Annotated in this window: 52 protein-coding genes, 7 tRNA genes, 2 pseudogenes and 1 riboswitch (2 of these 62 only partly in view); of the genes and pseudogenes, 35 read left to right on the top strand and 26 right to left on the bottom strand. The window is 69.2% G+C overall.

The annotated features are described in order from the left end of the window. Nucleotides 1-53: transfer RNA gene (locus ACW4TU_RS21295), tRNA-Gly, on the bottom strand (it extends 19 nt beyond the left edge of the window). Between the two features lie 142 nt (nt 54-195). Further along, the gene (locus ACW4TU_RS21290) at nt 196-513 is read right to left on the bottom strand and encodes a histone-like nucleoid-structuring protein Lsr2 (RefSeq protein ID WP_457429746.1); all 318 of its coding nucleotides are present in this window, start codon (nt 511-513) and stop codon (nt 196-198) included. 396 nt (nt 514-909) lie between these two features. On the opposite strand from ACW4TU_RS21290, the gene purS reads away from it, so the two are divergent. From purS to purL, 3 genes are read left to right on the top strand one after another with little or no spacing between them, the layout of a single operon-like run. Then, nucleotides 910-1173: a phosphoribosylformylglycinamidine synthase subunit PurS gene (gene purS, locus ACW4TU_RS21285; protein WP_006377276.1), complete on the top strand. Its 264-nt coding sequence runs from the start codon at nt 910-912 to the stop codon at nt 1171-1173. Then, nucleotides 1170-1850: a phosphoribosylformylglycinamidine synthase subunit PurQ gene (gene purQ / locus ACW4TU_RS21280; RefSeq protein WP_457429744.1), complete on the top strand. Its 681-nt coding sequence runs from the start codon at nt 1170-1172 to the stop codon at nt 1848-1850. The genes purS and purQ overlap by 4 nt, the downstream gene beginning before the upstream one ends. Beyond that, nucleotides 1847-4105, top strand: a complete 2259-nt coding sequence (gene purL, locus ACW4TU_RS21275) for a phosphoribosylformylglycinamidine synthase subunit PurL (RefSeq protein ID WP_457429742.1) — start codon at nt 1847-1849, stop codon at nt 4103-4105. The genes purQ and purL overlap by 4 nt, the downstream gene beginning before the upstream one ends. 74 nt (nt 4106-4179) lie before the next feature. Here the strand turns inward: purL and ACW4TU_RS21270 are convergent, their stop codons facing one another. Genes ACW4TU_RS21270 through ACW4TU_RS21260 form a run of 3 tightly spaced genes read right to left on the bottom strand, consistent with a single transcriptional unit; the run spans nt 4180 to nt 5245 of the window. Then, nucleotides 4180-4764 (bottom strand): Uma2 family endonuclease, encoded by a 585-nt coding sequence (locus ACW4TU_RS21270; RefSeq protein ID WP_457429740.1) that lies wholly within the window; start codon nt 4762-4764, stop codon nt 4180-4182. After that, nucleotides 4761-5015: a hypothetical protein gene (locus ACW4TU_RS21265; RefSeq protein WP_457429738.1), complete on the bottom strand. Its 255-nt coding sequence runs from the start codon at nt 5013-5015 to the stop codon at nt 4761-4763. Before ACW4TU_RS21265 ends, ACW4TU_RS21270 begins: the two co-directional genes overlap by 4 nt. Next, nucleotides 5012-5245 carry a hypothetical protein gene (locus ACW4TU_RS21260; RefSeq protein WP_457429737.1) on the bottom strand — a complete coding sequence of 78 codons (234 nt, stop codon included), beginning with the start codon at nt 5243-5245 and terminating at the stop codon, nt 5012-5014. The genes ACW4TU_RS21265 and ACW4TU_RS21260 overlap by 4 nt, the downstream gene beginning before the upstream one ends. Before the next feature lie 95 nt (nt 5246-5340). Here ACW4TU_RS21260 and ACW4TU_RS21255 point away from each other — a divergent pair, with 95 nt between their 5' ends. The 6 genes from ACW4TU_RS21255 (at nt 5341) to purM (ending at nt 11111) form a co-directional block, all read left to right on the top strand. Then, nucleotides 5341-6354: a helix-turn-helix domain-containing protein gene (locus ACW4TU_RS21255; RefSeq protein ID WP_457429735.1), complete on the top strand. Its 1014-nt coding sequence runs from the start codon at nt 5341-5343 to the stop codon at nt 6352-6354. Beyond that, nucleotides 6351-6560, top strand: coding sequence for a DUF397 domain-containing protein (locus tag ACW4TU_RS21250; RefSeq protein WP_457429733.1), 210 nt, complete (start codon nt 6351-6353; stop codon nt 6558-6560). Before ACW4TU_RS21255 ends, ACW4TU_RS21250 begins: the two co-directional genes overlap by 4 nt. Before the next feature lie 5 nt (nt 6561-6565). After that, on the top strand, nt 6566-7390 hold the full coding sequence (locus tag ACW4TU_RS21245) for a maleylpyruvate isomerase family mycothiol-dependent enzyme (protein WP_457429731.1): 825 nt from the start codon (nt 6566-6568) through the stop codon (nt 7388-7390). 86 nt (nt 7391-7476) lie between these two features. Continuing rightward, entirely contained in the window at nt 7477-8337 is an 861-nt protein-coding gene (locus ACW4TU_RS21240) for an META domain-containing protein (protein ID WP_457429729.1), read from the top strand. 94 nt (nt 8338-8431) lie between these two features. After that, a complete protein-coding gene (gene purF / locus ACW4TU_RS21235; RefSeq protein WP_457429728.1) occupies nt 8432-9961 on the top strand; it encodes an amidophosphoribosyltransferase in 1530 nt (509 codons plus the stop codon). Between the two features lie 70 nt (nt 9962-10031). Beyond that, on the top strand, nt 10032-11111 hold the full coding sequence (gene purM / locus ACW4TU_RS21230) for a phosphoribosylformylglycinamidine cyclo-ligase (RefSeq protein WP_457429726.1): 1080 nt from the start codon (nt 10032-10034) through the stop codon (nt 11109-11111). 252 nt (nt 11112-11363) lie between these two features. Here the strand turns inward: purM and ACW4TU_RS21225 are convergent, their stop codons facing one another. Next, on the bottom strand, nt 11364-11630 hold the full coding sequence (locus ACW4TU_RS21225; RefSeq protein ID WP_457429724.1) for a DUF3073 domain-containing protein: 267 nt from the start codon (nt 11628-11630) through the stop codon (nt 11364-11366). Between the two features lie 288 nt (nt 11631-11918). Then, entirely contained in the window at nt 11919-13019 is a 1101-nt protein-coding gene (locus ACW4TU_RS21220) for a Leu/Phe/Val dehydrogenase (protein WP_457429723.1), read from the bottom strand. 242 nt (nt 13020-13261) lie between these two features. Between ACW4TU_RS21220 and ACW4TU_RS21215 the strand changes: the two genes are divergently transcribed. Together ACW4TU_RS21215 and bldC are read left to right on the top strand one after the other, a co-directional pair. Continuing rightward, on the top strand, nt 13262-14113 hold the full coding sequence (locus ACW4TU_RS21215) for a DUF8083 family protein (protein WP_457429721.1): 852 nt from the start codon (nt 13262-13264) through the stop codon (nt 14111-14113). Nucleotides 14114-14649: 536 nt separating this feature from the next. Beyond that, complete coding sequence (bldC, locus tag ACW4TU_RS21210) at nt 14650-14856, top strand: developmental transcriptional regulator BldC (protein ID WP_033321412.1); 207 nt, start codon at nt 14650-14652, stop codon at nt 14854-14856. Between the two features lie 37 nt (nt 14857-14893). On the opposite strand, the gene ACW4TU_RS21205 is transcribed toward bldC, so the two are convergent. The 7 genes from ACW4TU_RS21205 to ACW4TU_RS21175 all read right to left on the bottom strand — a co-directional run bounded on the left by ACW4TU_RS21205 (nt 14894) and on the right by ACW4TU_RS21175 (nt 22089). Continuing rightward, entirely contained in the window at nt 14894-15040 is a 147-nt protein-coding gene (locus ACW4TU_RS21205) for a hypothetical protein (RefSeq protein WP_457429718.1), read from the bottom strand. 277 nt (nt 15041-15317) lie between these two features. Beyond that, the gene (locus ACW4TU_RS21200) at nt 15318-15527 is read right to left on the bottom strand and encodes a DUF6274 family protein (protein ID WP_457429716.1); all 210 of its coding nucleotides are present in this window, start codon (nt 15525-15527) and stop codon (nt 15318-15320) included. A gap of 367 nt (nt 15528-15894) precedes the next feature. Next, a tRNA-Asp gene (locus ACW4TU_RS21195) sits at nt 15895-15969 on the bottom strand. Between the two features lie 94 nt (nt 15970-16063). Then, the gene (hrpA, locus tag ACW4TU_RS21190; protein WP_457429715.1) at nt 16064-20080 is read right to left on the bottom strand and encodes an ATP-dependent RNA helicase HrpA; all 4017 of its coding nucleotides are present in this window, start codon (nt 20078-20080) and stop codon (nt 16064-16066) included. Between the two features lie 81 nt (nt 20081-20161). Next, nucleotides 20162-21790, bottom strand: a complete 1629-nt coding sequence (locus ACW4TU_RS21185; RefSeq protein ID WP_457429713.1) for a hypothetical protein — start codon at nt 21788-21790, stop codon at nt 20162-20164. Between the two features lie 119 nt (nt 21791-21909). Next, nucleotides 21910-21983 (bottom strand) — tRNA-Phe (locus tag ACW4TU_RS21180). Between the two features lie 31 nt (nt 21984-22014). Further along, a tRNA-Asp gene (locus tag ACW4TU_RS21175) sits at nt 22015-22089 on the bottom strand. A 200-nt stretch (nt 22090-22289) separates the two neighbouring features. Here ACW4TU_RS21175 and ACW4TU_RS21170 point away from each other — a divergent pair. Together ACW4TU_RS21170 and ACW4TU_RS21165 are read left to right on the top strand one after the other, a co-directional pair. After that, a pseudogene (locus tag ACW4TU_RS21170) lies at nt 22290-22565 on the top strand (Ppx/GppA phosphatase family protein); the annotation flags it as partial. A gap of 71 nt (nt 22566-22636) precedes the next feature. Further along, nucleotides 22637-22828 carry a CsbD family protein gene (locus ACW4TU_RS21165; protein WP_457429711.1) on the top strand — a complete coding sequence of 64 codons (192 nt, stop codon included), beginning with the start codon at nt 22637-22639 and terminating at the stop codon, nt 22826-22828. Between the two features lie 48 nt (nt 22829-22876). Here ACW4TU_RS21165 and ACW4TU_RS21160 read toward each other — a convergent pair whose 3' ends face one another. Then, nucleotides 22877-23653, bottom strand: a complete 777-nt coding sequence (locus ACW4TU_RS21160; RefSeq protein ID WP_457429710.1) for an ANTAR domain-containing protein — start codon at nt 23651-23653, stop codon at nt 22877-22879. A 134-nt stretch (nt 23654-23787) separates the two neighbouring features. Here ACW4TU_RS21160 and ACW4TU_RS21155 point away from each other — a divergent pair, with 134 nt between their 5' ends. The 4 genes and pseudogenes from ACW4TU_RS21155 (at nt 23788) to ACW4TU_RS21140 (ending at nt 25560) form a co-directional block, all read left to right on the top strand. Beyond that, complete coding sequence (locus ACW4TU_RS21155) at nt 23788-24159, top strand: helix-turn-helix transcriptional regulator (RefSeq protein WP_457429708.1); 372 nt, start codon at nt 23788-23790, stop codon at nt 24157-24159. 139 nt (nt 24160-24298) lie between these two features. After that, a complete protein-coding gene (locus ACW4TU_RS21150; RefSeq protein ID WP_457429706.1) occupies nt 24299-24577 on the top strand; it encodes a hypothetical protein in 279 nt (92 codons plus the stop codon). A gap of 33 nt (nt 24578-24610) precedes the next feature. Then, nucleotides 24611-24885 (top strand): annotated as a pseudogene (locus tag ACW4TU_RS21145) (hypothetical protein); the annotation flags it as partial. A 6-nt stretch (nt 24886-24891) separates the two neighbouring features. Continuing rightward, entirely contained in the window at nt 24892-25560 is a 669-nt protein-coding gene (locus ACW4TU_RS21140; RefSeq protein ID WP_457430767.1) for an NrfD/PsrC family molybdoenzyme membrane anchor subunit, read from the top strand. A gap of 54 nt (nt 25561-25614) precedes the next feature. On the opposite strand, the gene ACW4TU_RS21135 is transcribed toward ACW4TU_RS21140, so the two are convergent. Beyond that, nucleotides 25615-25687, bottom strand: a tRNA-Glu gene (locus ACW4TU_RS21135). A 48-nt stretch (nt 25688-25735) separates the two neighbouring features. Then, a complete protein-coding gene (locus ACW4TU_RS21130; RefSeq protein WP_457429704.1) occupies nt 25736-27373 on the bottom strand; it encodes a metallophosphoesterase family protein in 1638 nt (545 codons plus the stop codon). A gap of 116 nt (nt 27374-27489) precedes the next feature. Between ACW4TU_RS21130 and ACW4TU_RS21125 the strand changes: the two genes are divergently transcribed. The 6 genes from ACW4TU_RS21125 (at nt 27490) to ACW4TU_RS21100 (ending at nt 35017) form a co-directional block, all read left to right on the top strand. After that, nucleotides 27490-27840, top strand: a complete 351-nt coding sequence (locus tag ACW4TU_RS21125; RefSeq protein ID WP_329283034.1) for a metallopeptidase family protein — start codon at nt 27490-27492, stop codon at nt 27838-27840. Between the two features lie 117 nt (nt 27841-27957). Then, the gene (locus tag ACW4TU_RS21120; protein ID WP_457429702.1) at nt 27958-28518 is read left to right on the top strand and encodes a hypothetical protein; all 561 of its coding nucleotides are present in this window, start codon (nt 27958-27960) and stop codon (nt 28516-28518) included. Nucleotides 28519-28750: 232 nt separating this feature from the next. Further along, nucleotides 28751-30928 carry a DEAD/DEAH box helicase gene (locus tag ACW4TU_RS21115; RefSeq protein WP_457429700.1) on the top strand — a complete coding sequence of 726 codons (2178 nt, stop codon included), beginning with the start codon at nt 28751-28753 and terminating at the stop codon, nt 30926-30928. 207 nt (nt 30929-31135) lie between these two features. Next, nucleotides 31136-33202 (top strand): LamG domain-containing protein, encoded by a 2067-nt coding sequence (locus ACW4TU_RS21110; protein ID WP_457429698.1) that lies wholly within the window; start codon nt 31136-31138, stop codon nt 33200-33202. A gap of 86 nt (nt 33203-33288) precedes the next feature. Continuing rightward, nucleotides 33289-34824, top strand: coding sequence for an amino acid permease (locus tag ACW4TU_RS21105; RefSeq protein ID WP_457429697.1), 1536 nt, complete (start codon nt 33289-33291; stop codon nt 34822-34824). A 120-nt stretch (nt 34825-34944) separates the two neighbouring features. Further along, nucleotides 34945-35017, top strand: a tRNA-Lys gene (locus tag ACW4TU_RS21100). A gap of 500 nt (nt 35018-35517) precedes the next feature. On the opposite strand, the gene ACW4TU_RS21095 is transcribed toward ACW4TU_RS21100, so the two are convergent. After that, on the bottom strand, nt 35518-36006 hold the full coding sequence (locus ACW4TU_RS21095) for a hypothetical protein (RefSeq protein ID WP_457429695.1): 489 nt from the start codon (nt 36004-36006) through the stop codon (nt 35518-35520). A gap of 162 nt (nt 36007-36168) precedes the next feature. Beyond that, complete coding sequence (locus tag ACW4TU_RS21090; protein WP_457429693.1) at nt 36169-36954, bottom strand: SDR family NAD(P)-dependent oxidoreductase; 786 nt, start codon at nt 36952-36954, stop codon at nt 36169-36171. Between the two features lie 820 nt (nt 36955-37774). Here ACW4TU_RS21090 and ACW4TU_RS21085 point away from each other — a divergent pair. The 6 genes from ACW4TU_RS21085 (at nt 37775) to ACW4TU_RS21060 (ending at nt 43689) form a co-directional block, all read left to right on the top strand. Next, complete coding sequence (locus tag ACW4TU_RS21085; protein ID WP_457429692.1) at nt 37775-38776, top strand: DUF3500 domain-containing protein; 1002 nt, start codon at nt 37775-37777, stop codon at nt 38774-38776. Beyond that, entirely contained in the window at nt 38773-40113 is a 1341-nt protein-coding gene (locus ACW4TU_RS21080; RefSeq protein WP_457429691.1) for a HupE/UreJ family protein, read from the top strand. The genes ACW4TU_RS21085 and ACW4TU_RS21080 overlap by 4 nt, the downstream gene beginning before the upstream one ends. Before the next feature lie 770 nt (nt 40114-40883). Next, the gene (locus ACW4TU_RS21075; protein ID WP_164320284.1) at nt 40884-41087 is read left to right on the top strand and encodes a cold-shock protein; all 204 of its coding nucleotides are present in this window, start codon (nt 40884-40886) and stop codon (nt 41085-41087) included. 312 nt (nt 41088-41399) lie between these two features. Then, a complete protein-coding gene (locus ACW4TU_RS21070) occupies nt 41400-42905 on the top strand; it encodes a DEAD/DEAH box helicase (RefSeq protein WP_457429689.1) in 1506 nt (501 codons plus the stop codon). A 46-nt stretch (nt 42906-42951) separates the two neighbouring features. Next, a complete protein-coding gene (locus ACW4TU_RS21065) occupies nt 42952-43281 on the top strand; it encodes a CBS domain-containing protein (protein ID WP_457429687.1) in 330 nt (109 codons plus the stop codon). 96 nt (nt 43282-43377) lie between these two features. Next, a complete protein-coding gene (locus tag ACW4TU_RS21060) occupies nt 43378-43689 on the top strand; it encodes an SCO5918 family protein (protein ID WP_457429686.1) in 312 nt (103 codons plus the stop codon). Between the two features lie 131 nt (nt 43690-43820). Here ACW4TU_RS21060 and ACW4TU_RS21055 read toward each other — a convergent pair whose 3' ends face one another. After that, entirely contained in the window at nt 43821-44180 is a 360-nt protein-coding gene (locus tag ACW4TU_RS21055; RefSeq protein WP_457429684.1) for a hypothetical protein, read from the bottom strand. Nucleotides 44181-44892: 712 nt separating this feature from the next. Between ACW4TU_RS21055 and ACW4TU_RS21050 the strand changes: the two genes are divergently transcribed. Further along, nucleotides 44893-45231, top strand: coding sequence for a MerR family transcriptional regulator (locus ACW4TU_RS21050; RefSeq protein WP_457429682.1), 339 nt, complete (start codon nt 44893-44895; stop codon nt 45229-45231). 243 nt (nt 45232-45474) lie between these two features. After that, nucleotides 45475-45678, top strand: a complete 204-nt coding sequence (locus tag ACW4TU_RS21045) for a cold-shock protein (protein ID WP_457430226.1) — start codon at nt 45475-45477, stop codon at nt 45676-45678. Between the two features lie 96 nt (nt 45679-45774). On the opposite strand, the gene ACW4TU_RS21040 is transcribed toward ACW4TU_RS21045, so the two are convergent. From ACW4TU_RS21040 to ACW4TU_RS21025, 4 genes are all read right to left on the bottom strand, one after another. Next, the gene (locus ACW4TU_RS21040; protein ID WP_457429680.1) at nt 45775-46041 is read right to left on the bottom strand and encodes a DUF4235 domain-containing protein; all 267 of its coding nucleotides are present in this window, start codon (nt 46039-46041) and stop codon (nt 45775-45777) included. Next, nucleotides 46038-46505, bottom strand: coding sequence for a DUF3618 domain-containing protein (locus tag ACW4TU_RS21035; RefSeq protein ID WP_457429678.1), 468 nt, complete (start codon nt 46503-46505; stop codon nt 46038-46040). Before ACW4TU_RS21035 ends, ACW4TU_RS21040 begins: the two co-directional genes overlap by 4 nt. Further along, the gene (locus tag ACW4TU_RS21030; protein WP_457429676.1) at nt 46502-46921 is read right to left on the bottom strand and encodes a phage holin family protein; all 420 of its coding nucleotides are present in this window, start codon (nt 46919-46921) and stop codon (nt 46502-46504) included. Before ACW4TU_RS21030 ends, ACW4TU_RS21035 begins: the two co-directional genes overlap by 4 nt. 179 nt (nt 46922-47100) lie before the next feature. Beyond that, complete coding sequence (locus tag ACW4TU_RS21025; RefSeq protein ID WP_457429675.1) at nt 47101-48210, bottom strand: YihY/virulence factor BrkB family protein; 1110 nt, start codon at nt 48208-48210, stop codon at nt 47101-47103. A gap of 229 nt (nt 48211-48439) precedes the next feature. On the opposite strand from ACW4TU_RS21025, the gene ACW4TU_RS21020 reads away from it, so the two are divergent. Next, entirely contained in the window at nt 48440-50899 is a 2460-nt protein-coding gene (locus ACW4TU_RS21020) for a SpoIIE family protein phosphatase (RefSeq protein WP_457429673.1), read from the top strand. A 566-nt stretch (nt 50900-51465) separates the two neighbouring features. On the opposite strand, the gene ACW4TU_RS21015 is transcribed toward ACW4TU_RS21020, so the two are convergent. Both ACW4TU_RS21015 and ACW4TU_RS21010 read right to left on the bottom strand, forming a co-directional pair. Then, nucleotides 51466-52143 (bottom strand): GTP cyclohydrolase II, encoded by a 678-nt coding sequence (locus ACW4TU_RS21015; RefSeq protein ID WP_457430224.1) that lies wholly within the window; start codon nt 52141-52143, stop codon nt 51466-51468. A 106-nt stretch (nt 52144-52249) separates the two neighbouring features. Continuing rightward, nucleotides 52250-52765 (bottom strand): MarR family winged helix-turn-helix transcriptional regulator, encoded by a 516-nt coding sequence (locus ACW4TU_RS21010; protein WP_457429672.1) that lies wholly within the window; start codon nt 52763-52765, stop codon nt 52250-52252. A 102-nt stretch (nt 52766-52867) separates the two neighbouring features. Between ACW4TU_RS21010 and ACW4TU_RS21005 the strand changes: the two genes are divergently transcribed. The 3 genes from ACW4TU_RS21005 to ACW4TU_RS20995 all read left to right on the top strand — a co-directional run bounded on the left by ACW4TU_RS21005 (nt 52868) and on the right by ACW4TU_RS20995 (nt 55434). Further along, a complete protein-coding gene (locus ACW4TU_RS21005) occupies nt 52868-54007 on the top strand; it encodes a dihydrofolate reductase family protein (protein WP_457429670.1) in 1140 nt (379 codons plus the stop codon). A gap of 54 nt (nt 54008-54061) precedes the next feature. Further along, a tRNA-Met gene (locus ACW4TU_RS21000) sits at nt 54062-54135 on the top strand. Between the two features lie 177 nt (nt 54136-54312). Then, nucleotides 54313-55434 (top strand): PP2C family protein-serine/threonine phosphatase, encoded by a 1122-nt coding sequence (locus ACW4TU_RS20995; protein ID WP_457429668.1) that lies wholly within the window; start codon nt 54313-54315, stop codon nt 55432-55434. A gap of 257 nt (nt 55435-55691) precedes the next feature. Continuing rightward, nucleotides 55692-55734, top strand: a riboswitch (cyclic di-AMP (ydaO/yuaA leader); it runs 115 nt beyond the window's last position.

Genomic DNA, 55734 nt, shown 5'->3' with positions numbered 1-55734 from the left:
ACACTGCGCCTTCCCCCTGGAAGGGGGATGTTCTACTACTGAACTACACCCGCAAGCCTCCGTGAGCCGGGCCTTTCGGCCTCGCCCCTCGGCGTGCTCCGAACTGTAGCTGATCAGCAGGGGGGCAACGCAAGTCGGTTGCGCCGAGGGGCTCCTGGGGGACTGCGGGGGTAGTGCTCAGCCGCTGCCGGGCGGCTACTGGGCGGCGGTGAAGGCCTCGTACACCTTCTTGGGGATGCGCCCGCGGCTCGGTACGTCGAACTTGTTGGCGAGGGCCCAGGCCCGCACCGCCGAGGGGTCGGGGGCGACCTCCGTCTGCTTGTACGCCTTGCCGGAGCGCGACCGCTTGCGGCCGGCCTCCACGTACGGCTCCAGGGCCTTACGCAGTTTCTTGGCATTGGTTTGATTCAGGTCGATCTCGTACGACTTGCCGTCGAGTCCGAAGGCGATGGTTTCCGCCGCTTCCGAGCCGTCGATGTCGTCTGAGAGTGTGACCACGACACGCTGAGCCACGAATATCGGTCCCTTCGTGCGACACCTTGACCGCGACGTGCGAAGACGTCGGGAGGTGTCGGGAGATCTCGGTTGTCCGACTGGTTGTCCGACTGTTATTGGGCAAAGTATCGGCTAATGCCTTTTCCTTTGTACAGTGCCCGGCATTGCAATGGGAAGACCGACTAAATCTGTCCGCGTGTCTCCCCCGCAATAGACATCCTGGATGCGAACCCGGATCTTTCCCAGAATTTTTCGGGATGGCACCGGTCCGATACCGGATCGTGATGCCGCCCTCCAGGGTTTCCGTAGATTCCTACGAATCTACCCGCGTAGAAATTTTGTACGGGTAGTCTGAAGCCACCTGTAGGAACCTCGCCAGGAACCTTGATCAGCACCACAACACCGGGAGTGCCAGTGGCACGCGTCGTAGTCGACGTCATGCTCAAGCCGGAGATCCTCGACCCCCAGGGCCAGGCGGTGCAGCGTGCACTGCCGCGTCTCGGTTTCGAGGGTGTCTCCGACGTACGTCAGGGAAAGCGATTCGAACTGGAAGTTGACGGACCGGTGGACGACGCCGCGCTCGCCCGCATCCATGATCTTGCGGAATCCTTCCTCGCCAACACCGTGATCGAGGACTTCACCGTGAAGGTGGAGGAGATGGTGGGGGAAGAGAAGTGACTGCTCGTATTGGAGTCGTCACCTTTCCGGGTTCCCTGGACGACCGGGACACCCAGCGCGCGATCCGCCTCGCGGGTGCCGAGCCGGTAGCTCTCTGGCACAAGGACAAGGACCTGAAGCAGGTCGACGCGGTGGTTCTGCCCGGCGGATTCTCGTACGGCGACTATCTGCGCGCGGGTGCCATCTCCCGTTTCTCGCCGGTGATGGAGTCGGTCATCGAGCAGGCGAAATCGGGCATGCCGGTCCTCGGCATCTGCAACGGCTTCCAGATTCTCACCGAGGCGCACCTTCTCCCGGGCGCGATGCTCGGCAACAACCACCTCCACTTCATCTGCCGCGACCAGAAGCTGCGGGTGGAGAACGCGGACACGGCCTGGACCGTCGACTACGAGGCCGGCCAGGAGATCCACATCCCGCTGAAGAACATGGACGGCCGGTACGTCGCCGACGAGCACACGCTCGACGAGCTGGAGGCGGAGGGCCGGGTCGTGTTCCGGTACCGGGACTTCAACCCCAACGGCTCGCTTCGCGACATCGCCGGCATCACCAACGCCGCCGGGAACGTCGTGGGCCTCATGCCGCACCCGGAGCACGCGGTGGAACCGCTGGTCGGCAGTGGCCGTACCGACGGCCTTCCCTTCTTCACCTCGATCCTCAAGAAGCTGGTCAACGCATGAGCCGGACGCCTCTGGACACGGTCGAGCACGCGGCCGAGACCCCCGACGTCGAGCTGCCCTGGGCCGAACTCGGCCTGAAGAAGGACGAGTACGAGAAGGTCGTCGAGATCCTCGGCCGCCGCCCGACCGGTGCCGAGCTGGCCATGTACTCGGTCATGTGGTCCGAGCACTGCAGCTACAAGTCGTCGAAGGTGCACCTGCGCCAGTTCGGCGAGAAGGCCCCGCAGAGCGACGCGCTGCTCGTGGGCATCGGCGAGAACGCGGGCGTGGTCGACGTCGGCCAGGGCTACGCGGTCACCTTCAAGGTCGAGTCGCACAACCACCCGTCCTACGTCGAGCCCTACCAGGGCGCGGCCACGGGCGTCGGCGGCATCGTGCGCGACATCATCGCGATGGGCGCCCGCCCGGTCGCGGTCGTGGACCCGCTCCGTTTCGGTGCGGCGGACCACCCGGACACCAAGCGCGTCCTGCCGGGCGTCGTCGCCGGCATCGGCGGCTACGGCAACTGTCTGGGCCTGCCGAACATCGGCGGCGAGGTCGTCTTCGACGCCTGCTACCAGGGGAACCCGCTGGTCAACGCCGGTGCGATCGGTGTGATGCGGCACGAGGACATCCACCTGGCGAAGGCGTCGGGCCCGGGCAACAAGGTCATCCTGTACGGGGCCCGTACGGGTGGCGACGGCATCGGCGGAGCCTCGATCCTCGCCTCCGAGACCTTCGACGACGCGAAGCCGTCGAAGCGCCCGGCGGTGCAGGTGGGTGACCCCTTCCAGGAGAAGCTCCTGATCGAGTGCACCCTGGAGGCGTTCAAGGAGAAGCTGGTCGTCGGCATCCAGGACCTGGGCGCGGCGGGCCTGTCCTGCGCGACGTCCGAGCTGGCGTCGAACGGCTCGGGTGGCATGCGCGTCACCCTGGACGACGTACCCCTTCGCGACTCCACACTCTCTCCCGAGGAAATCCTCATGAGCGAGTCGCAGGAACGCATGTGCGCGGTGGTCGAGCCGGAGAAGGTCGACCGGTTCCTGGCCATCTGCGACAAGTGGGACGTCATCGCCACGGTGATCGGTGAGGTCACCGACGGCGACCGGCTGGAGATCTTCTGGCACGGCGGCAAGATCGTCGACGTCGACCCGCGTACGGTCGCGCACGACGGCCCGGTCTACGAGCGCCCGTACGCCCGCCCGGACTGGCAGGACGCCCTCCAGGCGGACGACGCCAACAAGCTTGCGCGGCCGGGGACTTCGGAGGAGCTGAAGGCGCAGGTCGTGGCGCTGGTCTCCTCCCCCAACCAGGCCTCGAAGTCCTGGATCACCTCTCAGTACGACCACTTCGTGCAGGGCAACACGGTGTTGGCGCAGCCCGAGGACTCCGGGATGATCCGCATCGACGAGACGACCGGCCTCGGTGTCGCCATCGCGACGGACGGCAACGGTCGCTTCGCCAAGCTCGACCCGTACGCGGGCGCGCAGTTGGCACTGTCGGAGGCGTACCGGAACGTGGCGACGACGGGTGCGAAGCCCCTGGCCGTCTCGGACTGCCTGAACTTCGGTTCGCCCGAAGACCCGGCGGTGATGTGGCAGTTCGCGGAGGCGGTACGCGGACTCGCGGACGCCTGCCAGCAGTTGGGCACCCCGGTGACCGGCGGCAACGTCTCCCTCTACAACCAGACCGGCGACGTCGCCATCCACCCGACGCCGGTAGTGGCGGTCCTGGGCGTAATCGACGACGTGGCACGACGCACGCCGGTCGCGTTCCAGGAGGAGGGGCAGCTGGTGTACCTCCTCGGGGACACGCGCGAGGAGTTCAGCGGCTCGGCGTGGTCGCAGGTCGTGCACGACCACCTGGGTGGCCTGCCGCCCAAGGTCGACCTGGAGCGGGAGCGTCTCCTGGCCGAGATCCTGATCTCCGCCTCCCGCGACGGCATGATCGACTCCGCGCACGACCTGTCCGACGGCGGCCTGATCCAGGCGGTCGTCGAGTCGGCGCTGCAGGGCGGGAAGGGCGCGCGTCTGGTCGTACCGGACGGGCTCGACGCCTTCACCCTCCTGTTCTCGGAGTCGGCGGGCCGTGCGGTGGTCGCGGTTCCGCGCTCGGAGGAGCTGCGGTTCAACGACATGTGCGGGGCGAGGGGTCTGCCGGTGACGCGGATCGGCGTCGTCGACGGCGACTCGATCGAGCTCCAGGGCGAGTTCACCCTGACGCTGGCGGAACTGCGCGAAGCGCACGAGGCGACGATCCCGGCGCTGCTGGCGTAGTCGCCCAGTTCCCCAGTCGCCTTCGGCTGTACGAGGTTGAGGTCCCGTCCGGGCTCGGGCGGGACCTCTTCGGCTCACCGCACGTAGTTCTTGCGGATCTCCGTGTCGAGCTCGATGCCGATGGGGTCGGGGAGGAGCACCTTCTCGCCGAACTTCGCCGTGCGGATGTCGCGGTAGCCGCCGACCTTCCGGTCCGGAGAGCTGTGCACCGCGAGGGTGCAGGAGTCCCGGTCGATCAGGAGGTACAGGGGGATGCCGGACTGGCCGTACGCGGCCGGCTTCTCGTGCCGATCCCGCCGGTCGGTGTCGGAGTCGTACGAGGTGACCTCGACGACCATCAGAGCCCCGTCCGGGTCGGCCCACTCACCGTGTCCCGCGAAGTGCGCCTCGGGTGCCAGTACCGCATCCGGTTTCGCCCTGCCCTCCCCGTACGTCTTCACCCGGAGCCCCCGGCCCGTGTACAGGTCCAGGTCGGGCCTGGACCGCATAAAGCGCCGGGCCAGCCAGGCGACGATGGTGCTGCGGTCCCCGTCCGGTGCTCTCTTGACGCCGATGCGTCCTCCGAGGAACTCCAACGTCACGGTCTCGGGAGCGGCGGAGGCGATCGTCTCGAACTCGTTCACCGACATCTCGGGCGTGCGCTCGGCCATGGCAGTCACGTTCCCATGACCTTCCGGTCCGTGCAGTCCAGACATGCGTACGAGGTCCGGCCCGGCCCCGTCCCCTGGTCGACCGTGGGGAGTGCGACCAGCGGGTTGCTGGTGGGCTGTTGGCAGATGGCGCACAGTCGGGTCCGGTGCAGGCACTCCGAGCACATGCGGCCGGTGTTCTCGAGGGTGCCGTAACGCAGGAACGGGGCACGGCCGACCTTGCAGATGTCGCAGCGGGGGTCAGTCTCGACGCCGGTCACGGGTTCGGCTCCGTGTCGGCCACGAGGGACTGACGCTCGGTGCAGTCGGCGAGCCGCACCCAGAGGAAGTCACCCTCGGCGTCGACCTTCGGGTACCCCGAGCCGACCTGCACGACGACGCCCTCGAAGGGTTCGGGTGCCTCGCGTTTGCGGAGGTCGGGCGGGACGTAGGTGGTGCCGCGGACTCGGTCACCTACGAGGAAGGGGGCGCTGTGTGGAGGAGGGGTCATGGGAATTACGGTTCCTCCGCTCAGGCAGCGACGCAATCGAACGAGGGAATCCCACGTGAAGTGGTATATGCCTGGAAGTGAGGAAGTGCCTGCGTATGGTGGGCTGGTGCGGCCACACTGTGGGCACGGGCAGTGATCTGCTGGGCACGGTGAGCCAACTGGCAGGCATCGTCGTACGGTTGCCCTGCTTGGCCGCGAAAGGAACGGACACGGTGGCAGCGAAGACGGGGCCGACGATTCGGCGGATGCAACTCGGCCAGGAGCTACGGCGGTTGCGTGAGCAGGTCGAGAAGGACGACGGCTCGGGCAAGGGGATGACCAGGGCTCAAGCGGTCAGAGGAACCAGCGTTTCGGAGTCGACGCTTCACCGTGTGGAGAAGGGGCTGACCAGCCTTCCCAAGGTCCAGGACCTCAAGGAACTGCTGGACCGGTACGGGGTCGGCGACCCGGACGACGTGGAGTTCCTGCTCGACATCCACAAGAACTCGCTGAACCGGGGCTGGTGGTCGCCGTATCGCACCTTCATGCCGTCCGGGTTCAATATCAGCCTGGGTCTCGAAGGCGACGCCAAGGTCCTGAGGGTCTATCAGCCGGATGTCATGTTCGGCCTGTTCCAGACGTCGGGGTATGCGCGGGCGCAGTTTGAGGCCGCCAAGCCGATCGACGAGCGTACGACCGAGTTTGTCGAGCGGAACGTCGAGATCAGGATGCGCCGCAGGGAGGCCATCACCCGAAGTGACAGTCCGGTCGAGGTTCACGCGATCCTCGACGAAGCAGTGCTCAGGCGGGTGTTCGGCGGTCCGGAGGTGATGCGGGAGCAGTACGCGCACCTGGCGGAACTGGCTGCGCTGGAGCATGTCACTGTGCAGATCCTGCCGATGAGTCAACCGGTCTACCGGTGCAGCCAGAACTTCATGCTCATGGAGTTCGCGGCACCGCTGCCTACCGTGGTGAGCGTCGATGGTTTCAGCGCGGTCGGCGTCACTGACAAAGACACGGAGATCTGGGCGTACAAGCGCCGGTTCGATGCCATGCGAGCTGAAGCCGGCGGTCCCAGGGAAACCCCCGAATTCCTGAAGCGAGCAGCACGAGAGTTGGAACAGCCATGAGTACACACCGCAATGCTCCCGACGGGGCCTGGTTCAAGTCGTCCTACAGCGACGAAACCGGCGGCACCTGTGTCGAAGTCGCCTACCTCACCCCCACCCCCACCCCCGCCCGCATAGCCCTCCGCGACTCCAAGTTCCCGGAGGGCCCCGCCCTCCTCCTCCCCCCAGAAGCCTTCGCGGCGTTGCTGGACCACGTACGGAGCTGACCCCGATGCCCCCGGCCAAAAAGCCGAAGACCCGCACCCGCACCTACGACCCCGTCAAGACCCGCACCGCAGTCCTCACCCAGTACGCCAACATCCGCACCGCCGTCCGAACCCTCACCCCCGACCAGCTCCCCCTCCCCACCCGCCTCGGGGACTGGACGGTCGGGGACCTGGCCGCGCACGTCACGATGGCCGTGGAGACCGTCAGCCGCAACCTTGACCGGGACGAGCCGGAGAAAGCCGAACTCGCCCTCCTCGACTGGCCGTTGGCCACAGCTGCCCGCGCCGCCGACATCGCCGGGGGTACCCGCGAGCTGGCCGCCGCCCACCCCGACCCCGATTCCCTCGACGCCCTCTACGCCCTCTACGCCCGCACCGAGGAGCGCCTCACCGAGCGCCTCGCCGCCGCCCCCGGCACCCGCGTCCTCGCCACTCGCACCGGCGCCATGACCCTCGCCGACTACCTGGTCACCCGTACCGTCGAACTGGTCGTCCACACCGACGACCTGAACGCCGCCGTACCGGGACTCGACATCCCGTACGACCGTCAGGCGTTGGCCACCTGCACCCGCCTCCTCGCCGACACCCTCGCCGCCAAGGCCCCCGGCGGCTCGACGGAGGTCCGTATCCCGCCGTACGCCGTGGTGCAGTGCGTCGAGGGGCCGAGGCACACCCGTGGCACCCCGCCCAACGTCGTCGAGACCGACCCGCTGACCTGGATCCGCCTGGCCACCGGCCGGGTCCGGTGGGCCGACGCCCTCGACGACGCCCAGGTCAGCGCGAGCGGCGAACGCGCCGACCTCGGCGGGCTGCTGCCCCTCATGGCCTGACGGCAGCACCCGTACGGAAAATCCGCAGCCTCCGCCGAAAAGTGGCCGGACGGGAACCGCCCACCCGCCCCTTCCGTCCCATCGGCATGAAAAAGCAGCGACTTGCGAGCGCGAGCCTCAGCCTCCTGACCCTGGCCGTGCTCCCCTTCGCCGCGGCCTGTGGCAGCGAGAAGGACAGCGGCGGCAGTCGGACCGTCGGGACAGGGGCGGGAAGCGTGGACCTCACCGGCGTCCACTGGTCCGTCGACGACCTCACCGCCGACGGGAAGAAGAGCGAGGCCCCCGCCGGCGCATGGCTGAAGATCGACAAGAACGGCAAAACCAACGGCAACCTCGGCTGCAACAGCTTCGGGGCCGAAGCCACCGTCGACGGCGACGAAGTCTCCTTCAAGGAACTCCTGTCGACCGACATGGGCTGCGCCAACGACCCGATGGCCTTCGAGGACAGCTTCAGCGAGGTACTCAGGCAGGGCGCCCTCACCGCGAAGGCCACCGAAACCGCCAAGGACATCCGGCAGCTCACCCTCACCACCAAAGCCGGCGACACCATCCACCTCACCGAGGAGAAGGCCGCCCCCCTCTACGGCACCAAGTGGACGATCACGACACTCGGTGCCACCAGCGACAGCAACGGCAACGGTGACAGCCAGGCCGTCAGCCCTCTCCCCGCCGCCGCCGAGGCCTACCTCGTCTTCGACCAGAAGAAGGGGACCGTCAGCGGCAAGGCCGGTTGCAACAACGTTTCCGCTGAGGCAACCGTCAGCGACGGCAATATCACTTTCGGCAGCCCGGCGACCACCCGAAGGATGTGCGACGCCTCACTCATGGAGACCGAGAAGGCGTTCCTGAAGATCTTCGACGGGAAGACGGCGTACAAGATCGATCACCGTTCCCTCTCTCTGACCAGCACAAACGGTGCCACCGCCAGCGCCACGGCCGCGAATTGACCCCTTATCGCAGTCCGGGCCCCCGCACCGCCCGGGCGGCCCATCCGGATTCCCAAATTCGGACCGGTGGTCGATCTCGCCTACACTCGGTGGCGTGCCACGTGGTGACGGTCGACTCAGTCATGATCTGCTCCCCGGCGAGAAAGGCCCTCAGGACGCTTGTGGCGTCTTCGGGGTCTGGGCCCCCGGCGAAGAGGTCGCCAAGCTCACTTACTTCGGGCTCTACGCCCTACAGCATCGAGGCCAGGAATCCGCGGGTATCGCGGTCAGCAACGGCTCGAAGATCCTCGTCTTCAAGGACATGGGGCTTGTCTCCCAGGTCTTCGACGAGACCTCGCTCGGCTCGCTCAAGGGTCATATCGCGGTCGGTCACGCCCGCTACTCGACCACTGGCGCCTCCACCTGGGAGAACGCTCAGCCCACCTTCCGGGCGACCGGCCACGGCTCCATCGCCCTCGGCCACAACGGCAACCTCGTCAACACGGCGCAGCTCGCCGAGATGGTCGCCGACCTGCCCAAGCAGCACGACGGGCGCACTCCGCGCGTCGCGGCGACCAACGACACCGATCTGCTGACGGCCCTCCTGGCCGCCCAGACCGACGACGACGGCAACCCGCTGACCATCGAAGACGCCTCCGCGCGGATTCTTCCGCAGGTCCAGGGCGCCTTCTCCCTCGTCTTCATGGACGAGCACACGCTGTACGCCGCCCGCGACCCGCAGGGCATCCGCCCCCTGGTCCTGGGCCGGCTGGAGCGCGGCTGGGTCGTCGCCTCCGAGTCCGCCGCCCTCGACATCTGCGGCGCCGCCTATGTGCGCGAGATCGAGCCGGGCGAGTTCGTCGCCATCGACGAGAACGGTCTGCGTACGTCACGATTCGCGGAAGCGAAGCCCAAGGGCTGTGTCTTCGAGTACGTGTACCTCGCCCGCCCGGACACCGACATCGCCGGCCGGAACGTGTACCTCTCGCGCGTCGAGATGGGCCGGAAACTCGCCAAGGAAGCCCCTGTCGAGGCCGACCTGGTGATAGCGACTCCGGAATCCGGCACCCCGGCCGCCATCGGCTACGCCGAGGCCTCCGGGATCCCCTTCGGGGCCGGACTCGTCAAGAACGCCTATGTCGGACGTACGTTCATCCAGCCCTCCCAGACGATCCGGCAGCTCGGTATCCGGCTGAAGCTGAACCCGCTGAAGGAAGTCATCAAGGGCAAGCGCCTGGTCGTCGTCGACGACTCGATCGTGCGCGGCAACACCCAGCGGGCGCTCGTGCGCATGCTGCGGGAGGCCGGCGCGGCGGAGGTCCACATCCGGATCTCCTCGCCCCCCGTCAAGTGGCCCTGCTTCTTCGGTATCGACTTCGCCACCCGCGCGGAGCTCATCGCCAACGGCATGACGATCGACGAGATCGGCACCTCGCTCGGCGCCGACTCCCTCTCGTACATCTCCCTCGACGGCATGATCGAGGCGACCACCATCGCCAAGCCGAACCTGTGCCGCGCCTGCTTCGACGGTGAGTACCCGATGGAGCTCCCGGACCCCGAACTGCTCGGCAAGCAGCTCCTGGAGACCGAGCTGGCCGCAGGGCCCGCCGCCACGGCCGCGGCCGACGCGATCCGTCGCCCGTAAGGCCCGCTCCCGTAAGCACTGCCACCGCAGCCCTGCTTCCGCTTCACATCAACCTGAAAGATCCCAGGCAATGTCTGCGACCAACTCTGCCTCCGGCGCTTCCTACGCCGCCGCCGGCGTCGACATCGAAGCGGGCGACCGCGCCGTCGAGCTGATGAAGGAGTGGGTGAAGAAGACGCGGCGCCCCGAGGTCCTCGGTGGCCTCGGCGGCTTCGCCGGCCTCTTCGACGCCTCCGCCCTCAAGCGTTTCGAGCGCCCGCTGCTCGCCTCCGCGACCGACGGCGTCGGTACGAAGGTCGACATCGCCCGGCAGCTCGGCGTGTACGACACCATCGGCCACGACCTGGTCGCCATGGTCATGGACGACATCGTGGTGTGCGGCGCCGAGCCGCTGTTCATGACCGACTACATCTGCGTCGGCAAGGTCCACCCCGAGCGTGTCGCCGCGATCGTCAAGGGCATCGCCGAGGGCTGCGTACTGGCCGGATGCGCTCTGGTCGGCGGCGAGACGGCCGAACACCCGGGTCTGCTCGGTCCGGACGACTTCGACGTCGCCGGCGCCGGTACGGGCGTCGTGGAGGCCGACCGGCTGCTCGGCGCGGATCGTATCCGGACGGGTGACGCGGTGATCGCGATGGCGGCCTCCGGGCTTCACTCGAACGGGTACTCGCTCGTACGGCATGTGCTGCTGAAGCAGGGCGGGCTGGCCCTGGACACGCACATCGAGGAGTTCGGGCGCACCCTCGGCGAGGAACTCCTCGTCCCCACCAAGATCTACTCGCTGGACTGCCTGGCCCTCATGCGCACCACGGACGTGCACGCCTACTCGCACATCACCGGCGGCGGTCTGGCCGCCAACCTGGCCCGGGTGATTCCGGACACCCTGCACGCGATCGTCGACCGCTCCACCTGGACCCCGGACCCGGTCTTCGACCTCGTCGGCAGGACGGGTTCCGTCGAACGCCTGGAGCTGGAGAAGACGCTGAACATGGGCGTCGGCATGATCGCGATCGTCCCGGAGGACTCGGCGGACGTGGCCCTCGCCACCCTGGCGGACCGAGGCGTCGACGCGTGGGTGGCAGGCGAGATCACCGACCGAGGCGACCACGCGACAGGCGCGGAGCTGGTGGGCGACTACGCAGCCAACTAGCTCGCAAGCTAGATCGCAAGGCGGCGCAGCCGCCGAGCGAGGGGCGCGGGGAACTGCGCGGCCAGCCACAACGCACCCGCACCCGCCAAACCACAGGCACCCCCGAGCTACTGGGCGCCCCCTGCCCAACCCCAGCGGAGCGGCAACGCACAAAACCCGGTCCGGCGTTTGACCGCCCGACCGGGTGAGGTGCAGCTGATGCCCTACAGGAAACGTGCAACCTGTTCAGCGCGCCGCAGCAGACGTAAGACGTCAAGCCCCACGGCGTTGTGGCGACGACGCGGAACCCGAGGACTGATCGTCCTCGTCCTCGTCGTCGTCGTTGTACCGATCCGCGTACTGGGCGTACGGGTCGTCTTCTTCCTCGTCGTCGTCCTCGAACGGCTCGCCATTCGGCGGCTGGCTCGAAGTCGAAGCGCCCAGCTCATTGGCCAGGCGCGAGAGGTCAGTCCCGCCGCTGCTGTACTTCAGCTGGCGGGCGACCTTCGTCTGCTTGGCCTTTGCCCGGCCGCGCCCCATGGCTCGACCCCCTCGGATACGGGGCTCGGTGGCCCCAGAGTCTTGACACCCGTTCATGTTCTGGAACGGGCTCTCCGTGGAGAGACCGGTCCGTAGGGCTTCCACGGTACCTGAGCCCACGCCCATACGGTACGTCGCCCGCAGGACGTGGCGGTGCCCAGAACCCGCGAGGTGCCCTGTCCCCGCTGGTCAACCGCGATTTTAACCACTTCTTGGCGGCCGACCCGCCGACGGGGGTGAGAGTTCTCTCCAACACCCCGCCGACAGGTACCTCCGAGCTGCCTCGGACTACCGGCTCCGGCGGGCCTCCGCCATGCGCTGCTCGGCGATCCGGTCGGCCGCGGCGGCCGGCGGAATACCGTCCGCCTTCGCACGTGCGAATATGGCCAGCGTGGTGTCGTAGATCTTCGCGGCCTTCGCCCTGCACCGCTCGAAGTCGAACCCGTGCAGCTCGTCGGCCACCTGGATCACGCCACCGGCGTTCACGACGTAGTCGGGCGCGTAGAGGATCCCGCGGTCCGCGAGGTCCTTCTCGACGCCCGGGTGCGAGAGCTGGTTGTTGGCCGCCCCGCACACCACCTTGGCGGTCAGCACGGGCAGGGTGGCGTCACTGAGCGCACCGCCCAGCGCGCAGGGCGCGTAGATGTCCAGCCCCTCGGTCCGGATCAGCGCGGCGGTGTCGGCGACGGCCGTGACCCCGCCGTCCGGGTGCGCGGCCAGAATCCGGCGTACGGCGTCCTCCCGTACGTCCGTGATCACGACCTCGGCGCCGTCCTCGCGCAGATGCCGTACCAGGTGGTGCCCCACCTTGCCGACGCCCGCGATACCGACCAGGCGCCCGCGCAGCGACGGGTCGCCCCACAGGTGCTGGGCGGAGGCCCGCATGCCCTGGTAGACGCCGAAGGCGGTCAGGACGGACGAGTCGCCGGCGCCGCCGTTCTCCGGGGAGCGTCCGGTCGTCCAGCGGCACTCGCGCGCGACCACGTCCATGTCGGCCACGTACGTACCGACGTCGCACGCGGTGACGTACCGCCCGCCGAGCGAGGCCACGAACCGGCCGTACGCGAGGAGGAGTTCCTCGCTCTTGACGATGTCCGGGTCGCCGATGATCACGGCCTTGCCGCCGCCGTGGTCGAGACCGGCCATGGCGTTCTTGTACGACATCCCGCGCGCGAGGTTCAGCGCGTCGGCGACGGCCTCCGCCTCGCTCGCGTACGGGTAGAAGCGCGTACCGCCGAGCGCGGGGCCCAGGGCGGTGGAGTGGATGGCGATCACGGCCTTGAGGCCGGTGGCCCGGTCCTGGCAGAGCACGACTTGCTCATGACCCCCCTGATCCGAGTGGAACAGGGTGTGCAGTACATCAGCAGACGCGCCGGTTACGTCGGTCACTGTGGTGACTCCAGGGAAGTAGCGGCGGTTGGGGCCGGGGCCCGTACGGGTGGCGGGCCTCGGTGGGCATGAGAGTAAAGCTCCTCCCCGGCCCGTGTACGCGAACCGTCCCCGCAGTGCCAAGGATCACCCACCGGTGGCAGGGGACCGTACGAGGGTTTGCATAATTTTCCCGTGCTGCTGTGTGCTGGTTCCGCTGGTTGTGCGGGTTTTCCTGGTCGTCCAGGGGGGAGGGAGCAGGCGTGCCCAAGGTGTCCGCGGTGATCGTCCCGTACGCGTCCTACTTGCGTGTCTACGAGCCGCTGGCGGCCTTCCCGGAGCCGGAGCGCAGCCACTGGGCGCGCTACGCCCGACGGCCCGACCGGCCCTCGTACCAGGACGAACTGCGGCGCTCCCTGGCCGACTTGCTGCCGACCCCGCCGGTCGCGGTGCCCGTGCAGGAGAGCGCCGACGCCTTCGTGACCGAGGTCGGGGGCGTGCTGTGCGTCTGCCCCTGGCGCACCCGGCTGCGCGGCTGGCAGGCGCTGGGCGGGCTGGGGGAGGAACTGCCCGCCCCGGTCCTGGACGCCGTCCTGCCGCCCCTCGTACGCCACCAGGCGGCCCAGGACTACGAGCGCTGGCTGTCCCGCAATCCGGACGCCCGCCCCTGGATCCGCACGGCGACCTGGGAGGTGCCGCTGAACTGGTTCGTGCTCGTGACCGACGAGGAGCGCGAGTACGACAAGGGCTCGGGGGCCGACGGGGGCGCGGCGCCCGTGCTGCGGTACCGGACGCCGATGGTGCAGGCGCGGCGGCGGGTGGCGCGCGGGCTGCGGACCCTGCGGGACAGCCTCGACGAGGGGCCGCTGATCGACGGGCTGCTGGACGTCGGGCGCTGGCTGGAGGAGTTCCACCCGAGGTCACTGGTCGAGCTGGACTACGGCGGGCTGGTGCATGTGCTGCCGGCCGGTGATCTGGCCGGCGACCACTCGGCGGCGGACGTGGCCGCGGGCATCGAGGCGCTGCGCGACGGGGACGGCGAGGCGGCCGGGGAGGCGTACGCGCGGCTCGTGGAGCGGTGGCGTGCGGTGCGGGACCGGCGGTCGGCGAACTGACGGCCTGGCTGGGGGTTTAACTGACGGTTCGTCAAAAAAAGACTCCCTGGAACATGAGTTCCATATGTGTGGGACGCTCTTGGAGCTGCCGTGGGACGTAGGTCCCGATCCGGGCGTTTGTGTCAAGCGTGACGGACCGCACGTACAGGTGGCTTGCGTCCCTTGCCCCTCCTCGTGCCAAAATAGGACAAGGAGTCCGGGGGAGGCTCTATCTGCCCAGCTATGGGTGGAATCTCAGCATTGCACGCTATGGGGGGTCTCGTGACTCCTGATCGCCACTGTGACTGATCGTCACAGTGGCGTGACTGTCCGCTATGGCATGGTCCATTGGCTTCCGTCGCCGATGGACACCTGGGAGGGCAATTCCATCGGTTTGGCCTACGCGGTTGGACAGATGGTGTAGTTGTAGTGCCGAGGACAAGCCGTTCGTCCTATAACCGACTCGACCCGCATCCGCCATTTCGGGCAACGCGGGTCAAGGTGCAGAATTTAGAGGAATGAACCGAGAAGGTTCGGTTCTCCCGAGGAGGCCGCTCATGACCGCTCGCACCCCTGATGCCGAGCCGCTGCTGACCCCGGCTGAGGTCGCCACCATGTTCCGTGTTGACCCCAAGACGGTGACGCGGTGGGCGAAGGCCGGCAAGCTCACATCCATCCGCACGCTCGGCGGACACCGCCGATACCGCGAGGCCGAGGTTCGCGCCCTGCTTGCGGGCATTCCGCAGCAGCGCACCGAGGCCTGACCAACTAAATAGTCGGACAAAGCGGCAGGTCCCCCAACTATCGGCCGAGATGTCCGGCGGGCAACACCAGCACCACCAGTGCCACCAGTGCCACCAGAGTCACCTGCTTGATCACCAACAGCTTCAAGCGACGCGGGTCCTGCCCCAACAGGCCCCACACCCAAGGCAGTTCCATCAGTTCCACAGCTTCGAGGGCGCGTCGTAGAGATCGCGCTGGACTCCGCCGGGTCCAGCGCGATCTTTTTTGTGCCTGGAGCCGGGGGTGGCACGGGGTGCTGTGAGCGGGCTTGTTGGAGTCTGGGGAGGGCTGTCGGATCCGCTGTGGGAGCCTGCTGAGGCTGGTGCAATTGCACATATTAAATTGACCAGTTGTAGGAGACCGGTAAGAACCCGCATTTTGAAAACTCATGCGGTGACACCCGTCACATGCCGCGCACCTTGTTGACGATGTGCCACAAGTGCTAAAGGGAGCTGCTGTTGGCACCCGGTGTCTCGTCGGCCCCGGTCCCGGCCTCGGGGTCTCCGTCGGCCTCGGCGCAGCGCTCCATGGCGAGCCTCTGTAACCGGTGACAGATCGGACAGTGTCGCGTGAGGTGCGGGTACCCGATGGCGGCCGACAGATGTGCCCGCAGCAGAGCGCGTGTCTCATGCCGTCGCGCGGTCGCCGCCATACGCCACCTCCGGAAGGGGGACAGGGCATCGAGGGCCCTGCTCTCTGGGTACCGGGGGAAGGTGACTCCGTCAATATGGCGACAACGCGAGAGGGCCCGAGTCGTGAGACTCGGGCCCTCTCGTTTCCTGCCGTCCTTCACTGACGAGTGCGTCGGAGGTGGTGATGAAGCACGAGGAAGGCCCGCGTCCGTCGCCGGATGCGGGCCTTGTCCTTCACTGCGGTCCTGACGGGATTTGCTGCATCGGATTGCGGCTCCGCCGCGGGCGCGGCCTCCACCTTGACAGGCTGACGAGTGCGTCGGAGGTGGTGATGAAGCACGAGGAAGGCCCGCGTCCGTCGCCGGATGCGGGCCTTGTCCTTCACTGCGGTCCTGACGGGATTTGAACCCGCGGCCTCCACCTTGACAGGGTGGCGAGCACTCCAAACTGCTCCACAGGACCAGGTTTCGCGGCACTTGATGTTGCGCTGTGCTGCGAAAAGAGACTGTACAGGAGGGTGAGCCCGGGGGCGAACTCACCCACTGTGCAGCGGTCGTTACGGGGCCTGCGCGTCGATCGCCTTCACGATCCGCTTGTCCGACACCGGGTACGCCGTGCCCAGCGCGTGGGCGAAGTAGCTGACCCGGAGCTCCTCGATCATCCAGCGGATGTCCAGCACCGCCGACGGCACCGGCCTGCCCTGCGGCAACTGCTCCAGCAGCCACGCGTACTCGTCCTGCATCTCGTGCACCTTCTCCATGCGGGTGGTGTCCCGCTGGACGTTGGTGGGCATCTGCTGCAGGCGCCGGTCCACGGCGACGAGGTAGCGCATCAGGTCGGGCAGACGCCGCAGACCGGTCGCCGTCACGAACCCGGGCCGTACGAGGGCGTCCAGCTGCCCCCGTACGTCCGTCAGGTTCGGGAGGAGCACGGCGCTGCGAACGCCCTTCAGGCGGCGCTCACAGGCCTGCCAGGCGGCCAGCACCTGCTGCACCTGGTTGACCGTGCGGACCGTCGTGTCGACGATCTCCGCGCGCACCTTCTCGTACAGCTTCCGGTGCGACTCCTCGTCCCACGCCGGGCCCCCGAAGTCGGCGATCAGTTTGTCGGCCGCGGCCATCGCGCAGTCGTCGAACAGGGCCTGGATCGAACCGTGCGGATTCGCCGACAGCGCGAGCTTCTGAACATTCGTCAACTTCTCGGACGCGAACTTCGCAGGATTGACCGGGATGTTGCGCAGAATGAGCCGCCGGGTGCCCTTCCACATCGCCTGCTGCTGCTCGGCCTCGGTGTCGAAGAGGCGTACGGAGACGGTGTCGCCGTCGTCGACCAGCGCCGGGTACGCCTTCACCGGCTGGCCGGCTCTGCGCGTCTCGAAGAGCGGCGTCAGGGTGCCGATCGACCAGTCCGTCAGGCCGGTGCGCTCCAGGGACTCGCCGCCGGCGCGCTCGGCGGTGGCCGCGGCGGCCTGGGAGATGGCCTGGCGGGCCTTCGGCTTGAGCTGGAGGCGCAGAACCTCGAGGTCCTTGTCCTCGGCCAGCTTGCGGCGCCGCTCGTCGACGATCCGGAAGGTGATGCGGAGATGGTCGGGGATCCGGTCCAGGTCGAAGTCGTCGGCGCTGAAGGGGACTCCGACCATGCGCTTCAACTCGCGGGCCATGGTGGTCGTCAGCGGTTCCTGGAGGGGTGTCGCGGTGGCCAGGAAACGCTGGGCGAAGTTGGGCGCCGGGACGTAGTTGCGGCGGATCGGCTTGGGCAGGGAGCGGATGAGTTCCGTCACCAACTCCTCGCGCAGGCCCGGGATCTGCCAGTCGAAGCCCTCGTCCGTCACCTGGTTCAGCACCTGGAGCGGGACATGGACGGTCACACCGTCGGCGTCCGCGCCCGGCTCGAACTGGTACGTCACCCGGAACTTGAGCGGGCCCTGGTGCCAGGCGTCCGGATAGTCGTCCTTGCTGACGTCACCGGCGCGCTCGTTGATGAGCATCGCCCGCTCGAAGTCGAGGAGTTCGGGCTCCTCGGCCTTCTTGTGCTTCCACCAGGAGTCGAAGTGGGCGCCGGACACCACGTGTTCGGGGACGCGTTCGTCGTAGAAGTCGAACAGGGTCTCGTCGTCGACGAGGATGTCCCGGCGGCGGGCCCGGTGCTCCAACTCCTCGACCTCGGTGAGGAGTCGGCGGTTGTCGGCGAAGAACTTGTGGTGGGTGCGCCAGTCGCCCTCGACCAGCGCGTTCCGGATGAACAGCTCGCGGGACGCCTCCGGGTCGATGCGCCCGTAGTTCACCTTCCGCTGGGCGACGATCGGTACGCCGTACAGCGTCACCTTCTCGTACGCCATCACCGCGGCCTGGTCCTTCTCCCAGTGCGGCTCGCTGTACGTGCGCTTGAGGAGGTGCTCGGCGAGGGGCTCGACCCACTCCGGCTCGATCCTGGCGTTGACGCGGGCCCACAGGCGCGACGTCTCGACGAGCTCCGCCGACATCACGAAGCGCGGGGGCTTCTTGAAGAGGGCGGAGCCGGGGAAGATCGCGAACTTGGCGTTGCGGGCACCGACGTACTCGTTCTTGCCGGAGGTGCCGCGCGCGCTGTCACCGGTCGATGTGGACGCTCCGGTTCCCGCCGTCGTGGTCTTCGGTACGTCCTTCATCCCGATGTGGGAGAGGAGGCCGGCCAGCAGAGAGACGTGGACGCTCTGCTCGGGGGCGTCGTCCTCGTTGGGGTGGATGCCCATCTGGCGGGCCACGGTACGGAGTTGGGTGTAGATGTCCTGCCACTCGCGGATACGCAGGAAGTTCAGGTACTCCTGCTTGCACATCCGCCGGAACGAGGACGAGCCGCGTTCCTTCTGCTGCTCCCGGACGTACCGCCAGAGGTTGAGCAGGGCGAGGAAGTCGGACGTCTCGTCCTTGAAGCGGGCGTGCTGCTGGTCGGCCTGCGCCTGCTTCTCGACGGGGCGTTCGCGCGGGTCCTGGATGGAGAGCGCGGCGGCGATCACCATGACCTCGCGGACACAGCCGTTCTTGTCGGCCTCCAGGACCATCCGGGCCAGCCGGGGGTCGACGGGCAGCTGGGCGAGCTTGCGGCCGGTGTCCGTGAGTCGTTTGCGGGGGTCCTTCTCGGCGGGGTCGAGCGCGTTGAGCTCCTGGAGGAGCTGGACGCCGTCGCGGATGTTGCGGTGGTCCGGCGGGTCGATGAAGGGGAACTTCTCGATGTCGCCCAGCCCGGCCGCGGTCATCTGGAGGATGACGGAGGCGAGGTTCGTCCGCAGGATCTCGGGGTCCGTGAACTCCACGCGGGACTCGAAGTCGTCCTCGCTGTAGAGCCGGATGCAGATACCGTCCGACGTACGGCCGCAGCGGCCCTTGCGCTGGTTGGCGCTGGCCTGGGAGATCGCCTCGATGGGCAGCCGCTGGACCTTCGTGCGATGGCTGTAGCGGGAGATACGGGCGAAGCCGGGGTCGATGACGTACTTGATGCCCGGCACGGTGAGCGAGGTCTCGGCGACGTTGGTCGCCAGAACGATCCTGCGCCCGGTGTGTTGCTGGAACACGCGGTGCTGCTCGGCGTGCGAGAGGCGGGCGTAGAGGGGCAGGACCTCAGTGAACCGGTAGTTCCTCTTGGTGATCGCGTCCGCCGTGTCGCGGATCTCGCGCTCCCCGGAGAGGAAGACGAGGATGTCCCCCTTGCCCTCCCCCTGGAGCTCCTCGACGGCGTCACAGATCGCGGTGATCTGGTCGCGGTCGGAGTCCTCGCTGTCCTCTTCCAGGAGCGGGCGGTAGCGGACCTCGACGGGATACGTACGGCCGGAGACCTCCACGATGGGCGCGTCGCCGAAGTGCCGGGAGAAGCGCTCGGGGTCGATGGTCGCCGAGGTGATGACGACCTTGAGGTCCGGGCGCTGGGGGAGGAGCTGGGCCAGATACCCGAGCAGGAAGTCGATGTTGAGGGACCGCTCGTGGGCTTCGTCGATGATGATCGTGTCGTAGGCGCGCAGCTCGCGGTCGGTCTGGATCTCGGCGAGCAGGATGCCGTCCGTCATCAGCTTGATGACCGTCGCGTCCTGGTTCACCTGGTCGGTGAACCGGACCTTCCAGCCGACGGCCTCACCGAGGGGCGTGTCCAGCTCGTCCGCGATCCGCTCGGCGACCGTACGGGCGGCGATACGACGGGGCTGGGTGTGCCCGATCATCCCGCGTACGCCCCGGCCGAGTTCGACGCAGATCTTGGGGATCTGGGTGGTCTTCCCGGACCCGGTCTCGCCGGCGACGATGACGACCTGGTGATCGCGGATGGCGGCGGCGATCTCGTCCTTCTTCTGACTGACGGGAAGCTGCTCGGGATAGCTGACGGCCGGCACGCGGCTGCGGCGCTCGGCCATCCTGAGCTCGGCCTTCGCGACCTCCGCCTCGATCTCGGCGATGACGGCGGAACGGGCTTCGGGCTTGCGGATCCTGCGCGCACCTTCGAGCCTGCGCCCGAGCCGGTGCGCGTCGCGCAGGGACAGCTCGGTCAGGCGGGGGGCGAGGTCACCGAGAGCGGGAGCGCCGGGGGCGGAGGCGGGGTGCGTAGACATACCTGACCCAGGATCTCACCTTGACGAAACGAGGGGCGAACGCTTTTGCGTCCGCCCCTCGTCCTGTGCCTGTGATGCGTGTTACCGCACGTCGACGTAGTCCTCGGCCCCGGCGCCGGCGAAATGCCTGCTGTCCGGCTCCAGATGCACCGGCACCCAGGTGCCGTCCATGGGCGCCTTGATGCCCTTGGCGAAGGAGCCGTTGCGCCCGGTCCCCACCCTGCCCATCAGGTACCAGGTGTTCTGGCCCTTCGGCCGGAACAGGATCTGGACCCACTTGCCGCCGTACGCCTTCCAGCTCGTCCAGCCCACCGTGCTCGCGGGCTTCGCCTCCTGGAGGACGCCCTTCACGGTGAGGGTCGCGCCCTTGCGGACCGGCTCGGGGGTGGCGTTCGCGCTGATGATCCGGGTGAGGGCCTTCACCCGGCGCACCGCCACGCTGGTGGTGCCCTTGAAGTCCCGGGTGGAATCGCCGGCGTACCGCAGTCGCCAGTAGCCGTCGGCGTCGCCCCGGAGGCGCTCCACGATGAACTGCTCGTCGAAGCCGGTCGTCACGGTCTTCTTGGTTATCCAGCCGTTCCTGCCGTTGGCGGAGCGCTGGATGTCGACCTTGATCCGGCCGCCGTAGCCGTTGCCGGCCAGGCGCACGATGCCGGTGATGTCGAGCTGGGCCCGCTCGTCCTGCGCGGCCGTGAACTCGGTGAACCTGCTCGTCGAGGTGACCTTGACCTTCACATCGGCGGTCGCGGTCCGCACGATCCAGGCGTTGTACGGGTATGGCGGGAAGCCCACCTCGAACGTGGTGTCGCCGTCCACCCGCCGGACGAAGGTGAAGCGGCCGGCTGCGTTCGTGGTGGCCTCGGTCGCGTCGGTGATGCTGCTGTTCTTGTAGTCCAGCTGCAGTGGGATGCCCGCCAGCGGCTTCCACTCGCTGCCGCTCCGGTACTCCAGCCGCCCGGTGACCTTCATCTCGGCGTTGGTCACGAGATGGAAGCTGTTCTTGTCGAGGATCAGGCGGGTCGGGGCGGCCTTGGGGGTGATCGCGACCATGGGGACCGTGGCGTAGCCCAGGTCGCTGCGGTACTGGGCTCGGGCCCAGCCGCCCTCGCTCACCTCACGGGCGAGGGAGAAGTGCCCCTGGTCGTCCGTGGTGACGGTCTCCTCGACCGAATCGCCGAGGTCGATGTAGACGGAGGCACCGGGCATGGCCTCGGTCGCGCGGGTGCTGGGATCGCGGAGCAGCAGATCACCGGAGGCCGTGACGAGCTTGGCGTCGATGTTCGGGTTGGTCGGTGTGACGATGAAGTTCGTGATCACGGGCTGCTTCTGGTAGCGCAGCACACCCGCGTTCCGCTGGACGGTGGTCTCGCCGCCGCTGTTCGTGGCCTCGACGTCGATCGTGTACTCGCCGAGAGTGTCCAGGTGGACAGGCTGTGAGGACCAGGTGCCCTCCCAGGGGCTGGCCCGGTACGTCTCGGTGAAGTCGGTGATCGTGGCCACCGGAGTGTCCGTCTCGGCACTGCCGAGCGGGCGCAGCTTCGCGGTGATCTTCTTGACGTCCTCGCCGACCACGCTGCCGTGATTGAGGCGTACGTCGATGACCGACCAGTCCGTGTAGTCGCTGGACGCCTCCTGGACCACCGGAGCGGCGGCGTGGGCCGCGCTGGGTATGGCGAAAGTGGCGAGCAGGACGGCACCGGCCGTCACCATCCCCCTGATGCTGTGTCTCAAGAACCCCCCATGGTTCTCGGTGGGCCACGGCTCCGCAGTGGCCCACGGTGAGCGACGAAGACCCCCTCCGGACAACCGGAGGGGGTCTTCGTGCGATGTGGCTGGGGCCGGGGTCGAACCGGCGACCTATCGCTTTTCAGGCGATCGCTCGTACCAACTGAGCTACCCAGCCACGAGGTTTCACGTGAAACATGTAACCTCAGCGGTCCTGACGGGATTTGAACCCGCGGCCTCCACCTTGACAGGGTGGCGAGCACTCCAAACTGCTCCACAGGACCTTGCTGTTGTGCGCGAAGTAAGTCTCGCACACCGTGTCGCATGCTCCCAACGGGGTTTTCCGCCTGCTCGCTTTCGCCGATCCAGTGGTTCTGGGTGACCGGTTCGAGGCTGGCTGGCGGGCCGATGTCGCTGGAAAAGCGTATCAGACCACGGGGGATGGTCCGCGCACGTGGCAGTGCAGGTCGAGGGGTGTGCGGTCCGGCTCGCGGCCCTGCCGGCGGCCGAGCGGGCGGGACTTCCCGGCGTCTCGGCGCCTCGGGCCCTGCAGAGTTTGGCCGGAGCGGTGGTGGGGCACACGGCGATGAAGCTGACGGGCATCGAGACGCTCACCATCTGCCCGTGGGCCATCCGCGAAGGGGTGCTGCTGCGGTGCGTCGAGGACGGTGTGTCGTGGTGGGCGGAGATCACCCAGGAGTGGGACGAGGCGGCGCCCGTGGGGCCGACGCCGCTGCGGATCGCGACGCCTGAGGCCTGAACCGCCGGCGCCTCGGCGGGCGAGTCGCCCCGACCCGGCCCGACCCGAGCCGGCCCGACCCAGGAGGAGCCATGGTGGACAAGGGCCGTACCGACAGGATCAAGGGCAAGGCCAAGGAGTTGGCCGGCAAGGCCACCAGCGACCACGAGCGGGAGCTGGAGGGCAAGCTGGAACAGGCTCGTGGCGAGGCCAAGAAGGCAAGGGGAGAGGCTCGGGAGCGCGCCGAGAAGGCCGTGCGCCCGGACGAGCGGGATCGCGGCTGAGTCGGCTGAGTCTTCCGGCGTGACATCACCCGGTCCGACGCGGCGTCATCAGGGGTGAGGGCCGGGCGGCGGGTCCTCGGGCAGGGCCCGGAGGCCGGCGACCGTCTCGGCGATCTGGAGTCGGAACACCTCGGGGAGCGCGTCGCCGGTGACGGCTTCGATGAGGTTGCCGGCCACCTCGTGCAGCTTCGTGTTGGTGTTCTGGGAGACCGCGACCAGCACGTTCCAGGCGTCCTCGGCGTTCAGCCCGAAGGACGCCATGAGGACACCCCGCGCGAGGTCGATGACGGGCCGCGTCTGCATGGCCCGCCGGAGCTGAACCACCTCGATCCGCAGGTCCTGGTCTGTTTCGCCGAGTGGCGCCATCTCCGCGCCGAGGGAGAGGGCCCCGGCGGGGCGGGCCTCCTGGGTCCGGCCGGATCCGCCGGCCCCTCCGGCGACGGCGGGTTCGTCGGCGTCGTGAGCGCCGGCGAACAGTGGCAGCGTGCCGGTGATCGAGAGGAGCCGGAGCATCGCGGTGCCCGCCGACCGAATGGTGATGATCTTGCCGTCGTCGAGGGCGCGCCGTCGGACGCGGAGTAGGACGTTGAGTCCGGAGCAGTCACAGAAGTCGACGCCGCTCAGATCGAGCTCGATGCCGCGCTCCGAACGGGCCAGGGCCTGGCGCAGACCGTTGTGCAGTTTCTGCTCCGTGACGAGGTCGATCGCCCCCGACACCACGACGAGCGTCGAGTAGCCCTCGGGACGGGTCTCGATGCCGAGCAGGGGCGCCAGGCGGACTTCGTCCGCCACGCTGAGCTGCGTGGTAACTGCACGTTCTGACATCGCGGCCAACTCCGTAGGCATCGGGCAGTACGTGGCACCTCAAGCGTCGGTCCAGAGAGCCTCGTACGTCAAGAGATACGTGAAATCAAGTTCGGCCTTTTGAATACGTGAATCAAACAGCCTATGCTGTCGACATGCGTGGAGTACCCGAGTCACATACCGGATGGACGTTCCTCACCAACCACTCCCGTGTGCTGGCCGCGATCGCGGAGAATCCCACCATCCGCATCCGTGACATCGCCGCACATTGCCGGCTCACCGAGCGCGCTGTTCAGAAGATCGTCGCGGACCTGGAGACGGCCGGGTATCTCACCCACACGCGTCAGGGACGCTCCAACACGTACCGGATCGAGGACGGGACCCTCCTGCGGCACCCCGCCGACGAGGGGCTGAGCGTGGCGGAACTGCTGTCCCTCCTGTCGCGGCACGATGACGCTCACACCGACGGTCGGCGCGAGCTGCAGTCGACGGCTCCGCGCGCGAGGACCCCCGAAGACGACCAGTGACTCCCTGAGTGTCGCCCCGCCCGCCGCACTCCGCCCCTCGGGGCGACGTGCGTTGGTTCCGCGTTCGCCGGAGTAGTAGCGGGCGCGCGCCTGGGTACTCGCCTGTGCGACCGGTGCCCGTCGACGAAGGGGCAGCGCTGTGAGCGACTACCGCACCAACACTCCCGAGGGTGACGAAGAGGGAGCCCAGGAACAGGATTCCCGGCCGGACCCCGTCCCGAGGGACATGCCCGACCAGCAGACGGGCGCGGACGACGACCCCTGGGAGCTCGAGGACGACCCGGCGGCCACCGAGGCGGACGAGCGGCCCGACCCCGAGGTCCCCGACACGGACGAAGCCGGCACGGGCAAGCGGGGCGCACCCCACTCCGGCAGCGAGCGCCCTGAACACCCCGTGCCCGACGAGTCGCCCGCCTGACCCTCCCGGTCCCCGAAAGGGCACGCGACGGGTGTGCGCAAGTGGATCAGCGACTGGCCCGTCCGCCGGCAACTCACCGGAGCCGACCCGCTGGGCTGCGGCAAAGCCGCCATGTCGGAGCGCACCCACCAGCTACGGCCTCGTACGGACACCGCCGATCGGGTGCTGAGCTCCGTCTGCCCGTACTGCCCGTACTGTGCGGTCGGCTGCGGTCGGCAGATCTACGTCAAGACGGCAAGGCCGTCCAGATCGAGGGCGACCCCGACTCCCCGATCAGCCGGGGCCGGCTCTGCCCCAAGGGCTCCGCCGCCGCGATGAAGGTGTCCTCGCTCGCCGCGGTCTCGCTGTCCGGCGCCGCACTCGTCCACGACCTCGGGGTGCCGAGCCGCTTCCCGAACATGCTCCGGGTGTTCAAGCCGAACTCGCCGATGAGCGTGGGCTCGTGGCTCCTCGCCGGATACGGGCCCGTGGCGGGCGCGGCGTCCCCTACCTCCGTCACCGGGCGGCTGCCCAGGACGGGCCGGGCGGCGACGGCCGCGCTGCTCGGCCCGGCGCTCGCCTCGTACACGGCGGTCCTGGCGGCGGACGCCGCCGTTCCCGCCTGGCACGGCGCGCACCATGAACTCCCGTACGTCTTCGTGGAGTCCGCGACGGCCGCCGCCTCCGGGATGGCCCTGATCCTCGGCCCCACGGCGGAGTCCGCATCGGCCCGCCGCGCGGCGGCGCTCAAGGCGGCCGAGAAACGGCTGGGGGATGGTGGCGGAGACCCACCGCGAGGGCCGCGCCGACGCCCTGCCGCGCACCCGCCCGGTGGCGGAGGTGAGGGCTGCCGCAGTCGCCAGGCGGCCGTGGCCGGGGGCCTGGCCCTGCTCGCGGGCTCGGCCCGCACCCGCTTCGGCATCTTCGCGGCCGGGATCGCCTCGGCCGAGCACCCGAGGCACACGGTCGTCCCGCAACAGCCGGACCAGCCAGCACGCCCCTGACGCACGAAATGGCGGCCACCCCTGATGCGGGATGCCGCCAACCGTACTTATCTGTGCCCCCAACGGGATTCGAACCCGTGCTACCGCCTTGAAAGGGCAGCGTCCTGGGCCGCTAGACGATGGGGGCGAGGACGTGAGAAGCATAGGTGATGCCGGGGAGGTTCGCCAAAACGGTTTACGGGCTCCGAACGGGGGACGGCGAAGGTGAAGTCGGGGCCGAAGTCGGCGGCGAAGTCGGGGGTGAAGGCGAAGGTGAGGGAACCGGTGTGGCGCCCGGCTGGTTCTCCTTCGGCAGGTGGCGGCTGACCTCCGCCGTGGTCAGCCCGAGGCCGCCCAGTTTGATCTCGTCCCAGGCCTGCAGGCGATGCGTGTCGCGGTCCAGGTAGAGGACGGACGCCTCGATCTGGGCCGGGTTCCGCTTCTCCAGGGCGCGCAGTCCGCCGCCGCCCGTCGAGCCCTCGATGCGCAGCCGGGTGCCCTGCTTCATGACCTCCATCTCCGCGTGGTGGAGGTGACCGGCCAGCACGAGCGGGACCACGCCGTCGGTCCGGCGGGCCGCGTCCGGCTCGTGGACCATCGCGATGTCGACCGGGGTGCCCAGGGTCCGCTGGTCGCGGATGGCCGAGGCCAGCCGGTCGCCCGCCAGTTCCTGGTCCCGGCCGCCGTCCTGCTCGCCCGCCGCGCGGTCCGGGGTGAACGCCGGGTCGCCGATGCCCGCGAAGCGCACCCCCCCGATGGTGGCCGACTGGCCGTCGTCCAGGACGTGCACGTTCTTCATGCGCTGCAGATAGCGCTGGGTGAGCCGCGAGTCGTGGTTGCCGCGCACCCAGACGTACGGGGCACCGAGGTCCCTGATCGGGTCCAGGAAGCCGTTCTCGGCCGCCGTGCCGTGGTCCATGGTGTCGCCCGTGTCGACGATCACGTTGATGTCGTACTGCTTCACCAGCGACGCGATGATCTTCCAGCTGACCGGGTTGAGATGGATGTCCGAGACGTGCAGGACCCGGATCGTGGCCGGGTCGGGCTGATAGGTCGGGAGCGTGGACGTGACGTCGTACAGCTTTGTCACGTTGGTCACCAGACGCGCCAACTCCTTCTGGTAGACGTTGAATTCGGTGACGATGCTGCGCGCGTTGCCGACCAGGGAGGGGGCCGAGGACAGCAGCCCGGAGAACTTCGGTTCCAGGACCGACTTGGGGTTCCAGGTCGCGTACGCCGTCGCTCCCGACGCCATCAGGAGGGTGAGGGCGAGGCCACCCGCCGCGAGGGCCCGGCGCGGGCGGCGGTAGACCGCGAGGCCGAGGGCGGTGGCCCCGGACACGACGGCCACGCAGGAGCGGACGGCCAGGTCGAGGGTGCCGTGCCCGACGTCCTCGGCGACCTCGTCCTGGAGGCCGGAGAGGCGTTCGGGGTGGTCGACGAGGGCCTGGGCGCGGTCCGGGTCGAGCTGGTCGACGTTCACGTCGAGGCGGACCGGCGCGGTATGGCTGTTCAGCTCCAGGGCGCCCAGCGGGGAGACGTTGATCTTCGTGCCGCCGGTGAGGGACGGGCGCAGGGTCATCGTGGTGTCCATCGGGCCGACCGGCGCGCGTACGTTGCCGACGATCAGCAGCCCCAGCCAGGCACCCAGAAGGACCACCGCGACCAGGCCCAGGGCACGCGTCCAGGGGTGCGGCGGATGGACCAGCTCGGCGGCCGGATGCACGCGGCGGGCCCGGTAGGGGCCTGCGAGGGCGGTCAGGGGGCGGGCGAGGCGACCGGGGGTGGTGCGGGAGCGTTCGGGGTGCGGGGTGTTGGCGGGTACGCGTGCCATTGGTCCCGTATGCCCAAAGCGGGACGCGGCTAAGCGGGGTGACACAGAGCACGGCTTTCCGCAGAGCGCGGGTCCGTGACCCCCCGTACGGGCGGCTCGTACCGGACAATGGGCATGTGCTGGAGATGACGCGCGAGGAGTTCGAGGAACTGGTCGCCGAGTCCCTCGACCGGATTCCGCCGGAGCTGACGAGGCTGATGGACAACGTCGCGGTGTTCGTCGAGGACGAGCCCCCGGCGGACGACCCCGAGCTGCTCGGGCTGTACGAGGGGACGCCGCTGACCGATCGCGGGGAGTGGTACGCGGGGGTGCTGCCCGACCGGATCACGATCTACCGGGGGCCGACCCTGCGGATGTGCGAGACGCGGGACGACGTGGTCGCGGAGACCGAGGTGACGGTCGTACATGAGATCGCTCACCATTTCGGGATCGACGACGAGCGGCTGCACGCGCTCGGCTACGGCTGACCGGCCATGAGGTCATGGGGTCAGGCGTGCGGAGGCTGTTGAGGGGCGCGTGTCTTCTTGTGGGCGACGGGAGTTGAGCACGTTGACTCCTCGACTCCCCACCGGAGGTGGCTGCCCGTGCGCCCCTTGCATGTACCTGTCCGTTTGGCCGCCACGGTCGTGGCCGTCGCCGCTGCCGCCGGCTGTATGAGCGTGGGCGACGGCGACACCGGCCAGGTCAAGCCCTCCCACTCCGCCGGCCAGAAGGGCGCGAAGGCCCCCGACGGGGGGCCGGGGGTGACCGGCGGTGGCGGCTACGGGTGGGCCGGCGGGTCCGCGGGTGACGGCAAGTCGGGGCGCGCGAAGGGCAAGGGGGGCGCGAAGGGGGCCAGCGGGGCGCCCGTTTCCCCGGGCGCCTCCCCGTCCGCCGGGCAGAGCGCGCCCGCGTCGGTACCCGCCAAGCCGGGCGGCGGCAGTGCCGGGCCGGTCGATCCCGGTGCGCCCACGCCGACGAAACCGCAGCCCACGCCGACGAAGACCGCCGAGCCGGAGCCGGAGCCGCCGCCCGAGTCCCCCACACCTCCGCCGCCTTCGACGGACCCGACGACCGCGGAGCCGTCCTCCTCGGTGCAGCCACAGCAGGCCCAGTCGCAACTGGTCACGCGGGAGCCGGCGCCCGAGGCCGGAGTGCCGGTCTAGCCGAGGGTCCGGAAGGCGGGTGACCTGCGACGACGGTACTCAATTTGCCCAAAGGGGAGGTGGGTGCGTATGGTAGTAGATCGTTTGATCCCATTGCCTGGCGCCGAAGAGATGCGCCGCGTGTGGCGCGTACTCTCCCTTGCCGTGGCTGACCGCATTGAGGCGGTCAATTTGCGAAATCACGGAGTTGACGGGCGCGTGCCGACGAGACTCCGGAAGGTTTCGCATTCGCATGTCCATTTCCAGTACTGATCACATCGTCGTGCCCGAGAACGAGAACGAGAACGACGAGGTCGTCAGCCTCGACCTCGATGTCGACCTCGCTGAGACGGCCGCCGACACCGACGCCGCCGATGACTCGGTCGACACCGAGCCCGGCGAGCCGGAGATCACCTTCACCGATCTCGGTCTCCCCGAGGGCGTCGTGCGCAAGCTCACGCAGAACGGTGTGACCAGCCCCTTCCCGATCCAGACGGCGACCATCCCGGACGCCTTGGCCGGCAAGGACATCCTCGGCCGTGGCCGCACCGGCTCCGGCAAGACCCTCTCCTTCGGTCTGCCGCTGCTCACGAAGCTGTCCGGCGGCCACACCGAGAAGAAGAAGCCCCGCGGCATCATCCTCACGCCGACCCGTGAGCTCGCGATGCAGGTCGCGGACGCCCTCCAGCCGTACGGCGACGTCCTCGGCCTGAAGATGAAGGTCGTCTGCGGCGGTACGTCGATGAGCAACCAGATGTACGCCCTGGAGCGCGGCGTCGACGTCCTCGTCGCCACGCCCGGCCGTCTGCGCGACATCATCAACCGCGGCGCCTGCTCCCTGGCGAACGTCGAGGTCGCGGTCCTCGACGAGGCCGACCAGATGTCCGACCTGGGCTTCCTGCCCGAGGTCACCGAGCTGCTCGACCAGATCCCGGGCGGCGGCCAGCGCATGCTGTTCTCGGCCACGATGGAGAACGAGATCTCCACGCTGGTCAAGCGCTACCTGACCAACCCGGTCACGCACGAGGTCGACAGCGCGCAGGGCAACGTCACGACGATGTCCCACCACATCCTCATCGTGAAGCCCAAGGACAAGGCGCCGGTCACGGCCGCGATCGCCTCCCGCAAGGGCCGCACGATCATCTTCGTCCGCACCCAGCTGGGCGCCGACCGCATCGCCGAGCAGCTCTGCGAGTCCGGTGTGAAGGCCGACGCGCTGCACGGCGGTATGACTCAGGGCGCGCGTACCCGCGTACTCGAGGACTTCAAGAAGGGCTACGTCAACGCCCTCGTCGCCACCGACGTCGCCGCCCGCGGCATCCACGTCGACGGCATCGACCTGGTCCTCAACGTGGACCCGGCCGGCGACCACAAGGACTATCTGCACCGCTCCGGCCGTACGGCCCGCGCGGGCCGCTCCGGCACGGTCGTGTCGCTGTCCCTGCCGCACCAGCGCCGCCAGATCTTCCGGCTGATGGAGGACGCGGGCGTCGACGCCTCGCGCCACATCATCCAGGGCGGCGCGGCCTTCGAGCCCGAGGTCGCCGAGATCACCGGCGCCCGGTCGATGACCGAGGTCCAGGCCGAGTCCGCGGGCAACTCCGCGCAGCAGGCCGAGCGTGAGGTCTCGCAGCTCACCAAGGAACTGGAGCGCGCCACGCGCCGTGCCGCCGAACTGCGCGAGGAGGCCGACAGGCTGATCGCGCGTGCGGCGCGCGAGCGGGGCGAGGACCCGGAGGCAGCCGTGGCCGCGGTGGCCGAGGCCGCTGCCGCCGTCGTCGTCGCCGAGGCCGCCGCCGAGGCGACGGCCGCCGCGGAGGCGCAGGTGCGCGAGGAGCGTCCGCGCCGTGACGACCGGGGCAACTACGAGCGCCGCGACCGTCGCGATGACCGTCCGTCGGGTGGTTTCAACCGTGACAACGACCGTGGTGGCCGTTCGTTCGAGCGTCGTGACGAGCGTCCTTCGGGTGGTTCGGGTGGCGGCTTCCGTCGGGACGACCGTTCGTCCGGTGGTGACCGTGGTGGTTTCCGTCGCGATGACCGTCCGTCGGGTGGTTTCAACCGTGACAACGACCGTGGTGGCCGTTCGTTCGAGCGTCGTGACGAGCGTCCCTCGGGTGGTTCGGGTGGCGGCTTCCGCCGGGACGACCGTCCGTCGGGCGGCTTCAACCGTGACAACAACGACCGTGGCGGCTTCCGCCGCGACGACCGTCCGGCCACCGGTCACCGGGGCAGCGACCGCCCCTTCAACCGTGACCGCCAGGGCGACCGTCCCACCGGCGGCGGCTTCCGCGCCGGCGGCCACGAGCGCCCGCAGGGCCGCCGCGACGACCACCGCGGCACCGGCACGGGTTCGGGCTCCAACACCGGCACCGCCACCGGTTCCTTCGGCCGCCGCGACGAGAAGCCGCGCTGGAAGCGCAACGGCTGATCGCCGGTCGATCACCGGGTGATCGCTGACTGATCACCGAAGGGCCCGTACGACTCCGGTCGTACGGGCCCTTCGGCGTTGCCGCGCCTTCCTCCCCCACGCCGAAAAAATCGCAACTCGCCTGTGAGCAGCGGCTGTTACGCTCCGGCACGGAATCAATGATCCGGTGATCAGCCGGATCCACGGGGAGGAAATTCGTTGAATCCGTTGGATCGTCATGCCTTCGCACGCTGCGGGGCCGCCGCGCTGCTCGCGGCGTCGGCCGTCGTCGCCACGCCATGGGCGGCTGCCGCTGCGGAGAACCGACCACCGTCCCAGCCGGCGCTGTCCGAACTGACCACCGGGAGCAAGGCGTGCGTCGGTGGTGCGGACCGGCTGTACGTCGGTACGCGGCCGACCCTCGGGGCGGTTCTCCGCGACCCGGACGGGGGCCGGGTGAGCGCCGAGTTCGAGGTGTCCTGGACGGACGGCTCGGGCGTACGGCAGATACGAACGGGCGTGACCACCGCCTCGTTCAGTGGTACGTCGTTCAGCTGGACCGTGCCGACCGACGTGCCGGCGTTCACCGGGGTGAGCTGGCGGGTGCGGGCGAGCGACGGCACGCTGTGGGGGCCGTGGAGCTCCGACGGCGGCAGCGGTCCGTGCGAGTTCGTGTACGACACCGAGGCACCCGCGAAGCCCTCGGTGTCCTCGCCGGAGTACCCGGACGACACCGGGGTGTGGCACGACGGGGTGGGCGTGTACGGCACGTTCACCGTCGACTCCACGTCGGACGACACGGTGTCGTACCGCTACGGCTTCCTCGGCGGGCCGCAGTTGACGGCCGTACCGGACGTGCCCGGCGGGCCGGTGGTCCTGCGCTGGCTGCCGCAGTCGGTGGGCGTCAACGGGCTGGAGGTCCAGGCCGTCGACCGGGCGGGCAACGCGAGCGCGCCCGCCACCTACCAGTTCCGGGTGAGCGGGGGCCGTACGCCCGTCGCCGCCTGGACGCTCGCCGACGCGGCCGGGGCGAGCGAGGCCTCGGCGGAAGCGGGCGGCCGGTCCGCGACGGCGGGAGACGGGGTTGTGTTCGGCGCGGCGGGTCCGTCCCGGACCTCGGTGACGCGGGCCGTCGGCCTCGACGGGTCGGACTCCGCTTATCTGACGAGCGGCGCGCCGGCCGTCGACACCGGCAGGGCCTTCTCCGTGAGCGCCTGGGTGCGGCCGGATGCCGCCGGCGTGGACATGACCGCGGTCGGCCAGGGCGGGGCGGCAGGGTTCGGGCTCGGCGCGGAGAACGGCGCCTGGTCGTTCTCGGTGGGCGGCTCGGTCGTACGGGGTGGTGTGCCGGAGGCCGGTGACTGGGCGCATCTCACCGGGGTGTACGACCCGGTCGCCGGTACGGCCCGGCTGTATGTGAACGGGCGGCCGGCCGGCACGGCCGAGAACGTCACCGGCACCTCGGCGTCCGGAAACCTCCAGATCGGGCGCGCACTCGCCGGGCACGGAGAGAACTGGCGCGGTGCGCTGGCCGGCGTACGGGTGTGGGACCGGATCGTGGTCCCCGCCGAGGCCGCCGGGGCGGCGAAGCGGGCCACCGTGAGCGAGGGGTACTGGGCGCTCGACGAGGCGACCGGCGCCGGCAGTCCGGAGCGGGACGGCGGACGGCCACTGACGCTCGGCGGGAACGCGACGATCTACCGCGACGACGCCCCCTGCGACTGGCTCGACCCGGACTGCCTGCCGGCACAGTCCCCCCTCTTCGGTTCCGGGCACCTGCTGCTGGACGGCGACGGGGACTTCGCCGCGACGGACGGCCGGGGCATCGCCACCGGGGACAGCTTCTCGGTCGCCGCGCACGTACGGATCGACGCGGCGGCCCAGGACCGGCCGATGACGGTGCTGTCGGTACCGGGCGTGGACAACTCCCTTGCCGAGGTGCGTTATTCGGGGGCCACGCAGCAGTGGGAGGTGGCTCTGACGGACGTGCACGGTGAGCCGGTCACGCTCACCGCCGACAGCGCGTGGGCCTCCCCGGACGATGTCCATCACCTGGCACTCGTGTACGACGACGAGGCCGACGAGATCCTGCTCTACGCCGACGGGCAGCTGTCGGCGAGGGCGTCGTACCGGCCCGGCTGGACGACGACGGGTGACCTGCAGATCGGCCGGTCGCAGGGCGTGGACGGCTGGGGCGGATACCTGGCCGGAGCGGTCGACGAGGTGCACGTCTACGCGGGCGTGCTCAGCGCGGTCCAGGTGGCCCAGCTGGCGATCGGCGCGACGGACGTCTGACAATGTGGCCGGGACAGACATGATTTCGGCCAAATTGGTTCGCCTGTGGCGCATGTCATACCCCCAGCAAGGGCATTGCTGGGGGCATGACAGATGACGTCAGAGTGAGTGGGCTGTCGGACGAGGAACGGCTTGCCCAGCTCGGTTACACCCAGGTCCTCGCCCGCCGGATGTCGGCGTTCTCCAACTATGCGGTGTCCTTCACGATCATCTCGGTCCTGTCGGGCTGCCTGACCCTCTACCTGTTCGGCATGAACACGGGCGGCCCGGCCGTGATCACGTGGGGCTGGGTCGCCGTAGGGCTCATGACCCTCTTCGTCGGGCTGTCGATGGCCGAGATCTGTTCGGCCTACCCGACCTCCGCCGGCCTGTACTTCTGGGCGCACCGGCTCGCTCCCCCTCGTACGGCCGCCGCCTGGGCGTGGTTCACGGGGTGGTTCAACGTGCTCGGGCAGGTCGCGGTGACCGCCGGCATCGACTTCGGGGCGGCCTCCTTCCTGGCCGCCTACCTGAACCTCCAGTTCGACTTCGAGGTCACCCCGGGCAGCACGATCCTGCTCTTCGCGGGCATCCTCGTCCTGCACGGGCTCCTGAACACCTTCGGCGTACGCATCGTGGGCCTGCTGAACAGCGTCAGCGTGTGGTGGCACGTGGTGGGGGTGGCCGTCATCGTCGGCGCGCTGACGTTCGTGCCCGACGAACACCAGTCGGCCTCCTTCGTGTTCACCAAGTTCGTGAACAACACGGGCTGGGGCAGCGGCGTCTACGTGGTCGCCCTCGGGCTGCTGATGGCTCAATACACCTTCACCGGCTACGACGCCTCCGCACACATGACCGAAGAGACCCACGACGCGTCCACGGCGGGCCCCAAGGGCATCGTCCGCTCGATCTGGACGTCCTGGGTGGCCGGGTTCGTACTCCTCCTGGGCTTCACCTTCGCCATCCAGTCGTACGACGGCGCCCTGGGGTCCCCGACCGGTGTACCGCCCGCGCAGATCCTGCTCGACGCGCTGGGCGCGACCGCGGGCAAGCTGTTCCTGCTGGTGGTGATCGGGGCGCAGCTGTTCTGCGGTATGGCGTCGGTCACTGCCAACTCCCGCATGATCTACGCCTTCTCACGTGACGGCGCCCTCCCCTTCTCCCGCCTCTGGCACACGGTCAGCCCCCGCACCCGCACCCCCGTCGCGGCGGTGTGGCTGGCGGCGTTCGGGGCGCTGCTCCTGGGCCTGCCCTACCTGATCAACCTGACGGCGTATGCGGCCGTGACGTCGATCGCGGTGATCGGCCTCTACATCGCCTACGTCATCCCGACGCTGCTGCGGCTGCGCAAGGGCGAGGCGTTCGAGCGGGGGCCGTGGCATCTGGGCCGTTGGTCGCGGGCGATCGGCGTGGTGTCGGTGATCTGGGTGGTCGTGATCACGGTGCTGTTCATGCTGCCCCAGGTGGCGCCGGTCACCTGGGAGACCTTCAACTACGCCCCGATCGCCGTCCTGGCGGTGCTGGGGTTCGCGGCGCTGTGGTGGGTGGTGTCGGCGCGGTACTGGTTCCTCAACCCCGAGCACGAGCGCACCCGGGCCCGCGAGGCGGCTCGCAAGGGGGCGCCCGAACCGGTCGATCCGTAACGAGGGGCCCCATTTCCTCCAGGGGCCACCGCCCTGTTCGTGAAGCGACCCGGCCGTGTCTCCGATACCCGATCGGAGTCGTGGCCGGGTCCGGCTATGCTCGGGGAAGCAACATCGCGGGGACCCTTAGCTCAATTGGCAGAGCAGTGGACTTTTAATCCATTGGTTGTGGGTTCGAGTCCCACAGGGTCTACGGACAAGCCCCAGTTCAGAGGACATCTGAACTGGGGCTTTCGTACGGTTCGGGGCCTGAGCGATCGTTAGCCGGCCCGTCGCCGGCCCGTGAGGGCGGTCAAGAATCCGAACATGCGACGGCTCCAGCCGGGGCGTGGGTCCCGACATGCCGGGCTCGTGCCCGACCAGGACGCCGTCGTCGGGGTCGGGAACGGGGACCCACCAAGGGCGTCGCGACCGCGCCGGGCCCCGAGCCCTGTGCAGCACCGTGGCTATGGGAGGAACCGCGCGTGAGCCAGGACGCGGCGAGTGCCGTCGACGATCCGCCGGGCGCGCTCCGTCGGTGGGACTCCGGCCTGTTTGAGGCTGTGCAACGGGATTTCGGCGCTCAAAGTGATCTGCGGAGGCATGAGCGACACCACTTCCTCCAGCGGCATCTCCCCGTGCCCGGGAATGGCTCGCTCGTGAACCGCCTCGCCCAGGTAGGCCCAAGGCCCTCAGAAGCACGGGGGCCGTCACTCAGCTGGCAGTAGCCGATGAGCGGACCGCCGCTGCGAGGGACGGCACGTGCGAGAGCGGGGTGAACTCGATGAGTACGTCCACCTGGGCTGCCCGAGCAACCTGACAGAACTCTCCCAGGACGTCCTGGACGCGATCCGGATCGCGCCGGACAGCCGGGTCGGGCTCGAACGCACAGACATTGGCCAAGGGTGCGCCCAGTTCGGCAAGAACGTCCAGTCGGCGCCCGAGGGAATCCGGATCCGATTTCGGGGATATGAGGAAGCCGTCGCCCATCGCAACGGAGATATTCAGATCCTCGAGTCGCGCGAGAGCCTCACGTAGTTCCCTCCGGTCATGGACGCCTGGATGCGCGACGCTCAGACAGATGGTCTCAGCGCCACCGGCGGTCGCCGCGGCGGCGAAAACGGGCAGCGGCTCCTCGCGAAGGCTGAGGTACTCGAGACCGACGGATGGGCCACGCCTTTCGTGCACGCCCAGGTGGTTCATGTTCACCTTCGTCCAGTGCAGCAGGCGACTACATGGACCGTTCACTCGATCACCGAGAAGAGGACACTGAAATATGTATCCGGTCCTACGGGCGGTCTGGGCGATCGCCAGCCGACCGACCCGCGCCCGGACTGTGACAGGCCTGGGCGAGCGACCCCGCGGTCAGGCTCCGAGCATCTGGAGTCCGCCGTCGACGGCGATCAGCTGACCTGTCATGAAGTGCGCCCCAGTGCTGGCCAGGAACACCATGACCGGACCGAGATCCGTCTCCGGATCGCCGAGCTCGCCCCGAAGCGGCATGGTCGAACGCAGGCGTTCCTTGAACATCTGGGCTCCCTCCTGGCCCAGGTGCTCCCACAGCCGTTCGGCGCCCCTCGTGCTGACCGCCGGCGCCAGGGCGTTGACCGTCACCCCGTACCTCCCCCACGCCGCGGCCACAGACCGTGTCCACGCGTGGACGCCGGCCTTCGCCACCGCGTAGTGCGGCGCCAGGGGATTCCCGCGAACGCCCTCTGCCGATCCGAGGTTGATGATCTGGCCGCCGCCGTGACGCATACGTTCGAACGCCGCCTGGTTGGTGATGATCGTCGACCGGAGGTTGGCGTCGATCACCAGGTCGAACTCGTCGTCGGACAGCGACTCGGGCGTACCCGGGCGCCAGACACCCGCCGCGTGCAGCAACACGTCGATACCGCCCAGCGTGGACACGGACTGATCGAACGCGGCATCGACCGAGTCGCGGGCGCTGGCGTCGCACACCACCCACTCGCACCGGTCCTTGAGGTCGTCCGGGGGCGGCGTCGTGTGGTGCAGGCCGACGACATCCGCCCCGGCCGCGAGGAACGAGGCCACGGCCGCCGCGCCGATTCCGCCGGCTGCTCCGGACACCACCGCTCGCCGACCGGCGAGTGGCAGGCCCGCCGGCGCGCCCTCGGCGGGACGACTCACGACGCCGCCTCGAAACGCAGGCAGGCGTCAGGCCGCCGGATGCCACCGCGGTCCACGCGTCCGGCGCGTATGACCGCCGGATCCGGATGAGGGGCGAAGACCGCTGAGGTGCCGCGCCGCCGCATCGTTCGAGCACCTGCTCTTCCGCCGGCCGGTGATCGCAGATCCGCTCGTACCGCTGCTTCCACCACGTCACGCACTCCCTTGCGGTCGCGACCTGAAACCGAACACGCCCCGGCGGCCCGTGCGCCATCCTGAGGCTGACCACACCTTATCCATGACTCAACGAATTGCGTATACCTAATTTGGTGCGGTCGGCCTGTCAGCTCGCCACTCCGCTCTGGCCTCCCAGCGGCTCACACCGGATGCCGGCAAGCCCGGTGCCCGATCGCGCACCGTCCCCGTCCCGGACGCGATCGCCGGGGGCCGCGTTCGGGCGTCTGCCGCCCGGTGGCTGCGGCCACACCTGCGGTCGCTCTGAGCACTCCTAGCGCCACCGAGAAATAGACCACTCGGTCATAAGTGTGGTACGTAGGGTCACTGTTTCCAGCGCGAGGTCCATTTCACAGGGAATTGAGAGGAGTTTGAGAGCATGGATCGCGAATGCTTCGTGGTAGACAGAAAAGACCAAATTCACCTCCCCGTCCCTCCCGCGAACCAGAGGAGATTTCTTCCCACCATGCGAAAGAACCTTGCTCTCACAACCGGCGCTGTTCTGTCGGCGGCCCTCGTCGTCAGCGGCTGCGGTTCAGGTGATTCCACGTCGTCGAGCCCTTCGACCCAGCAGAGCAACAGCCAGGGGGGCCCGGGGGGTATGGGTATGCAGCAGGTCACGGAGGTCAACCTCAACACCGACGGGGCAAGCCCGGGCGGCGCCAACACCGCGGCGGTCGTCAAGGCGGTGAAGGCGTTCCTGGCCTCGCTGGACGACGACAAGCGCGACAAGGTCGAGTACGACTTCTCGGACAGCAAGTCGCGGCAGACCTGGTCGAACTTCCCCGCGACCACCGTGCCCCGCGAGGGCATCGAGATGTCCGCCCTCACCACCGCGCAGCAGAAGGCCGCCGACGCGGTGCTCCAGGTGGCACTGAGCTCCAGCGGTGCGCAGGAGGACGCCGACATCCGGAAGTCCGACGACGAGCTGAACAGGCTCGGCGGTCAGGGAGCGGACGGGTTCGGCGCCCTCAAGGACTACTACTTCGCCGTGTACGGGACACCGTCGACGACGCAGCCGTTCATGGTCCAGTTCGGCGGCCATCACCTGGCCCGCAACCTCACCTACAACGGCGACAAGGTCAGCCAGACCCCGCAGTTCGTCGGCTCCGAGCCGACGTCGTTCAAGTCCGGCGGCACCACGGTCGAGCCGGTCAAGGCCGAGTCGACAGCCATGTTCGCCATGCTGGCGGGGCTCGACGCCGAGCAGAAGAAGGCCGCGGAGATCACCTCCGGGACGTTCGACGACCTCGTCATGGGACCCGGCAAGGACTCGGGGACCTTCCCCACCTCCGAGGGGTTGTTGGTGTCGAAACTGACCGCCGCCCAGAAGAAGCTGGTGACCACGGCGATCGAGACGTACGTGGGCGACCTCAACGCCACGGCCGCCGCCAAGCTGCTGGCCAAGTACGAGTCCGAGTTGGACAAGACCCGTATCGGCTGGTCCAACAACGTCGGCCCGACCGACGAGAACAGCTACCTCCGCATCGACGGGCCCAGCGTGTGGATCGAGTTCATCAACACCCGCAGCCAGAGCACGCCCGACATCCACTACCACTCGGTGTACCGGGACAAGACCAACGACTACGGCAGCAGCAAGCCGAAGTGACCACGCACGTCATCCCGCCTCCCCGGGCGGCGGCCGGCGCAGGGCAGCGCTCCCGGCGCGGGGGGCTCGGCAGGTGGGCGGCCCGCGCCGGGACGCTGCTCGCGTGTCTCGCTGCCCTGGCGGCCACGCTGACCCTCGTGATGCCGACGCGCGCGGACGCCCATCCGCTCAGCACCACCGCGATCCTGCTCGACACGGCACCGGACCGGGTGAACGGCAAGGTGGAACTGCCCATCGACCGGCTCGCCATCGCCCTCGACCAGCCCCTGACCGCGAAGACCGTCGTCCAACCGGCCAAGCTCGAAGAGCTCCGCCGCTACGTGCTCGGCCACACCTCCGCCGCCGACCCCGACGGCACACGCTGGACCACCACCGTCAGCGGCGGCCGGATCGAGAAGATCGACGGCGTCGACCACCTGGTCTTCGACCTGGTCCTACGGCCGCCGACCGGCACGGTCCACGACTTCCGGCTCACCTACGACGTGATCGTGCACCACCTGCTGTCCCACCAGATCCTCGTCTCGCTGCGCCCGGACGGCTCCGACAGCTACACCACCGTGGGTGTGCTCGACTGGCAGCAGCACACCCTCGCGATTCCGGCCTCGGGCGCATCCACCGAGCACGGTTTCGCCGCCGCCGTAGGTCTGGGCATCCGGCACATCGCCTCGGGCGCCGACCACCTGCTGTTTCTCGTCATGCTCCTCCTCCCCGCACCGCTCCTCGCCCGCCGCGGCCGATGGGTCCGCGCCGACGACCTGCGCCGTAACTCCTGGCGCGTCGTGCACGTCGTCACCGCCTTCGCCGTCGGGCACTCCATCACTCTCGCCCTGGCCGCCCTCGGCTACATCAGCGCTCCCACACGCGTGGTGGAAAGCCTGATCGCCCTGTCCATCCTGGTCTCCGGCATACACGCCATCCGGCCCCTCGTCCCCGGCGGCGAGGCGTGGATCGCCGCCGGATTCGGGCTCATGCACGGCCTCGCCTTCGCCGCACTGCTGGGCAGCCTCGACCTCGGCCGCGGATCCCTGGTCACCACCCTGCTCGGCTTCAACCTCGGCATCGAACTGACCCAACTCATGGTCGTCGCTCTGCTCATGCCCTCACTGCTGGTCCTCAGCCGAACCCGGATCTACCCGGCGGCACGCCTCACCGTCGCGGCCATCGGCATCGTCCTGGCCGCGGCATGGCTCGCCGAACGCACCACCCTGCTCCCCAACAACCCGCTCAACCACGTCTCCGACGCGCTCATCGCGCATCCGTTCCTCGTCGCCGGAGCCCTCGCGGCCGTAGCGGCGGCCAGCTGGTCCGTACCCGACCTGCGCACGGCCAGGACCTGAAGGACGACGGGCTGGACAGGCTCCGGTGGGGACGGCGCTGTCCTTCGTATCTCCTCCCTCGTGGCGGTGATCCACGTACCAGCCCATCGCTATCTGCACGCCCGTCACCAGCCTCGGCGCCAGCGCGGTCGTACCGCTCAACGACTGGTCGTGGCGGACGGTCTGCCGCTGGGGCTCGCTGGACATCCTGCTCGTCCTGTTGACCCGGCGCCTCAAAGAGTCACCGCGCCGGCTTCGAGAGAAGCGGGGACCACTCCGGGGCGGACGCGGTCCTGAGGGAGATCGAGGCGAGCGTCGCCGCGGTGAGAAGCGGTGAGAAGCGGTGCTGTGCGGGCTGTGGACGCGAGGCCGTCACCCTGAGAGCACCCCCGTGGTACGGACTCGATGTCCGCCGCGCCGGTTCCGCTTGAAGAGCCGCAGGTGGAAAGCTGTTCCGCTGGTCCGGCGCCGGTTCCGCCGACGCCCCGTGCGACCGTGCGACCGTCGGCCGCGGTGCGCGCCGCGGGACAGGCCCTCCGCTGGATACTCCCCAATATCTGTATCCGCAAGCTGAGATATTGACGGAACGCACGGGCAGGTTATTTGCCGCAATAAATAGCTGAGAGTTATTCAACGCTCGTCGGCCGTCGCCGTGTGCTACTGTCGATCTAAGTTGCAGTCGTGGTTCCCGAAGTTTTAATGCCGGTCATTTCCGGATGGGTTAATCATCGCGGCGACACGGAGTCTGTGATGTGCGGACCCGTAATCACTGCCCCTGAAGGAGATTTGACATGGCTGCTGGTACCGTGAAGTGGTTCAACGCGGAAAAGGGTTTCGGATTCATCGAGCAGGATGGTGGCGGCCCTGACGTGTTCGCCCACTACTCGAACATCTCCGCCCAGGGCTTCCGCGAGCTGCTCGAAGGCCAGAAGGTCAACTTTGACATCGCGCAGGGCCAGAAGGGCCCGACGGCCGAGAACATCGTTCTTGTCTGACGCTGACGCGTACTGTGCAGCTGGGGCCCGCATCCCTCGGGGTACGGGCCCCAGCTGCATGCATTTTTTCGCAGTGGTCTCACCTGCTTCACCTGTGAGACGACGACTCCGACGACTTCGAGGGGTCTGCGGGCATATCGAACGCCCCGGACCTCGCTCCGTATCGAGTCACCCAATTCAGCATCTGAGCCCGCGTGAATTCGCTGTCGGCCAGATTCGCTTTCGCATTCTTTCGGCCCATTCTTGCAATTCTCCGCGCCGCTCTTCGCTGCGGAAATTCCTAGATGTGAGCCGCATCGAGGAAGGTTCCGCATGAACCGCACACGTACGAACGACCGCTTCTCCCGCACCCGTAACGGCGGCGCCGCTGCCGGACGGAGTGGCGGCCGATCCGGTTCGTCGACCGCCGGCCGGTCCGGTGGGCAGGGGCGTTCCGGTGGTGGCGGCGGTTACGGCCGCCGATCCGCCGCGGTCCAGGGTGAGTTCGCTCTCCCCGAGACGATCACCCCCGCGCTTCCCGCCGTGGAGGCCTTCGCCGATCTCGAGATGCCCAAGGAGTTGCTGACCGCGCTCGGCACCCAGGGCGTGACCGTGCCCTTCCCGATCCAGGCCGCGACCCTGCCGAACTCCCTCGCCGGCCGGGACGTACTGGGCCGCGGGCGCACCGGCTCCGGCAAGACCCTCGCCTTCGGGCTGGCGCTGCTGGCCCGTACGGTCGGGCGGCGCGCCGAGGCCAGGCAGCCGCTGGGTCTGATCCTCGTACCGACGCGTGAGCTCGCGCAGCAGGTCACCGACGCGCTCACCCCGTATGCCCGCGCCGTGCGGCTGCGGCTCGCCACGGTGGTGGGCGGGATGCCGATCGGCAGGCAGGCCAGCGCGTTGCGCGGCGGAGCCGAGATCGTCGTCGCCACCCCGGGACGCCTCAAGGACCTCATCGACCGCGGCGACTGCCGGCTGGACCAGGTCTCCATCACCGTCCTCGACGAGGCCGACCAGATGGCCGACATGGGCTTCATGCCGCAGGTCACCGCGCTGCTCGACCAGGTCCGCCCCGAGGGCCAGCGGATGCTGTTCTCCGCGACCCTCGACCGCAACGTCGACCTGCTGGTGCGCCGCTACCTCAGCGACCCGGTCGTGCACTCCGTCGACCCCTCGGCCGGCGCGGTCACCACGATGGAGCACCACGTGCTGCAGGTCCACGGCGCCGACAAGCACTCGGCCACCGTCGAGATCGCGGCCCGCGACGGCCGCGTGATCATGTTCCTCGACACCAAGCACGCCGTCGACCGCCTCACCGAGCAGCTCCTGAACAGCGGGGTACGTGCCGCCGCGCTGCACGGCGGGAAGTCGCAGCCGCAGCGCACCCGCACGCTGACGCAGTTCAAGAGCGGGCACGTCAACGTGCTGGTGGCGACCAACGTCGCGGCGCGCGGCATCCACGTCGACAACCTCGACCTCGTCGTCAACGTCGACCCGCCGACCGACCACAAGGACTACCTCCACCGCGGCGGCAGGACCGCCCGTGCCGGTGAGTCCGGCAGTGTCGTCACCCTGGTCACCCCGAACCAGCGCCGCGAAATGACCCGTCTCATGGCGGCGGCCGGCATCGTCCCGCAGACCACCCAGGTCCGCGCCGGCGAGGAGGCCCTGCACCGCATCACCGGTGCCCAGACCCCCTCGGGCATCCCGGTCGTCATCAAGGCTCCGGTGGTCGAGCGCCCCAAGCAGCGCGGCACCGCCTCACGGGGTCGCCGCCGTCCCGCCTCGGCGGTCGGCCGCGCGCCCGTACGCCGGCCCAACGTCGCCGCGGCGGCGTAGCACCTTCTTGATCAGGAAGCCGTCCCATCTCCGCAGGAGGCACTCTTTGCCGCTGGTCCAGATGCAGCCCCGCCCGGCGACCGCCGCCCCCGTGCACAGCACGGCGGCCGACGCCATGGACGTGACCGGACCGCAGGTCTGGCACGACATGACCGTCGAGGTGGCGCTGTCCGTCTCGGCCGCCGCCGGGGCGGGGCATCTGGTCCTGCGGGACGAGGACGGCCAGTACGTGGGTCTGGTCACCCGGGCCCGGCTCGCCGCCGTCCGGGACAGCCGCGACTACACGGACCGCGTCCGCCTGAGCGACATCACGGAAGGCGGCGGGCCCTTCGCCGAACACGGCGATGTCCCGCGTGTCCTCGCCATCGCAGGCTGAACCGCTGCACCGTGGTCGGCTCCGTGTCGCCGTCCGCTCGCCTCTCCCCGCTTCAGTTTCCTTGTCTTCCGTCTCTCCCTCTCCCTGTGAGGCATCATGCGCTGTGTCATCGCACGCTTCCCGTTCGACCTGACCAAGAGCGGTGTGCTGGAGTCGATGAAGGGCATCAAGCCCGAGCCGATCACCGGTGAGACCGTGATCGTCGGACGACGCCGCTACCCCGTCAAGCAGGTCGGCCAGGTCGTCACCCGTCAGGATCCCCGCGACTTCAGCGCGGGCGAAGTGGTGCGGGCCATGACCCGGCTCGGCTTCACCTGCGGCACCCTTCCCGTGGCCGAACCGGAGGTGCGTACCGAGAGCCCGTTCGAGCGGGCCTCGGCGCTGCTCGGTACCCCGGTCGCCGTCTGACAGACCCGGCCGGCGCGAGCCGGACAAACAGTGAGGGCCCTACCGGCACGCGCCGGTAGGGCCCTCACTGCGTGCTGTGCCGCGCCGTTCCCGGCGCGGCGACGGGTCGGTGGGTTCCGTGGGCCGGTGGATCAGTGGTCCGAGTAGCGGAAGTCGCCCACGGTCCAGGCGGTGACGTCCTCGATGGCGATGCGGTACATCCCGCCCGTCTCCGGGATGCCCACCGTGCCCTGCAGGATGCGGGCGACATGGAAGTGCAGATGGGTGGGCGGCCCGTCCCGCTTGGCGGGGGCTTGGAAGACGGCGGAGAAGTCACCCAGTTGGGCGGAGTCCGTCAGGACCTCCGACACCCTCTGCCGCCACACGGCTTCGGGAGCCAGTCGACCGGTGATGACAGCACCACCGGTGACCACTGTCAGGGACATCTGATTGCTCCGCCCGGATTCCACAAGGGCGGCGATGTCAACGATCAGGTCGTCAGGCTTCGGCATGACACCGGATTCTATGCAACACCACGTCCGGGCGGCTGGGGCGGTGGTGCCGTCCTCCGGAACGGGCGCTGCCCGCAGCTCGGCCCGGCAGGATTACCTCATCGGCGAGCTCACCAAAATCTATGCTCGCCGGAGTAGACATTGGTGGCTCGGTTCATTATTGTTTCTCCCGTAGACGAGATCGAGCGAGGCCCTGGCAGACACGAACTGCCGGGCGGCAGTACACGTAGGACGGTGCGGTGGTGGAGTTCCGAAGCCAGCGTTGCGCAGGACGGCGACGGGACTGACGACCGGACCGGGTGGCCCGCAGTGATCAGGGGCCGCCGTGAGCAGTGAGCAGGGCCGCGATTGACGCGGTGGCAGTATCCAGCAGTACCAGCAGTTCGTAGTACGAGCGGTACCAGCAGTACCCAGCAGTTCGCAGTTCCTGTTCGACAGGTTGTTGGTCCAGAGGGAAAGAACGGAGGAGTCGAGCGCCATCAGGATCGCCCGGGCGGAAGTCTGAGCCCGGGTACCGCAGGACATCGATAGTGAGGTGGTCTCCGGTCGTAAATCCGCGATCCCCGCGCCCCCGTCGGCGTTACCGGACGGCAGTGCGGAAAAAGTAGGCCGGTGCAGCAGTAGGGCCGGCAGATGGTGTTTGCAGTTCCTTCGGGGCCTTGGTGCCGTTACGGCACCAAGGCCCCTCGACGCGTTCCAAAAGAGAGGTGAGATGACAGCAGACGAGTCGCTGGGCCGTCTTGACGACGACGACTACCCCGCCTACACCATGGGCCGGGCCGCCGAGATGCTCGGTACCACTCCCGGTTTCCTCCGGGCCCTCGGCGATGCGCGGCTGATCACACCGCTGCGCTCCGAAGGCGGACACCGCCGCTACTCCCGCTACCAACTGCGCATCGCGGCCCGCGCGCGTGAGCTCGTCGACCGCGGCACCCCCGTCGATGCCGCCTGCCGGATCATCATTCTCGAGGACCAGCTCGAAGAAGCCCAGCGCATCAACGCCGAGTACCGCCGCTCCGACAAATCGCCCAATCCGTCGACTACGACCTGAAGTGACCGTGCCCGTCGGCTCGGCGGGCATCACCCACGAGTATGGCCGGAATACTGAGCGGCGTTTTCTGTGGTGAAGGCGGGTGCGGACGGGTAGCGTTTGTGCGAGCTGTCGTGGTTCGGATTTCCCCTTGCCCACGCCTTGGGTGTGGGCGTTTTGCTGTGCTGTGCCGCAGGGACCAGGGCGATCACCTCCGTCTGCTCCACGAAGGGGCAGACGTTTCATCGACTGGAAGGCATGACTGTGGCAACTGGAACTGTGAAGTGGTTCAACGCGGAGAAGGGCTTCGGCTTCATCGCCCAGGACGGCGGCGGTCCGGACGTCTTCGCGCACTACTCCGCGATCAACTCCTCGGGCTTCCGTGAGCTCCAGGAGGGCCAGGCCGTGACGTTCGACGTCGTCCAGGGCCAGAAGGGCCCCCAGGCGGAGAACATCTCCACCGCCTGATCTCTGCCGTCTGAACGTACTGGGCCGCGCGGCGAACGCCGCGCGGCCCAGTCGTCTGTCTGCGTCTGTCTGTGTAAATCCGCGTCCAGCCGGGGCTCAGCCCGGCCAGCTGCCCGTCAGGCGCCGGATGGCGGTGGCGCCGCCGCGGTCGACAGCGGCCTTGACCCCGGCGAAGATCGCGCCCTGTACGACCGCCGCCGCGAGCACCTCGCGCCAGCTGCGGAACTCGTCCGTGGCGTCAGGCGCCTCGTCCTCGTGCGCGAGCCGCTTCCAGGCCTGCTTGAACACCGCCCCGGCCAGGAGACCCCCGACGATGCCCATCGCCATGCCGACCGGCTTGTAGGCGGCCTTCGAGGCCTTCATCGGTTCCTCCTCGACCGGCGGACCATGAGCAGCGCGACGATCACCCCGACGGCGAGCAGCGGGACGCGATTGGCGCGCGCCGCCCGCATCCCCTGGCCGGCCTTCTCCCGTACCGGCTCCGGGGTCTTGTCCCGGGCCAGTTCGGCGACCTGCACGGCCTTGTCGTGGACCTGCCCGCCAGCCGCGGCGGCCTTGGCGCGCACCGGCTCGGGGGTCCTGTCCTGCACCGCGTGGGCCGCGTACGTCGCCTTGTCCCGAAGCTGGGCGCCCACCTGGGCGGTCTTCTCGGCCACCTGCTGCTTGACGGCCGTCGTCTTCTCCTGGGCGCGGGCCTTGACGTCGGCCTTCGCCGCGAGCGCCTCGACCGTCACGCCGAGCTCCTCGCGGGTCGCCTCCACCCGCATCCGCAGTTCCTCGGGGGACGGTGTTGCCTCGGCACCCGGCTGCGACTTGTCCTCGGTCATCGCTGTGCACTCTCCTTGATAGCGGCCACATCGGCCTTGACGCTGTCCACCGTCCGCTCGGGCGTCGGCGGGGATGCCTTGCTGAACTGCTTCCTGCCGAGCACCGCCATCACCGCGGTCACCACGGCCAGGACGCCGGTGACGATCAGCGCCGCCACCCACACGTCCACGGCGAGCGACAGCGCGGCGATCACGGTGACCACCAGTGCCTGCAGCGTGAGCACACCCAGCACGCCGGCGCCGCCGAACAGGCCGCCGCCCTTGCCGTACCGCCGGCCCTTCTCGGTCATCTCCGCCTGCGCCAGCCGCATCTCGTCGCGGACCAGCTGTGACAACTGCTGCGAGGCACGCTGGACCAGGTCGCCCACCGGTTCCTGCGCTCCGCTGTCCGTGCGGTGGGAGCCCGCTGCTGTCATGGGTGCTCACCCGTCCTTCGTCGCGTTCGTCGGTGTGCGCGGCAGGCCCGCTCGGCGTTCGTCGACGCTCGTACGACCCTGCCCTGCGCGTTTGTCGGATCGGTCGGCTGTGCGAGTACCCCCGCATCGCCGCGTCACCCCGACGGATCACGCTCCGGGTCACACGCCGCTCGGCCGGTTCAGGACTCGAAGCGGCGGCGGTCCTCCGCGTCCCACTTCCGGGTGTCCCGCGGCTGTACGTAGGGCTCCTCGTCGGCCGGGTGGCCGCCCGCGACGGCCCGCTGGCGGGCGAGTTCCGCGTCGCACTCCAGGCCCAGCAGGATCGCCAGATTCGTGATCCACAGCCACACCAGGAAGATGATCACACCGGCGAAGGTGCCGTACGTCTTGTTGTACGAGGCGAAGTTCGCCAGATACACCGCGAACCCGGCGGAGGCGGCCATCCAGATCAGCAGCGCCAGGAAGCTGCCCGGCGTGATCCAGCGGAAGCCGCGGATCTTCGCGTTCGGCGTCGCCCAGTACAGGATCGCGATCATGATCGTGACCAGGATCACCAGCACCGGCCACTTCGCGATCGACCACACCGTGAGCGCCGTGTCGCCGAGCCCCAGCACGCCGCCGACCTTCTCGGCGAGGCCTCCGGTGAACACGACGATCACCGCGCTGACCACGGCCAGGATCATCAGGAACACCGTCAGGCCGACGCGGACGGGCAGCACCTTCCACACCGGGCGGCCCTCCGGGATGTCGTACACCGCGTTGGCGCTCCTGATGAACGCGGCGACATAGCCGGAGGCCGACCACACCGCGAGCACCAGACCCACGATGGCCAGGACCGAGCCGATCCCGGCGGTGCCCTGCATCTGCTGCACCATGTTGCGCAGGACGTCCTGCACCGCGCCCGGGGCCAGGTTCTGGATGTTGTCCAGCACGCGCTGGGTCGTCGACCGCCCCATGATCCCGAGCAGGGAGATCAGTACGAGGAGGGCCGGGAAGAGGGCCAGGATCCCGTAGTAGGTCAGGGCGGCGGCCCGGTCGGCCAGCTCGTCCTTCTTGAACTCCTTCGCGGTGCCTTTCAGCACCGCCCACCAGGAGCTCCTGGGCAGGTCGGTCGGGGTGTCCGGGGCCCGCCGCTCCACCTGCTCGTCGGGGCCGGCCTCGGGCGCCCGCGCCCGCTCGGCCGTGCGGTCGGCTGTGGCGGGCTCGTCGTGTCCGTCGTAGCCGCCGTGTCCGTCGTGTCCGTTGTCGTGTTCGTTGTCGTGTTCGTGTCGTCTCAGTATCCGTGGCATGCCGCCCGAGTATCCGGTTGGGCGGCACTCCAACCGTCGAAGGCAGCGTCCACTGCGCCACGGTCTACGGCGTTCGGCCGGTCAGGAGCTTGGGAGCGGGACGACCCTCGGGTGCGCGCCGGGTGGCTGTACCTGGAGCGGTGGGCTGAGGTGACGCCTACCGCCGGTCGGGCTAATGCTATGTAATAGGATAATTTCGGGCAGGGTGACGAGAGTGAGATGAGTGACCATGGAGCGGCGTGTCGTCGACGACCGGGGAGCGAGTCCCGTCCACGAGGTCGTCCACGAGGCCGTCGATGAGGCGCTCACCGCACGGGTCACCGTCGACGAACGCGGCATCGTGACGGGGTGGGGCGCCGGAGCCGAACAACTGCTGGGGTACTCGTCGACGGAGGTCCAGGGCCGCCCGGCGGTCACCCTGCTCGCCGAGGAGCCCATGGCACCGGATCTCCCGCCCTTCGCCCAGCTCCCGAGGTGGCACGGGAGACTCGCTCTCCGGCACCGGGACGGTCACCGCGTCGAGGCCAGGCTGCTGGCACACCACAGGACGCCGCCCCAGGGGAGCGGCGAATGGCTGGTGCTCTCCGCGCTGACCGGACAGGAGACCCGGCGGCCCGACGAGGACCTGGTGAGCTGGAGTTTCACCCAGTCCCCGTGCTGCGCGCTGGCGCTGTACGACACCGGGCTTCGGCTGCGGCGGGCCAACGAGGACATGGAGCGGTCCGTGGCCCTCACCGAGGCCGACATGCGCGGACTGCGCGTGGGGGAGATCGTCGACAACGAGGCCGGCCGGCTGGCCGAGCAGGACATGATGCGGGCCCTTGAGACCGGTGAGCCGCAATACCGCGAGAACTTTCTGCGCACGGCCGGCGAGAACCGCGAGCACGCCTGGTCGGTCTTCGTGGCACCGCTGCGGGACGCCGACGGCCGGACCCACGGTGTCTGCCTCTCGGCACACGACATCACCGAGCAGCACGCGGCCCGCAAACGCCTCCAGCTGATCGCCGAGGTCAGCAGACGCATCGGCAGCACCCTCGACGTGACACGGACGGCGCAGGAGCTGGCGGACGTGGCGGTCCCGGGCCTCGCCGACTTCGTCAGCGTCGACCTGCTGGCGTCCCTGGACGACACGCATGAGCAGCTCCCGGGATCGTTGCCTGCGGGCACCTCCCTCGCACTGCGGCGCATCGCCCACCAGTCCGTGCTCCCGGGCGTCCCCGAGGCGGCCGTCGCGCCGGGCGAGGTGGACGAGTATCCGGCCGGCTCCCCACCCGTCGAGAGCCTGAGGTCCGGACGGGCCGTGCTGCACCAGGTGACCGAGCCCGCGATCGCCGAGTGGGTCGCCCAAAAACCGGTACGGGCCTCCAGGGTCCGCGATTTCGGCGTCCACTCGGTGATGACCGTGCCCCTGTCGGCACGCGGAACCAACCTGGGCGTCGCCGTCTTCATCCGTCACCGGCACCCCGACCCGTTCCAGCAGGACGATCTCGTACTGGCCGAGGAACTGGCGTCCAGGGCGGCGGTCTGCATCGACAACGCCCGGCGCTACACGCGCGAACGCGGTACGGCGGTCACCCTCCAGCGCAGCCTGCTGCCGCAGCGGCTGCCCGAGCAGTCCGCGATGGAGGTCGCGTCCCGCTATCTCCCGGCCGGTGCTCAGGCCGGGGTGGGCGGGGACTGGTTCGACGTGATCCCGCTGTCCGGAGCCAGGGTGGCGCTGGTCGTGGGCGATGTCGTGGGCCACGGCATCCACGCCTCCGCGACCATGGGACGGCTGCGCACCGCCGTACGTACCCTCGCCGACATCGATCTGCCTCCCGACGAACTGCTCACCCACCTCGACGACCTGGTGGCCCGCCTGGCCACCGAGGCGGAAGGCGCCGAGCGCGACGCCGGGAACGGCGAGACCGCCGGAGACGTCGGAGCGACCTGTCTGTACGCCGTGTACGACCCCGCCTCCCGCCGTTGCTCGCTCGCCCGGGCCGGGCATCCGCTGCCGATCGTGGTGAGCCCGGACGGCACCGTGGAACTCATCGACCTGCCGGCGGGGCCTCCACTGGGCCTGGGCGGACTTCCCTTCGAGGCGGTCGAGATCGAACTGCCGGAAGGCAGCCTGCTCGCCCTCTACACCGACGGCCTGGTCGAATCCCGCGACGGGGACATCGACGACGGCATCTCCCGCGTCTGCCAGGCACTCGCCCGCCCCGCCGCGTCCCTGGACGTCCTGTGCGACGGGATCCTCGCCGCCGCGCTCCCCCGGCGGCCCGCCGACGACGTGGCCCTGCTCGTCGCCCGCACCCGGGCGCTCGACGACGCCAGGGTCGCCGCCTGGGACGTCTCCCCCGATCCCGCCGCCGTCGCCGAGACCCGCAAGAACGCGGTCGGCCAACTGGCGTCCTGGGGTCTGTCGGACGCCGCCTTCGTCACCGAGCTGGTCGTCAGCGAACTGGTCACCAACGCCATCCGGCACGCCGAGCCGCCCATCCAGCTGCGCCTCATCCATGACCGGAGCCTCATCTGCGAGGTCTCGGACGCCAGCAACACGGCACCCCACATGCGCCGCGCCCGCACCTACGACGAGGGCGGCCGCGGCCTGCTCCTGGTCGCCCAGCTGACCCAGCGCTGGGGCACCCGACCCACCCCCGAGGGCGGCAAGGTGATCTGGGCAGAACAGAGCCTCGACGGCTGAGGCCGGTCGGTCTGAACGTCAGGAGTTGCCGCGTTCGGAGAAGTCGCGCTTCTCCAACTGGTGTACGGCGGGATCCTGAAAGCGGTCTCGCACCCCGTGACCACCCCCGGCCCCGCACACCCGACCTCCCACACCCGCCCGAGTTGGCAGAGGTGGTCGGCGAGCACGACGACTGGCTGCCGGGGAAGAAGTTCCTGATGGTGCCCTACCACCTGGTGGGCGCCGCCACCCTGGACCCGGCGCCGCTCGACGGTTGCGTCAAGTCCGTACGCTGCGAGCACCCGCACGAGCCCACACCGGCCGTGTTCAGGGCGGACTCGCCGCTCGCCGACGCCCGCACGCCCCGGGAGTCGCTCGGCGACGAGGCGTTCGTACGGCTGCTGCCCACCGCCGTTGCCGCCGCGCCCGCCCAGGACGACGGGCCGGCGCCCATCGGGTCCACCACCGCGGCTACCGCTGTGGCCGGATCGGACGACGCGGAGCTGCCGACCGGTTCGTCAATACCCTGCTCGCAACCCCGTGCGACCTCGTGGAACGAGGCCCGCACCAGCCGGAGTTCGCCTCCGTCAGCCGACGCTCAGCTCCGTGAGGCCGGTGTGGCCGGTGTGGCCGCCGACCCCGCCCAACTCGCCCAGCGGCAGCGTGTGGTGGGTCTGCAGGACCTTCGCGCGGAGGTAGCGGACGTTGGCCGGGGTGGTGAACACGCCCGTGGGGACGCGGTCGTGGACGTCGGTGCCCAGGGCCCGGAGCTGGTTGGCCTTGTCCGGGTTGTTGGAGAGGAGGTCCACCGAGGTGATGCCCAGGGCCTGGAGCATCTGGGCCGCCGCCGTGTAGTCGCGGGCGTCCTCCGGGAGGCCCAGCGCGGCGTTCGCGGCGTAGGTGTCGAGGCCCTCGTCCTGGAGGGCGTACGCGTCGAGCTTGTTGTAGAGGCCGATTCCCCGGCCCTCCTGGCGGAGGTAGAGCAGGACGCCACCGTGCTCGGCGATGCGTTCGACGGCCTCGCGCAGCTGGGGGCCGCAGTCGCAGCGGGCCGAGCCGAAGACGTCGCCCGTAAGGCACTCGGAGTGCAGCCGGACCAGCGGGGTGGTGCCGGGCGCCGGTTCGCCGAGGACCATCGCCACGTGCTCCTGACCGTCGACCAGGCCGTGGAAGGTCACCAGTTCGGTGTCGACGCTGTAGCCGTCGTGGAAGCGCAGCGGCACCCGGACACGGGAGCGCTGGGTGGCGGCGGGCAAGTCGGTCAGGTCGGGCATGCGGGTCTCCCGGGTGGTTCTGTCCTCGAAACCTCGATCTGCTTCAGTTTTGAAGCAGATCCTCACTCGAAGGGTGACCCTACCTCATGCTTCAAAGTTAAAGCAACGGATTCGTGGACCTGCGCAGCCACGGCAGGCCCTCGGGCGCCGACTCCGACCCGTCCCCCTGGAGCGCCCGCTCGATCCGCGTACCGATCTCCTCCAACTGGCCCACCTGCTCCGGGGTCAGATGGTCGAAGAGGGCCGCGCGGACCGTGGCGACATGCCCCGGGGCGGTGCGCTCCAGTACCGCCATCCCCTCCTCGGTCAGCGCGGCGAAGGTGCTCCGCTTGTCCCACCGGCAGGCCTCGCGCCGTACGTGACCGTCTTTCTCCAGCCGCGCCACGGCGTACGTCAGCCGACTGCGCGTGATCTTCAGCTTCTCGGCGAGATCGGTCATCCGCAGCCGTCGCTCGGGCGTCTCGGAGAGGTAGGCCAGGATCGTGTAATAGAGGTGCGGCATCCCGGCGTCCTGCTGGAGCTGCCGGTCGAGCGCGTCCTCCAGGAGCAGCGAGGCCGCGACGTACGCGCGCCACGCGCGCTGCTCCTCGGGGGTGAGCCAGCGGGTCGTCATGCGACCAGTGTAGGTTTGTTTAAAACTTGAACCAAGTCCGCCCGGTCAAGCTCGCCTCCGAAGACACCGGAAGTCCCGGAAGCGCTGGAAGAGAGTGCCCCCATGCCCCTCCCTCACGTCCTGTTGTCCGCCGCCGTCTCCCTCGACGGCTACCTGGACGACACCGGCCCCGAGCGGCTGCTCCTCTCCGGTCCCGCCGACTTCGACCGGGTCGACGAGGTACGGGCGTCCAGTGACGCGATCCTCATCGGTGCCGGCACCATCCGCGCCGACAACCCGCGGCTGCTGGTCAACTCTCCCGAGCGGCGGGCCGCGCGGCTGGCGGCCGGAAAGCCCGAGTACCCGCTCAAGGTGACGGTGAGCGGATCGGGCGAGCTGGACCCGGCCGCCAACTTCTGGCACACCGGCGGCGAGAAGCTCGTGTACACGACGGACAAGGGCGCCGAGCAGGCCCGGCGGGCGGACCTCGGTGCCGGCGTGGACATCGTCTCCCTGGGCCCGGGCGCCCTCGACTGGCGGGCCCTGCTCGAACACCTGCACGACGTACGGGGCGTAAGGCGCCTCATGGTCGAGGGCGGCGGCACCGTCCATACCCAGCTCCTCCGGCAGGGCCTCGCCGACGAACTCCAGCTCGTCCTCGCGCCCCTCTTCGTCGGCGACCCCGACGCCCCCCGCCTCTTCGGCCCCGGCGCCTACCAGGGCGGCCGGCTCCGGCTCACGGAGACCCGACGTATCGAGGACGTCGTCCTCATGACCTACGAGCCCACCGCCCCCGGCGCAGGCCCGCTCGCCTCCGCCGCCGACCGGCGCTGGCTGGCACTGGCGTGCGAACTGGCGGAGCGGTGTCCGGCGTCGAGCACGGCGTTCAGTGTCGGGGCGGTGGTGGTGGCCGCCGACGGTACGGAACTGGCGCGCGGCTACTCACGGGAGGGCGGCGACCCCGTCGTGCACGCGGAGGAGGCGGCGCTCGCCAAGCTCGACCCGGCCGACCCCCGGCTCCAGACGGCCACCGTCTACAGCAGCCTCGAACCCTGCGCCCGGCGCGCGTCCCGCCCGGCACCGTGCGCCCGGCTGATCCTCGACGCGGGCGTCCGCCGGGTGGTGACCGCCTGGCGTGAGCCGGACACCTTCGTGGTGGCGGCGGACGGGAACGGGCTGCTCGCGCAGGAGGGCGTCGAGGTCGTCGTACTCCCCGAGTGCGAGGAGCGCGCCAAGGCTCCCAACGCCCACCTCGCGGGCTGACGATCAAACGTGGTGATCGGCGTCCCGCGGATGGCGTATAGTTGCATTCAACGGCGCGGGGTGGAGCAGCTCGGTAGCTCGCTGGGCTCATAACCCAGAGGTCGCAGGTTCAAATCCTGTCCCCGCTACTAAAGGCCCAGGGCCGGAAACCAGGAAACTGGTTTCCGGCCCTGAGTCGTTTCCTCGGGGCGTTTCCCCGAGTCGTTTCTTAGCCCGGTCGGTCCACCTGGCTCGCCCGCCGCACCCGCCCCCGGAAACCTGGTCGGGACGGACAGGCCGTGGTGAGCCGGCGGGAGACGAGACGCGTGGGACGGTCGGGGCACTTCCTGGACCCGGCAGCGGGCGAGCCGGAAGAAAAGGCCATCTCCCGGGTGCGGACCCTCGTCCGTGTCCTGCCCGCACTCCTGATCCTCACCGGGATCGTCTACGACTACGCGACCCCGCGTCACCTCACCGCCATCCCCTTCTTCACGGCCGCTCCGCTCATCGCCGCCCCGCTCTCCTCCCTGCGCACCACGGTGGTCACCGGCGCCGCGGCACTCTTCGCCGAGTACGTCGTCCACCTCCGCTTCGGGTTCAGCGCGGACGCCGACTCGATCACCGAGACGGTCACCGTGGCCACGGTCGCCGTCCTGGCCGCCGTCATCAACCGGATGGTGCGCCGGGGCGACCGGCGCCTCGCCTCGGCCCGCGAGATCGCCGAGGCCGTGCAGCGCGCCGTACTGCCCGAACCGGAGGCACGCATCGGCGGGTTCGAGATCGCGGCCCGGTACGAGGCCGCCCACGAGGGCGCCTTCATCGGCGGCGACCTGTATGCCGTGCAGGACACCACGTACGGCGTACGGGTCGTCCTCGGGGACGTGCGGGGCAAGGGGATGGGGGCGGTGGCGGCGGTCGCCGTCGTCATCGGGGCGTTCCGGGAGGCCGCCGAACAGGAAGCGACCCTGGAGGCCGTCGCCCAGCGGCTGGAACGGGCCCTCGCCCGCGAGGGCGCCCGGCGCGACGGGCTGGAGGCCGCCGAGGGTTTCACCACCGCCGTCCTCGCCGAACTCCCGCACGGCGACGGGATCGTACGCATCCTCAACCGCGGCCACCCCCCGCCCCTGCTCCTCGCCGCCGACGGCACCCTGCGCATCCTCGACCCGTCCGCGCCCGCGCTGCCGCTCGGCATGGGCGACCTCGGCACCTGGCCCGACCGCACCGAGGAGACCCCCTTCCCCGGCGGCGCGACGCTGCTCCTGCACACCGACGGGCTCTCCGAGGCCCGCGACGAGCACGGCACCTTCTTCGACCCGGCCGACCGCCTCACGGGCCGCGTCTTCCGCGCCCCGGCCACCCTGCTCGCCACCCTCGCGGACGAGGTGCGCCGGCACTCGGGTGGCGGGACGACGGACGACATGGCGCTGCTCGCCGTACGACGGCCGTGAGGCCGGTTCTCATCGGTTGTCACCGAAGGTGAGCGAACGCTCTCTCTCCGCCTCTCTCCGCGCAAGATCTGACACACAGTCAATACTCAGGAGTCACTTGCGTCATGGTCAACTCGCCCGATTTTCACCGGTGGTGACCCAGAAAGTCCTCAGGAAAAGGATTAATGATCAACGGGAACAGCTTGGAATCAGGTGGCCAGGTCTATTAACGTTCGATAACGCAGCGCGGTAGTCCCAGCCGACACAAGAGTCGGCTCCGTGCGCACGTGCCTAATCCCGCAAGGGAACCGGGGAACCACC

It is taken from the genome of Streptomyces kryoterrae (assembly GCF_054072135.1).
This window is presented reverse-complemented; position numbering and strand designations above follow the sequence as displayed.

Coding starts and splice junctions, on each gene's coding strand:
- ACW4TU_RS21165 (WP_457429711.1), top strand. CDS start 22,637: ATGGTGGACAAGGGCCGTACCGACAGGATCAAGGGCAAGGCCAAGGAG.
- ACW4TU_RS21200 (WP_457429716.1), bottom strand. CDS start 15,527: ATGGCGGCGACCGCGCGACGGCATGAGACACGCGCTCTGCTGCGGGCA.
- ACW4TU_RS21255 (WP_457429735.1), top strand. CDS start 5,341: ATGGTGGGCTGGTGCGGCCACACTGTGGGCACGGGCAGTGATCTGCTG.
- ACW4TU_RS21055 (WP_457429684.1), bottom strand. CDS start 44,180: ATGCCGAAGCCTGACGACCTGATCGTTGACATCGCCGCCCTTGTGGAA.
- ACW4TU_RS21040 (WP_457429680.1), bottom strand. CDS start 46,041: ATGAAGGCCTCGAAGGCCGCCTACAAGCCGGTCGGCATGGCGATGGGC.
- ACW4TU_RS21130 (WP_457429704.1), bottom strand. CDS start 27,373: ATGGCACGCGTACCCGCCAACACCCCGCACCCCGAACGCTCCCGCACC.
- ACW4TU_RS21225 (WP_457429724.1), bottom strand. CDS start 11,630: ATGGGGCGCGGCCGGGCAAAGGCCAAGCAGACGAAGGTCGCCCGCCAG.
- ACW4TU_RS21025 (WP_457429675.1), bottom strand. CDS start 48,210: ATGCCACGGATACTGAGACGACACGAACACGACAACGAACACGACAAC.
- ACW4TU_RS21105 (WP_457429697.1), top strand. CDS start 33,289: ATGACAGATGACGTCAGAGTGAGTGGGCTGTCGGACGAGGAACGGCTT.
- ACW4TU_RS21030 (WP_457429676.1), bottom strand. CDS start 46,921: ATGACAGCAGCGGGCTCCCACCGCACGGACAGCGGAGCGCAGGAACCG.
- ACW4TU_RS21070 (WP_457429689.1), top strand. CDS start 41,400: ATGAACCGCACACGTACGAACGACCGCTTCTCCCGCACCCGTAACGGC.
- ACW4TU_RS21115 (WP_457429700.1), top strand. CDS start 28,751: ATGTCCATTTCCAGTACTGATCACATCGTCGTGCCCGAGAACGAGAAC.
- ACW4TU_RS21060 (WP_457429686.1), top strand. CDS start 43,378: ATGCGCTGTGTCATCGCACGCTTCCCGTTCGACCTGACCAAGAGCGGT.
- purL (WP_457429742.1), top strand. CDS start 1,847: ATGAGCCGGACGCCTCTGGACACGGTCGAGCACGCGGCCGAGACCCCC.
- ACW4TU_RS21050 (WP_457429682.1), top strand. CDS start 44,893: ATGACAGCAGACGAGTCGCTGGGCCGTCTTGACGACGACGACTACCCC.
- ACW4TU_RS21260 (WP_457429737.1), bottom strand. CDS start 5,245: ATGACCCCTCCTCCACACAGCGCCCCCTTCCTCGTAGGTGACCGAGTC.
- ACW4TU_RS21155 (WP_457429708.1), top strand. CDS start 23,788: ATGCGTGGAGTACCCGAGTCACATACCGGATGGACGTTCCTCACCAAC.
- ACW4TU_RS21085 (WP_457429692.1), top strand. CDS start 37,775: ATGCAGCAGGTCACGGAGGTCAACCTCAACACCGACGGGGCAAGCCCG.
- ACW4TU_RS21035 (WP_457429678.1), bottom strand. CDS start 46,505: ATGACCGAGGACAAGTCGCAGCCGGGTGCCGAGGCAACACCGTCCCCC.
- ACW4TU_RS21020 (WP_457429673.1), top strand. CDS start 48,440: ATGGAGCGGCGTGTCGTCGACGACCGGGGAGCGAGTCCCGTCCACGAG.
- ACW4TU_RS21005 (WP_457429670.1), top strand. CDS start 52,868: ATGCCCCTCCCTCACGTCCTGTTGTCCGCCGCCGTCTCCCTCGACGGC.
- purM (WP_457429726.1), top strand. CDS start 10,032: ATGTCTGCGACCAACTCTGCCTCCGGCGCTTCCTACGCCGCCGCCGGC.
- ACW4TU_RS21095 (WP_457429695.1), bottom strand. CDS start 36,006: ATGAACCACCTGGGCGTGCACGAAAGGCGTGGCCCATCCGTCGGTCTC.
- hrpA (WP_457429715.1), bottom strand. CDS start 20,080: ATGTCTACGCACCCCGCCTCCGCCCCCGGCGCTCCCGCTCTCGGTGAC.
- ACW4TU_RS21010 (WP_457429672.1), bottom strand. CDS start 52,765: ATGACGACCCGCTGGCTCACCCCCGAGGAGCAGCGCGCGTGGCGCGCG.
- ACW4TU_RS21185 (WP_457429713.1), bottom strand. CDS start 21,790: ATGGTGACGGCCGGTGCCGTCCTGCTCGCCACTTTCGCCATACCCAGC.
- ACW4TU_RS21075 (WP_164320284.1), top strand. CDS start 40,884: ATGGCTGCTGGTACCGTGAAGTGGTTCAACGCGGAAAAGGGTTTCGGA.
- ACW4TU_RS21245 (WP_457429731.1), top strand. CDS start 6,566: ATGCCCCCGGCCAAAAAGCCGAAGACCCGCACCCGCACCTACGACCCC.
- ACW4TU_RS21140 (WP_457430767.1), top strand. CDS start 24,892: ATGAAGGTGTCCTCGCTCGCCGCGGTCTCGCTGTCCGGCGCCGCACTC.
- ACW4TU_RS21250 (WP_457429733.1), top strand. CDS start 6,351: ATGAGTACACACCGCAATGCTCCCGACGGGGCCTGGTTCAAGTCGTCC.
- ACW4TU_RS21160 (WP_457429710.1), bottom strand. CDS start 23,653: ATGTCAGAACGTGCAGTTACCACGCAGCTCAGCGTGGCGGACGAAGTC.
- ACW4TU_RS21240 (WP_457429729.1), top strand. CDS start 7,477: ATGAAAAAGCAGCGACTTGCGAGCGCGAGCCTCAGCCTCCTGACCCTG.
- bldC (WP_033321412.1), top strand. CDS start 14,650: ATGACCGCTCGCACCCCTGATGCCGAGCCGCTGCTGACCCCGGCTGAG.